Here is a 57,671-nt window from a genome sequence, read left to right on the forward strand (position 1 = left end):
GCAACCCTCTGCACGGTAACCCAACCCTTCCCACATTAACGTAAAAGCAATATAGTGTCAGAAAAGGTAAACAAAGTCGTAGCGTCAATTGAGAAAGAGGCATTACTTTTGTAGCTTCAAAACAATCCAGCGGAGCTTTTTCTCAAAAGTTTCCATTTACGAAATGACAGACATTGCAGTAATCTTTGACATGGACGGCGTTATTGCCGACACCAACCCCACTCACAACATCGCTTGGCGTAAATTTTTGGACCAATACGCCATCGTTCCGACCGAAGAAGAGCTCCAAAACCACATGTATGGCAAGCACAACAGCTACATTTTGAGCTATTTTTTCAAAAAAAACGTAGAAGGAGCCGAACTTACTCAACTCCAATTTGAAAAAGAAGCGCTTTTCCGCGAGTTATATGCTTCCATTGCCGAGCCGATTTCTGGGCTCTTGCCTTTTTTGAAAGACCTCAAGCAAAATAATGTCAAAACAGGTATTGCTACTTCTGCCCCATTTGAAAACTTAGATATGATGGTGGAACGCATTCCATTGTTGGGGCAAATAATGGAATCAATGCTCTCAGAAAGGGACGTTACCCAGCACAAACCCAACCCAGAAGTTTACCTCAAAAGCGCCGAACGTTTGGGAATTTCTCCTGACCGCTGCGTGGTTTTTGAAGACTCAGTTTCGGGAGTAAAAGCAGGACTCGCCGCAGGCATGAAAGTTGTGGGTGTTACTACCTCGCATAGTCCGAATGAGCTTCCGCCCTGTAGTGCTTATATTGCCAATTACGATTCGTTGAACTTCGATTTCGTAAAACAATTGCTTTCTTAATTTGGTATGACAACTCACTTAAAAACGTACTTTACCAACCAGCGCAGCCTGGCCATTGGAGCTATCTTTGCGTCGGTGGGGTTTCTGTTTGGAAATTGGGTCACGTGGATTCCTTTTGTTAAACAAAAATATGGCTTAGACGATGCGCAGCTTGGCATGCTCTTGTTGAGTTTGCCCTTGGCTTCGACGCTCACTAACCCTCTTTCTACGCTGGTTATCAATCGTTTCGGCATGAGAACCACCACCCTTGGTGGACTCGCGGGGATGGCCTTGGTTTATCTACTGCCTGTCAATGTTCCTGCACTTTGGATGACCTCCATTGCACTCGGACTTTTAGGCATTGGCATTGCCTTTACCAACGTAGCCATGAATACCTGCGTTACGGCGATTGAAAAACAAGACGGGACGTTTATTATGTCCACGTCACATGGCATGTTCAGCGGCGGCGGGATGATAGGTTCGGCTTTGGCCAGTGTCTTGATGGGCTTTAAAGTCCCTCCTGCGGTACACGTTTCCATCATCACCCTCACAATTCTAACCATCATTGTTTTGGCTCGGCCCATCATCATGGGCATTCACGAAGAAAAGCTCAAAAGCGAAGGAGGTGCTAAATTTGCTTGGCCCAACCGCGTATTGGTGGGGATGATTGCCATCTCACTTTGTACCAACATCACCGAAGGTACCATGTCTGATTGGACGGCTGTTTACATGCGTGAGGTGGTAGAAGCCAACGACTTTTTTATTGGTTGGGGTTTTGCTTGTTATGCTTTTTTTATGGCTTCTGGACGGTTTATTGGTGATGCGCTTATTCCACAATACGGCAGCCGAAAAGTGCTTGTTACGGGTGGAATCATCGCCGCATCAGGCATTCTCATTGCCGTGTTTTTCCCCTATACCCTCACGGCTATTTTAGGCTTTGGGTTGGTTGGAGCAGGCGTATCGTGTGGAGCACCTATTTTATACGGAAGTGCAGCCCGCGTCCCAGGCATGGCAAAAGGCGCTGGACTAGCCACCATGAATACTTTTAGCTTGGCAGGTTTTTTAGCTGGCCCAGCCCTCATTGGCCTCATTTCCAACGCCGTCAGCCTTTCATTTGCCATCGGCATCGTGGCCATCTTAGCCCTCATTTGGTCATTACTTTCCAACAAAGCCCAGTTGTACTAAGACTTCCCAAATGCTCCCCACCCACACTTTTACCTTTTCGCTACCCGTTTGGCGACTTATTTTTGACACAATTCCTGCGGAGACAACGTCTTCTTTATTGGCGGTTGAACTTCGGAGCAAGTCGGGGGTTGAATGGGCGGTAATTGACGTAGAAAATAATGCTGTTCGTTGGCAAAAAACAATCGCTGATACCGATTGGTGGACCAGCCTGATTGGGTTTTATTCGGGGGTTTTGTTGTTTCATACGTATGCAGGTAGCGAACAACCCGCTCCCAAATCACTATTGGCCATCAACGCCGAAACGGGCGCATTGCTTTGGAAGCTAGACGGGTATTCCTTTGTAGCTACCAACGGACAGTTGCTCCAAACTGCACAGACCCAAAGCGATTTGCAGCTAAACATCACGCACAGGCATTTACGAGACGGAAGCCTTTCGGCAGCTTCCGTCCTTGAGCAACCAGCTACGAATGCTTCTTGGCGCTTTCCTACCGAACACCCCGAAAGCAGCCCGTACTATTCGGTTATCGGTCAGTTTATCCAAAAAATAATTGGCAAAACACCCCAAAAAGCCCTAAATTATGGGGAAATTGGTGGACATATTTTGTTTTTTCAGTATCTTTACCACGCTAACGCAACTGCTCTATCCCGCTCTATCTTGGTCGTAAATACATCAAAAACGGTGCTTCACCACGAAACCCTTGAAACCGACGTGACGAGTACTGCTTTTGGTGAGTCTTTTTACAATGAGCACCATTTAGTGTATTTGAAAAATTTACAAGAATTAGTCGTTATAAAATTGCCGAAACCATGATTACGCGAGTTGGATGTTGCCTTGTAGTAGTAGCGCTGTTGATGGGAGCAAAGGCCATGGCTTCTCCCTTTACATTCGACTCTACGGGCATCGAGAATAAAAATGGGAAAACGTACGTCATTCACAAAGTAGAACCTGGCCAAACCCTCTACGCAGTGATGCGTAAGTACCAAACCACCATTAAGGCATTGAAAGATGCCAACCCAGGAATGAAGGACAACCTTTCCGTTGGGCAAGTGGTGCGTGTCCCTGCCCGCTCGGGCGGTTCACCAGCAAAAACCGCCGCCAAAGAACCCGAAAAGACGGATAAAAAACCCGAAGGAAGTAAGCTCGTTCTTGATTACGAAATTCAGTCGAAGACCTCTCCCGTTGTCAAAGTAGATGAAGACAAAAGCAAAGAGGGTGACACCAAACCTACCGCCACCCCGACGGAAGAACCCGAAAAGGAAGACGTAAAACCTGCCCCCATTTCGGCACCTAAAACAGGCTTACACAAAGTAGAAGGCGGACAATCGCTGTACGGAATTGCGATTAAATATGGCGTATTGATGGCTGATATCCGTCGTTGGAACGGACTTACCTCTGACCAACTTCGCTCGGGGCAAGAGTTGATTGTTTCGGAAAATACTTATCAAGATTATCTCAAGAAGAACAAATTGGATTCGGTGAAACTGACCGAAGCCAAAAAGCCAAGCGAAGAGAAATTGCCTCCGCCGCCCGTTCGCCCCGAAGACCCGACTAATGCCAATCTGCCCGAACCTAAAATTGCCAACACAGGCAAACGTATCATGGAAACGGGAGTAGCAGAGGTATTGGACGGCACCGACAACAACAGCAAATATTTAGCCCTCCACCGCACCGCACCCGTGGGGTCGTTGATTCAGGTCAAAAACATGAACAATAGCCAAAGTGTTTGGGTCAAAGTGATTGGCAAACTTCCTGATATCAGCGCCAACAACCGCATTATTATCAAATTGTCGGCCCGTGCTCAAGAAAAACTTTCGCCAGGAGGCAAACAATTTATTGCCGAAATCAGCTATTTGGCGCAATAACAACACGGCTACTTTTTAGCCTTACAAATGCGTTGATGAATGAAAAGCTTAATTTATCCGTTGTTGGTATTCGCCAGTTTTGTGATTGCTACGTTTTTGGTGTTCCAAAACCTCGAAACCGTCTTTGCGGATAAATTAAATACGCTTGTGCACTATCCGTGGCAATTTGGTGCTTTGAGTACCCTCTTGCTTGCTTCTGATTTACTTTTGCCCGTCCCTTCTATTTTGGTCATGTATTTCAACGGCTACGTACTTGGGACGTTGTCGGGTACGCTTGTTTCCTTGGCAGGGCTAATGTTAGGCTGTGTGGCAGGTTACTATTTGGGCAAAATGGGCAGTAAAAAACAGTCGCAGGTTTCAACGCACCGCGCCTTGCTCTTTCTAGAAAAATACGGTCCCTTGGCAATTCTTTTGTCAAGGGGCATTCCAATTCTCTCCGAAAGTATTTGCGTTGTTTGCGGGTTCAACAAAATGCCTTTCAATCAATACTTCATCTATAACCTCATCGGTTATCTCCCACTTTGTGTGCTTTACGCCTACTGTGGTAGCATCGGTTACGACCAAAACAACTTTATGCTCACCCTAGGATGTTCTGTTTTGTTAGGAATTTGTTTTTGGTTTTTTGGAAAAAAGCTCACAAAACCCGCAAACGCCTAAACTCCATTTGTCATCCCCCCCACTCGACATTCTGCAATCTGCATTCGACACTCACAATTGTCTTAAATAGCTAATTTTCGCAATAAGATGGTCTTCCTGACTGCGCGTATCTAGGCGAGTGGTTGATTGAAACTCCCGTTTGTTGAATACGATGTAAATAAACGACAACGGCTGGTATTCCCACGAAAGGCGGATGTTGTAATTATTGGCTTGGGTGTCGGTATTTCTTTGGTAAAAACCAATCAATTGCAAACGCGGATTTGCGGCAAAACGCCCTTCTATCGACCACAAATCAATGTTTTTAGAAGTATGATTGGCACCGACATTTTTGAAAGTATTCCGATTGTACCTTCCCGTGATTGAAACGTGCGGAATTGGCGCTACTAACATACTGAAGTTGGTCGTATTCAGTTTACCGTTATAATACGTTCCGTATTCACCGTTCCAATTAAAGCTTACTTTTTTGGAACCATCACTTCCCCAATAGACAGCATGGCGCGTATAATTATAGCTTCCTGCGTTGATTTTTACCCCCAACGGACTAAACGACTCGGTCAAATACTGGTAAGTTGGTGTCATGATGTGACCCATAAAACCACCCGATTGCAGCATTATCCAAAAGGGACTTAACCCGTACGAACGTTCAATCAAACGCCCTGTACTCGCTTGGTGGTAAAACTCAACCAACAAACTAGGCTCTACCGAACGGATGATTTTTTTGAAAGGCACGTGCTTACCCCGATAAAACCAAAATATACCTGGGGTAGTCCCGATGACGTCAGAACGCGAAGTAAATCCAACCGCAGGGTTATATGATTTTGAAATGAGCGATTGCGTCCACCATATTTTCCATTGGTTGGTGGCGTAAAAATACTGTGCCGCACCCGCTGCACCCGTCACGTTGCCCTTCGTATCATGGCTGACGTTAAGCATCCAATTGAGGGAATGCGCCTCGTCAAAGCGAACAAAACCGTCCACATTACCCACAATATTGGTATTTCCTGAATCATTTTTGACCGTTACCAATGCCCCCAAACGACTTTGTTTGCCCAGGTTTTCGGAATAACGTCCGACAAAATAATTGGTCAGCGGCGAGGAGGCCGACCCTCGCTGACGGATATACATGGCCCCGTAGTTTGTTTTGGCCGAACGACTCACAAAGCGCGCACCTGCATCAATTGGGATCGGATTACCTGTTCCGTCTAACCCAATTTGACGACTAAAAAACGGTTGAATGCGCATCGTTCCTCCCGACATATCCGACGCAGGCCCGATTCCAATCCCAAACAGCGAGGCATTTTCTAAGAAAAACTGACGACGCTCGGGAAACAACACCGAAAAACGTGTAACGTTGTTGACTTGTCGGTCGGCGTCGGCCTGCGCAAAATCAGTATTGAACGTCAAATCCAAGACCGCTCGCGAATTTACCGCCCACTTTATCTCACCTCCTACTTTTACCGCCGCATCTTCGGGTTTTCGGCCGTCAATTTGTCGATAACGGTCGTAGGAAGTCAAAAAGTAAGGTTGTATGCGGACGTTGGCCGTGGGCAGAGGCGGTTGAAGCCCTTTGATGATACCCGCATAGTCCATACGCAAGACATTAAACGAACGTGGGAAAGGCGAAAACGCGTAGTTTTCGTTGGTCATGCGACGCCCACGATTAACATTAAAGCCCCAACTTTGGGTTTCTGTATCTGATTTTGCGTAACGTAATGTTTTCCAAGGAATGGCAAATTCGGCTACCCAACCTGAGTCCGAACGCGTCGTCCGAACCCGCCAAAGCCCATCCCAATCTAAGTCAATATACGTAGCATCAAAAGACAAGAAATCGCGCTGCACGCCGTGGGGATTGGTGGTAAAGACCATCGCGTTTCGGCGGTCGTTGAAACCATCGATACTCATTCCCACAAAATCAGAGGTTCGGGTGTTAAAATCGCGCTTGAAATCAATAACGCGTACGGATTTTTTGCCCAAAGTATCGCGGTTAAAAACGCCCAAATACAGATAGTTTTGGTTGAATAAAGCCCGAATTTCGGTGTGGTGACGGGGTTTGTCTCCTTGGCGGGGGTCAACTTCAATAAAATCGCTTTTGGGCTTGGCCAACTGCCATTCTTTGTCGTTCAAATGACCATCTACTTTGAGGTTATTTGAAATCTTCACTGCCTCAAATTCTTTGCGAACCGAATCAGGTTTAAACAGTTGAACATCTTGCGAAAAACAGCAGAATGACAGCAGGCACAGTACCAGCGTAAAGGTATAATTCATGGATGAAGCGGAATTGGACACAAAAGAAATCGCAAGTTAGCACTTCTATTTCAATAACCTTTCACCCAAACGAGGGGATATACGTCAGTGTGCCGTCGGATGCTCACATCCGACGCTCAATAAACATTTCGGTTATAAGTAACCGAAAACACAAAACGTGCCGTCGGATGCTCACATCCGACGAAAATAAAAAGAGGCTTTCCAAAAAGTCTGGTATCACCAAATTATCTTCGGTTTCTGTTCAACCTCACCCCCTAAATCCCCCTCTCCTTTCTGGAGATGGGGACTTTTTAAGCCCTTCTCCAGAAAGGACGGGGCCGCCCGAGCGGAAGGGTTGGGATGAGGTTGAAACCAAAGAATATTTTGTAACCTGTGACTTTTTGGACAACCTCTTTTTGCAAAGAAGTTCTTAGAATTACTCTTCGTCTCCTTCGTCGTTACGAAACGAATAAAGCGTTGTATCGAGCTTGAGAGTGCCTTTGTTGAAGTTATTCACAAAATCAGTAATGACTTCTTCCGTTACTGCTTCTACATTCAGGCAAGCATCTAGTCCTACGCCGTACTCAAATTCCGTGTCGATTTCCAAATGCTCTTTCACTTTCACTTCTTCTTCTTCTTCAATCGCCTCAATCAGCTCAGTGATAAGCTCTTCTGCTTCTTCTTCCTCTTCGGGCTTGATTTTGTAGCCTGGGCCACGTTCATCCAACGGCAAGTATTTTGGGAATACTTTTTGAGCTTGCGCTACGGCTTTCTCGTACACCAAACTGCTGTGGTGGAGGCGTAACGTATAAATAATGGCATCATAAATGACTTCTTGGCCTTTGTATTCGCCAACAAACTGAACGTGAGCCAGTTCGTCATTTTCTGCCATGCTTTCGTCTTCGTCATCGCAATGAACAAAGTTCATGCCTTCTTCTTTGCATTCCTCCCGTAGTAATTTTATTTCTTCGGGATTGTAACCTTCGTTTGTCATTGATAAGTAATTTTAGCCGCGGCAAAATTAGCCGTTTTTAGGCAGCTATTTGTGTATGACCTCATCATTTTTTACTAACCAGCTAAAAATCGTAGAGTTAGCCAGTGTTTTGGCGGGGCCTGCGGTGGGTATGTTTTTCGCTGAACTAGGCGCAAACGTCATCAAAATCGAAAATAAAAAAACGGGGGGTGACATGACTCGCTCGTGGAAACTCCCTTCCGAAAACCCCGCTTTGGCTACTTCAGCCTACTATGCCAGCGTCAATTGGAACAAGCAGGTATATTTTCTGGATTTGGAAGATACCACCGACCGCCAGCAAGCCTACGAACTGCTCCAAGACGCCGACATTGTCATTAGCAATTACCGCACGGCAGTGGCACAAAAATTGGGGGTAGATTACGAAACTCTATCACAACGACATCCCAACCTAATTTTTGCCCAACTTAACGCCTTTGACGACACCAGCGAGCGCCCAGCATTCGACGTAGTGCTGCAAGCAGAGGCGGGTTTTATGTTTATGAATGGAGAAAAAGAAGGCCCTCCCGTCAAAATGCCCGTGGCTTTGATTGACGTTCTGGCTGCTCACCAGTTGAAGGAAGGAATATTGTTAGCCCTTCTGCGACGTTATCAAACAGGACAAGGGTCGTACGTTTCTACGTCGTTGTTTGAATCGGCAGTAGCTTCGCTCGTCAACCAAGCGACCAACTGGCTCATGGCGAATCACATTCCGCAGCGCATGGGCACCCAACATCCCAACATCGCCCCCTACGGCGACTCCTACGTTTGCCTAGACGGAAAAGTTATCTTGTTGGCGGTGGGTACTGAAAAGCAATTTAGGAACCTATGTCAAGTGATACAACACGACGAGTTAGTAGCGCTTTATCCGACGAACGCTTCTCGGGTTCAAAACCGCACCGCCTTGAACGAGGCATTAGCACAAGCCATCGGTCAACTGAATTCACAAGAACTTTTATCACAATTGGAAAAAGCGGGCGTTCCTGCGGCCTCCATCAGAAACATGCAAGAAGTGTTTGAAGTCCCAGCGGCGCAAGCGATGATTTTGGAAGAAAAACAGGCCGATGGCAGCGTCAGCAAACGCGTCAAAACCGTCGCTTTTGAGCTAAAATAGTAGATTTTGCCGTAGGGCGTCCTTATACACCAAATCAATTAACCGAATGAAAAATACCATCGCAATTTTAGCCCTTGCCTTTTTACCGTTGGTAAGCCACGCGCAAGAGGAAGTGAATCAACTGATAGCACCAGGCGCAACCCTTCAGCAAATTTCTAAGCAATTTAAGTTTACTGAAGGACCCGCCGTTGATAAAAAAGGCAATATTTTCTTTACCGATCAGCCCAACGACAAAATCTGGAAGTACGACACCGAAGGAAATTTGGGTGTGTACATGGAAAAAACGGGGCGTTCTAATGGCTTATTTTTTGACAAAAAAGGAAATATCATTTCTTGTGCCGACGAAAAAAATGAAATGTGGCAAATTTCCTCTAAAGGCGAAGTAACGGTTCTTTTTTCGGGCTATCAGGGCAAAAAACTCAACGGCCCCAACGACCTCTGGATTACGCCCAAAGGGGGAATTTACTTCACCGACCCCTTTTATCCGCGTGATTATTGGGAACATAAAAAGCCTGAACAAGAAAAACAAAGTGTGTATTTTTTGCCTAAAGGCGCAAAAACGCCCATTTTGGTGGATGATAACCTGAAACAACCCAACGGCATTGTGGGAACGCCCGATGGCAAACACCTTTTTGTGGCCGACATCCGTGACCAAAAAACCTATAAATACGACATCAACAAAGATGGAACGCTCACCAATCGCCAACTTTTTGTGGCACAAGGCTCGGACGGAATTACGCTCGACAACCTAGGAAATTTGTACATCACAGGGCGCGGCGTAACCGTCTATGACCCTACGGGAAAAAAACTAGGCAATATTCCGATTCCGTCGGGCTGGGTGGGTAATGTTTGTTTTGGCGGCAAAAACCGCAATGTGTTGTTTGTCACCGCATCAGAATCTATTTATACGCTCAAAATGCAAGTCAAAGGAGTTGAATAACATGAAAAGGCTCATTTTTTCGGTCTTAATGCTGGGAATGGGTGTCGCTTGGGGGCAAAAAACACCCTCGCGTCCCAACTTCGTCATTATCATGGCCGACGACCTTGGTTTTAGTGACATTGGCTGCTACGGAGCCGAAATCAAGACCCCTAACCTCGACAAACTTGCTTCAAAAGGCGTAAAATTCACCCAGTTTTACAACGCCGCCCGCTGCTGCCCAAGCCGAGCGTCGTTACTGACGGGCATGTATCCGCACCAAGCAGGTATGGGGACGATGGTCGTGACCAAAGTCAAAGACCGCTCCAAAGAAACACCTACCCAAGGTTGGTTGAGCAAACAAACTGTAACGATGGCCGAATTACTCAAATCGGCAGGTTATCAAACCTATATGTCGGGCAAATGGCATGTGGGTGAAGAACGTCCAGATTGGCCTTTGCAGCGCGGTTTTGACCGCTATTTTGGACTTATTAGCAGAGCAACCAGTTACTACGAAGTACTCCCTGGGCGAATTTTGCTCGAAGACAACGAACCGTACAAAATCCCCGAAAAGTTTTATTTGACCGACGCCATTTTGGACAAAGCCATTGGCTACATTGACCAAAATCAAGGTTCCAACCAACCGTTTTTTCTCTACGTTGCCTACACCGCGCCTCATTGGCCGCTTCACGCCCCCGAAGAAGACATCGCCCAATACCGTGGTAGCTACCTCAAAGGCTGGGATGCACTCCGCGCTGAACGCCTAAAGAAACAATATCAGTTGGGCGTATTTCCCAAAAAATATGCCCTTTCACCCAAAGAAGCCGACCTTCCCGATTGGTCTTCGGTGAGCAACAAAGACCAATGGGACTTAAAAATGGCGGCTTATGCTGCCATGGTCAGTCGCATGGATGCGGGTATTGGAAAAATCATGGACAAACTCAAAGCCACGGGGCAATGGGACAATACGGTCATTGTTTTTCTGTCCGACAACGGCGCTTGTGCCGAAGTGCTCAACGACCGCGCCCAGCACGACCTCGGCGAAAAAGCTTATGCTGAATCGTTGACCAAAAAAGCGGGTGAAAAAGGTTCTTACACTACATACAGCAAAGAGTGGGCAGCTTTAGGCAATACGCCTTTTCGAATGTACAAACAATTTACGCACGAGGGTGGCATTGCTACTCCCATGATTGTGCATTATCCTGCGCTCGTCAAAAAACCATTTCAGACGCAGCAAGTAGGTCATATTATGGACATTATGCCCACTTGTTTGGAATTAGCAAAAGCAACCTACCCAAGCCAATACCAGCAAAATTCAATCAAGCCTTTGGAAGGGAAGAGTTTAGTGCCTATTTTGGAAGGGAAAACCCGTACTCCCCATCCTTATTTGGCGTGGGAACACTTTGACTGTCGAGCCGTTCGGCAAGGAAAATGGAAATTGGTATGGTCCAAAGACACCAAAAAATGGGAACTTTACGATATGGAAAACGACCGTTCGGAACTTTACGACCTTGCCACCTCTCATCCTGCCAAAGTACAAGAATTAAAAGTTTTGTACAGCGAATAGACGGCCAAAGTGGGTGCCACCAAAGGAGAATAATCTCCCGTTAGCCTTCCAACCTTTATGCAACAGTTAGAACAATTTTTACGCGAAATAGGCCCCGTTTACGCTGCTTTGATTGCCACTACATTTACGTGGTCAGTTACGGCGCTTGGCGCCTCCTTGGTTTTTTTCTTCAAAACCATGCACCGAAGTGTCCTCGATGCCATGTTAGGTTTTACGGGTGGCGTCATGGTCGCGGCCAGTTTTTGGTCACTATTAGCACCCAGCATTGAGCAATCTGAAAAACTATTCCCCAGCGTCCCTTGGATGCCCGCTGCCGTGGGTTTTCTACTTGGCTCGCTGTTTATCTATTTTTTAGACAAATTTACCCCTCACTTACACATCAATTTTGGAGAAAACGAGAGCGAAGGAATGAAAACACAATGGCACAAAACCACGCTGTTGCTGTTGGCTATTACCCTTCATAACATTCCCGAAGGATTGGCGGTGGGGGTATTGTTTGGCGCAGCTACCATCAGCGGCGGCGACCATTTGCTATCGGCGGCTATCACGCTTGCGATTGGCATTGGGATTCAGAACTTCCCCGAAGGATTTGCCGTAGCCATGCCGCTTCGTCGGCACGGGGTAAGTCGCTGGAAAAGCTTTTGGTATGGCCAACTATCCGCCATTGTTGAACCCGTAGCGGGTGTTTTGGGGGCTGTCGCGGTCATTTATCTCCAGCCTGTTCTTCCTTTTGCCTTGGCGTTTGCAGCAGGAGCCATGATTTACGTGGTGGTGGAAGAAGTAATTCCCGAAACCCAACGTGACAAATACACCGACATTTCTGTGCTTGGTTTCATCTGTGGCTTTGTGGTCATGATGATCCTGGATGTTGCCCTTGGTTAAACCATTTTGTATTCATACATACAAAAAGAAGGCCGTCGCTGCAATAGCGACGGCCTTCTTACTCAATGATTTATATGATTAAAATTAGATAACTTTAACGTTAACCGCATTTAGACCTTTTTTACCATTTTCCACATCAAAAGACACATTGTCATTTTCACGAATATCATCAGCAAGGCCTGATACGTGTACAAAAATGTCTGCGCCACCATTGGATGGAGTAATAAAACCAAATCCTTTGGTGTCATTAAAAAACTTAACTGTTCCTTCTTGCATTGTATTATCTTTAAAGTATTGATTCTCAAAGGTAAGAATATACATTGGATATACCTAATTTATTCCTTTTTCTTTTGGTAAGTATTTTTCAGCCTGTGTCCAAAATTATTTTGTTTACCTTTAAAAAAAATAAAACCACCATTATATATGAGAGCTTGTCTTTACCTTTTTATTAGTACTTTCTGCCTTATTTTTCTTAATAATCTTCACGCCCAAACCACGCATCCATTCACCGAAGGGTTGGTAGTTGGCCCTTGCCACCAATACGGTCGCGAAGCCATTTACACCGACCAACTTACCTACCAACTCATCCAAAAAACCTTTGTTAAACCCGCCGAAGGCGCCGTTTTACTCACCAATGACAAAGGGCAGGAGCTAAAATGGCAAAAAATAACGGCTGACACTGCCAAACGTTTTCGCCACGCGGCCATGTCCAATGGTTACGTTTATTTGACCTACCAATCGCCCAAAGAAACGGTGGCACTCCTCAACGTGGCGGGTCATGCGGGGCTGTATTTTAACGGCATTCCGCGCGGAGGCGATGCCAACCGCTATGAGTATATGTATAGCCCCGTAAAAATTAAAAAAGGACTAAACGAGTTGATAGTGCGCGTCGGTATGGGCGGACGCTTCCAAGGCATTTCTGCCAGATTGGTTTTTCCCGAAAAACCCATTTCTCTAAGCCTTCCCGACATTACCCTCCCCCACGTGGTTTTGGGAGAAAATAGCGAGCCGATTTGGGGAGGAATTGTTCTTTTTAATGCCACTGAAAAACCACTTACGGGACTAAAAATCAAGGCGTTGGTACAAGGTAAAGAAATAACTACTGACCTTCCAACCATTACTTCCCTCAATTCACGTAAAGTTGGTTTTAAAATAGATGCCAGTGCCGTTACGCAACGCGGTGACGGCACTTGTGAGGTCTCTGTACTCCAAAATGGCAAAGTAGTTGACACCAAAACCCTTACTTTACAAGCAGTTAACAACAAAGAGCATTACAGTCAAACCTTCGTTAGTGGCATTGACGGGAGTGTGCAATACTACGGAGTAGCGCCCCAAAAAGGAGAAAAAACGGATACCTCAGCCTTGTTCCTCTCGGTACACGGAGCGGGTGTAGAGGCCATTGGGCAAGCACGCGCCTATAAACCCAAAGAATGGGGAACGCTCGTAGCCCCCACCAACCGCCGCCCACGCGGATTCAACTGGGAAGACTGGGGACGCTTAGACGCGTTGGAAGTATTGGCGATTGCGGAGAAAAAATTTCAGCCTCATCCACAAAAGATTTACCTGACAGGCCACTCCATGGGCGGCCACGGAACGTGGTATTTGGGAGCTACTTTTCCTGGCAAATGGGCGGGGATTGCCCCTTGTGCGGGTTATCCAACCCTGATGGGCTACGGCTCGGCCGATGGCAAAATTCCAGAAAACAGCACCAATCCAGTTGAGCAATTGTTACTCCGTGCCAGTAACCCAAGCAACGTCATGGCCTTGGCCCAAAACTACAAAGCCAGCGGTATTTACATCCTCCACGGCGACGCCGACCGCACTGTTTCGGTAGAATACGCTCGCACGATGCGCAACACCTTGGGCGCTTTTCACAACGATTTTTCGTACTATGAATACCCCAATGGCTCGCACTGGTACGGCGACCACAGTGTGGATTGGGCACCGCTTTTTGATTATTTCAAATGGCACCGTTCAAAAAAAGCCGAAGACGCTGACGTCTTAGATTTTACCACCGCAAACCCTGCTATTTCTTCGCACTACCATTGGATTGGGGTGGAACAACAAATTCGTCCGTTGCAATACAGCCGAATTCAGGCAAAACGAATGCTGAACGAGAAGACGCTGGCCATTACCACCGACAACGTACAAACCCTTACGGTGCATCCTTCGGCGTTTTTGGCGAATCAGTCTTTTAAGCTAAAAATTGACAATCAGGAAATTACGGGCACTTTCCAGTTGAACAACCAACCTTTGTATTTTGCAAAAAAAGACAAATGGGAAGCCACCGAAAAACCGTCGATTCAGCAAAAAGGAGCGCACCGCAACGGGACGTTCAAAACGGCTTTCAACCATCGGATGGTCTTTGTGTATGGAACAACAGGTAGCAAAGAAGAAAACGAATGGGCTTATAACAAAGCACGTTACGACGCTGAAACTTGGTATTACCGTGGCAATGGCGCGGTAGATGTGATTTCGGACAAAGAGTTTTCGTTGGCAACCTATGCCGACCGTGGTGTGGTTGTTTTTGGCAATGCTACTACCAACAGTGCTTGGAATTTAGTATTGGGTCAATGTCCGATTCAGGTTCAAAAAGGCAGCATGAAAGTTGGCAACGAAACCCTCGCGGGCGACGACCTAGGCGGATACTTTATTTACCCTCGTCCTGACAGTCCCCTAGCCTCAGTAGCAGCCGTCACAGGTACGGGTTTGGCAGGGATGATGGCAACCGAATCGAACCAGTATTTTACGGGCGGAAGAGGCTTCCCCGACTATTTTATTTTCAGCGCTGCCATGCTCAAAGAAGGCACAAAAGGCGTTAAAATGGCGGGATTTTTTGACAACCAATGGCAATTTTCTCCAACCGATGTGGTAAAAGTGCCGTAAAGAAATCATCGAATTTGGCCACAAACAGGCGGCTACTATGTAGTAGCTCTTGTTTGTGGCCATTTATTTGGTTTATTTCCCCAACGCAATCTTGATGTGCGCCAAATGGTGTTTGGCGTGCCACGCGCCCATGTCCAAAGCATCAATCAACTTGATGTTGATTTGGCGAAGCGGGTGGTAATACCCCTTTTGAAAATCATCTTCCGACATTTGTTCCATCAAATTCGTCCAGCGGGCGTGGGTTCCTTCAATCATTTGCAAAGAGAAACCGATAGGAGCCGTTTTGGCTTCTTCCATCGTTGCCCACGCATCAATTTTGGCCACGACGCCGTTGGGACTATCTTCAGTCAAGGCGTGCTTAAAACGGATGTAATGTAACAAGTGCATGTCTGCCACGTGGTGAATCAACTGCTGAATGGTCCAACTTCCTTCGCGGTATTGTTTTTGCAAATCGTCGTGCGAAAGTTGTTCAGTCAACGCCCGATACTCCGCAGGAATGGTCTTCAGCGTTGTCAGGCGTTCTTGTATTTCTTCAGCGGTGTAGTCTCCTTTGGGCGACCATTTCCCAATCGGAAATTGGAGTGATTGAATGTCCATGAGTGTGTATTATTTTAAATTTTCTTCAAACCATTTTACGCGTTCTTTCAATTCTTCAATCGTTTCTTGCATTTCTGACCCCGCTTTTAGGTATTCGTTGGGATACTCATCTTTGAGATACTCCATTGTAAGGAAATAAATGGGTTTTAGACGATCTTTTAATTCGGGGGTTTCTTCAAATAGATTATATGCTGTATGGTATTGCTTTTTGTAAAGTAGAAAAACAACAAAAAGCACAAAAATAAAAGATTGTGTTTTTGAATTTTGGAGGTCAAAAATGGGCAATAATTGATCCGCATTAGATTTTAATACTATATATAGAAACTCCATTAATTGTGCCGCTGATGAATATTTTCCTATAATTTCCTCTATTTGTTGTAAAGGGAGTAGTTGATTATTAGCCATTATATCCTCTAAATCATTTGATAGAGAAGTCTCAATCGCTTTTTGAGCTTCAATATACCTCAAGTATTTCTCAATATTGTTTTTGGATATAGTAGTTTTTATCTCACTATTTAATTTATTTATTATATTTTCAAGTCGTCTTTTGGGTAGTTTAAAAGTATTAGCAACCCCTATTTTTGTTATATGGAAAAGTTGATCTGTCAAACTTTTTATTTCACTTGTATTTGCATTTTTTTGTTGTAAATATGTAATTGATTTATTCAATATTTTTATTTTTTCTTCATACAGATTCCCATTCTCCACCATCGAATAAGCCAACGCCCTATCAAAAACAGTATTCAGTTCATACGTTCCTTTTTCCAGATTATTCTCAAAACGTTCAAAGAGTTCTTTCAAATCGTTGGTATCGCACCAGCCTTCCAGAAATTTCACAAACCAAATCACCCGTTGTTTATCTTGACGAGTGGAGTAGCGCATGAGGTACCAAATATTGAAAAATCGTTCTTGCAGGCGATAAAGATGATTTCGTCCCTTAGCACGTGGTTCTATTTCAATAATCTGGTTATCAACCAATTGTTTGAGTTGAGCCGATATTTGGTTAGTTTTTAACCCTTGTCTTTCTGAGCGAGCCAATTCGGCAATCTCGCTTACGGTTACGGCATCCCACGCCCGTGCCACGGCATCTACTAGGAGTTGCTGCTGCGGTTTGAGGTCGTCCATGCGGTGTTTATAGAGCGGCGTTACGCGATCAAGAATCATCTCTAAGTCCTTGAAACTGTCCTGTTTTTCGTTGTCCATAAAGACATCAAAGAGCATCACCATTGTGCGTATCACCCCACCAGATAATTTTCTCATCACTTCAATTCGCGCACGCCCCGTCGCAATCATTTCTTGAAATGACTCGCTTCTTCCTTCGTTTTCGGCCAATTTTTCAAAAAGTGTAATGGTCTCGTCAGTGGTCATACCTTTGAGCCGAATCTGATAAAAGAAGTCAAAAAATGGCTCTTTGTAATCAAACGTATGTTCGAGCAAGGTGGCAGATGCCCCTACCAATCGCAGGTAGGGTGAATTCATCAGGATATTTCGGAGGCGGTGCGTAGCTGTTTTGCCAATTTTCTCTAAAAACTGTCCAAAATTGTCATGAAAAACAATGATTTTTTGTTGATTTTTTTGCAAATAATTCACCAAAACTTCAAAGGCTTTTTGGTCATAATCGGTTTCAAATTCATGCGTCCGCATTTCACCCAAAAGTGTTTGATAAGCGGTATAATCTTCGGCTAAAATTTTAGCGATATGCTCAAAAAATGCTGCCAAATCAGGCATCGAATACTGCTCTTCATTAAATAGAACAGGAAGAAGCCACTTACTGAGTTGTTCATCCTCCAATACTGCATATTTAAGGCGTAATAAAAGCGTAGTTTTACCCATACCTCTTTGCCCCAAAATCATATAATGCTGCGACGGATGTTGCATTAAATCCTCTTGAATATCCGCAAAGATTTGTTTAAAAATGGCTGTTCTTACTACAAACTCAGCAATGAGTTGTTGCGGCTCTTTTTGAGGGGGATTAAATAGGTATTTGAGCTTTTTATCAGACATTTTTTGACCACCATTTTTTTAAGATTGGAGAGTAAAATCGCCACTGTTTCTCGTTGGCTTCGGCAATGTAGCCGTCGTATTCGAGGGTGAGCAAAATATTTTTAAATGAATCTTCCAATTGATGTTTTACTGCTAAATCATAAAGTTCTAATTCCGAAACAGATACAGCTTCAGTAAGTTTCTTTAGTAATTCGTGGACTAATGCCAACTCGTTTCGATTAAAGACTTGACTCAAACGTCCCCGATAATGCTCAAGATAAATGCTCCCGTTTAGTATGAGCTCATTGAATGCTTGATCAATAAACGATTGGTTTACTTCGCGCTCCTCAATACGGTATAAATCTCGTATTTCTTTGATTGCTAACTGAATATGAAACGGAATGAGCCATTCTATTTTTTCCTTTAATAAATAAACCAAAACGTCTTCCGAGGTTTCGATTTGATAACTTTTGAGCAATACTCGTGCTAAGTCTAAGGCATCCCTGAGTGGAAGTGGGCGTAGTTTATAGGTTTGAATATCATTAACATCGGCAGTTGCGTTTAGTTTCTTAACCACCGAGAGGAGCCCAATTGAGCCAGTATAAATGAACTTTATTTTTTGATTGTATTTGTCATTTTGGCGAATAGCACGATTTTGCTTCAAGAAATTCCGAGCCGCTTGCTCTCCTTGTTCATCTCGAATGTGTTCAATGGTTACGGGAAATTCATCTACCATCAGTAAGATGGTGCGGTTATCTAAATCCACTTTTTCAAGAAAATCTTTGAATTTTTCGTAGTAATCAATCTTTTCGTCTGATTTATCATTAAAATCTATCTTGACTCCACCAATTTCAACATTTTCGATACTACTAAAAAAGCCTTTAAGTTTTTTGCCTGCCTTCTCAATTGTTTTTAAAAAGCGGCTCTTATTTTCAATATCAAAGATGGCTTTTAATAACACTTTGAAAAAAGTTTGGCTATCGCTCACGTCTTCCGTATCTACATAAACGCAATAGTAATCTTCCGAAGGGTTGTCTTTGATGTAATGAATAATTGAGGTTTTACCAACCCTTCTTGGAGCAGAAAGTAGAAGATTTTGCCCTTCTTCAAGGGCTTCGTAGATTTCCGCGATTACCTTATCTCGTTGAAAAAAATTGTCTCCAGTTGCTGTTTTTCCAATACTTAGCTTCATCTCTGCATTTTTTTTATTGCAAAAATATTCTGCAATATTTTTATTGCAAAACTTTCCTGCATTTTTTTTATTGCAGAACAGACTCGTCGGGTTGTGAGCAACCCTCTTCACGATTCAACAAAAAAAGGGAGCAAAAATGCTCCCTTCCTCGTCTTCAATTTTGAAATTAATGATGACCGTGTGCTTCGTTTCCTTTTTGACAGCATTCAGGTAGTTTGTCGTGGGCAGTTTTGCTACACATTTGGCTGTCAGCATCGTAGCCCGTATCCGTAATTACCTTACGAAGCGCGGCCTCGTCCGTTTTTTTAGGGTTATACTTGATAGTCACCACTTTGTCATCCAGATTTAAAACCGCTTCGCTGACCCCTTTGCTCAAGGTCAAATTTTTCTCAATGCGTTCTTTGCACATGTCACACACGGCCGACGTCTTAATTTTTACTTCTTTTTCTTTGCCAGGCTTACTAGCTACTGTGCTGAATACTACTCCCAGTACGAGCACAAAAAGGAATGTTAGTTGTTTCATTGGTTTAAAGCCCCCAGCCCCGATGGGGAGTTTTTTAGTGATAAAACGTACAAGAGGGGTTGATATGTACGTTGGTGAACTATGAGTTGGTTTAGTCTTTTACTTTTATTCGTATGCCCGCATATACCATTCGTCCTACGATTGGGCCCCACACTTGCCCCGCATCAAAGTATTTGCCAAACGGGTCTTGAGCGTTGATAATGGGATTGGGTTGTTTAAAATTGAGCAAATTTTCTCCACCCAAATACACCTCAAACTTCCGAAATGCCCGAGATACTTGAGCGTTTACGTTGGTGTAAGCTTGCGAATAAAGAATCGGCATTGACTTCTTATCCAAGGTCGCTTCCAACGATTGCAACGGGTCATTGATGCGGGCTTTCCCGTTCCACTGCACCGTTAAGTCGGCTTTCCATTTATCATAAGGCAAAGTGTAACCGATGTTGAACAGTACCCTGTCGCGCGGTATCATCATACGGGCCATCAGGCGAACATCGTTGACGGGCTGCCCCATGGTTTGCCAAACATCAAACAAACGGTATGCCAATTTTATTTCGGTACGCTTTGATAATAAACCGTTTAGCTCCGCTTGAAAGCTATTCGAGAACGATTTACCCTTGAGGTTATAAAAATACAAATGCGCCGCCAAATCATCAGCGTGGTCGGTATCAACCACCAATTGGTTTTGAAAATCAGTTCGATAATAATCCAGAACCACATCCCAGTGTTTTTCAAACAAGTGGAAGGTTTGGGTCAAACTTGCACCATAATTCCACGAAATTTCAGGTCGTAGCTCGTCCACAAAACGCACCCACCGTTGGCTCACCAAATAGCCGTAGTTTTCAGCCAGCGCGTTCGGCGTACGCTGCCCCCTTCCTGCTGATACCCGAAGGGTCGTATGTTCAAACGGCTGCCAGCGAAGGTGCATACGCGGCGTGACAAACGCCCCAAAAAGGTTGTGCGCATCAGCCCGAATGCCTGCCACAAGCGTCAGTTTATCAAGGTAATTATAGGTATATTCAAAAAACGCCCCAGGTACCGACTCCGTCCGCATACGGTGAATGTCTTTGTAGGTTTCGTTGTAGTCGTCCAACAAATAACTCAAGCCCGTCGTAAATTTATGATTGGTGTTATCAATAATCGACTGGTATATCAGATTGGCATACAGGGTTTGTTGGCGAGCATTATAATTAGAAAATCCAAAGTACGAATCGCTCGTGTGGTTTAATCCGTTTACGATAAAACCCAATCCTTTATACGGCTTGTCTTGGTACATTTTAGCCGTTTTGGAGAAAAACTCCACGCGCCTAGTTGTATTGCCAAAACCGTACGCCTGCGACGTTCCGCGCATATTTTCACGAAACCCTACTTGACCTCCCAAACGGTTTTCATAAAGGGCTTTTACCCCAAACTGCGCCATCATTTTGTCACTTTTATACTGCCAACGATTAACGGCATTGAGCTGCGTGTAAAGGGGCATGTCCAGAAACCCGTCTCCGTTGTTATCCACCCGCGTTTGAAGCGTACTTGCGTGCGAAAGGATGCCCGTTGACCAACGCTCATTGAGTTTTTTATTGACGTTGAAATTCACCTCTCCACGGCCAAAATTGTTGACGTACGCATTAAAATACAGTTTCTCGCGAGCGTCGGGCTTCACCAACTCCACATTAATCGCCCCCGTCAAACTTTCATAGCCATTGACGACTGAGCCTGCACCTTTGCCAATGTCAATGCTTTGTATCCACGTTCCTGGGATGTAGTTTAGCCCGAAGGTCGTGCCCAAGCCACGGATATTCGGAATGTTTTCGACGTTGGTTTGCACGTATTGCCCTCCTAATCCCAAAAACTGAATTTGTTTGGCCCCCGTCACGCCGTCGCTCAAACTCACCGACACCGAAGCGTTGGTTTCAAAACTTTCCGATAAGTTACAACAAGCGGCTTTGGCAAGGGCTTTGGTCGTAATGATTTCGGTTTGAATGGGGTTCAAACGGTCGATTTGCGACGAAGTTCCTCGTACTACTACTTCCCCCAACTGCCCTTCGGGCTTCATTATGACGTCGAAATTACTTTCCGCCAATACCTTTATCGTATCAGTTTTGTAGCCAATGTAGCTGATGATTAAGCGGTTGGTTTTGGCAGAGCGGGCAATGTCAAATTTCCCTAAGCTGTCCGTGATTGTTCCTAAGGATGTTCCTCCCCAAAAAACGTTTACTCCTACTAAGGTCGATTTTTTCCCCGTTTCGTTGCGCTCGTAAATCGTCCCCGTGACGCGCTGAGCCTGCAATCTCCCCCCAAGCAAACAGCTTAGAAGGATTAGATATATGTTTAAATTACTTATTTTCATCTGTTTAATTTGCGTTAACATGGTATCCAACAGCATCCAATGGTTGACGGCCCTTCGAATCAGCGTTTTTGAATTGACTAGGCGTCATGCCCGTGATTTTCTTAAACTGATTCGATAAATGACCCACGCTACTGTAATGAAGTTCGTCGGCTATTTGGCTGAGAGTCAATTCATCATACGCCAATAACTCTTTCGCTCGCTCGATTTTCTGACGAATGATGTATTGTTCGATTGTAATCCCTTCATGAGCGGAAAAAAGCGTGCTAAGACCGTTGTAGTCGCGATGAAGCTGCGCGGCTAAATAGTCTGAAACGTTTACTTTCAAGCCTTCCGAAGACGAACGAACGAGTTCTAATACCAACGTTTTGATTTTTTCGATGACTCGCAAGCGCTTATCTTCAAGGAGTTCAAAACCGTACTCTTTGAGTGTAGTGGCTACTGCATCCACTTGCGCAGGGGCAAATGGTTCGGACACAGTCACTTCGCCCAGTGTTACTTGCTGAACTTGAAAGGTAGCTTGAGAAAAGAGCTGGTTTACTACCATTTTACAACGGTCACAAACCATGTTTTTGACGTAAAATACCATTGGATTTTGACTTAAAATTCCCCAAAAATGCGTTGACATGAACGACAGTCATGCCAAGGAAATTCTAAATCAAGAAGGATTGGACGAACGAAAGCATACTTCGCCCGTGAAACAAAGAAGTGAATGAATAAACAGAAGAAGAACCCGCCGAAGTGGGCAAGAAAAATTCAAATACAACTTTGAAGACCGCTACAAACGTCTCAACAGCCCAGTCAGCCGTTGCCTTTAACAACTTAGCGACCCATTGTGTCACCGACGACGCTACCTCTACATTTTCGTAGCGTTGTTGGTCTTCGCAGCAAGTTCTTTTTTTGATAATCGTTTGTCCAGCAGGAGTAGTGGACTCTTTTGTCGTAGCACAGCTGCCGCATTTTTGTTTGCTAAGGGCAGCTAAATGCAGCGATTTTCCTCTCAGAATACAATGATGTTCAACCACGCCAAAACCCGTGCTTGCCGTTAGAACGACAAGTGCCATAAAAAAGGCAAGAAAGCGGCGGAACATTAATTTCATATAAGCAGATAGCGCTGTAATTAAGGTCGAAACATTTCTTTGGGCTAAAAAGTTCGGACAAATGTTCAAAATAAAAAAGGTGACGAAAACGAATTCGCCACCTTTCTCAAAAAAGAGGTACACTTAGCACCGCTTTTCCCAATTATTTTACTTTTTCTACTACTGCCTTGAACGCCTCAGGGTGATTCATTGCAAGGTCAGCAAGTACTTTACGGTTTAGCTCAACACCAGCCGCGTGAACTTTACCCATCAATGCAGAATAAGACAATCCTTCTTGACGAGCCGCAGCGTTGATACGCTGAATCCACAAGGCACGGAAATTTCTTTTCTTTTGTTTACGACCTACATAAGCGTAGTTAAGACCGCGCTCAACGGCGTTTTTGGCTACTGTCCATACGTTTTTACGACGGCCGTAGTAACCTTTGGCTAATTTTAATACTTTTTTGCGACGAGCCCGCGACGCAACGTGGTTTACCGAACGTGGCATAGTTTTGTTAGTTTTTTGACGGTTGGTGGCTTATTTTAAGCACTTTGTAAACCAACAATCGGGTGAAACAATGAACCTGTGCTTGCGCACTAATTAGAACTTAAGCATCAAACGGATGCGATCCATATTTGTGTCATCAACAACAGTGAAGCCTACAAGGCCACGCTTACGTTTTGTTGATTTCTTAGTCAAAATATGGCTATGGAAAGCGTGCTTACGCTTAATTTTACCAGTGCCAGTCATTTTAAAACGCTTCTTGGCACCTGAATTGGTTTTAACTTTTGGCATGATACCAGACTTTTAAAGTAGTTAAAAAAAGTAAAAAATTTGGGGTGCAAAGGTACGAACCTTTGTCGAATATTACAATCCGAGCGGCAGAACTTTATCTTCGTTTTTAAAGATATACGATTTCTTCTGGCCTTGGTAGTTGAAGTTAACGAGATTCACTTGGTCGTCAAAAAAATCAAGCATGATGCTATTTTGCAATGAAAAACCCGCAATAGCCTCAGAACAAGGGATTTCTACATAGATCCACGTAGCGTCCGCCTCTTGTTCTTTTCCGATGTACGAATACGGCTTTTTTTGTTTGGCAGTAGTCACAATCGCAAAATGTTTCCGAATGTATTTTTCGACAAAGGGGTCATTCTTATCGTTGTTAACCACCGTGAATTTTTGACCGCCATTTTCTTTGGACAGCACACTTTCCAAATCATCCGTAAACACCCGAATACTCACCTCAAACGACTTTTCTTTGGCGTTATAGTCCATTCGGGTAATGCTGGTATGGAAATCGTGCTTTGAAAAACCAAAAGAGCTAAGGCACAAAAAGAGAATCACGCAAAGACGCAAAGGTGCAAAGAACGTTTCCGTCTTCGCACCTTTACGTGAGTTAGTTACTAAACTCATACTAACGGAAGAGTTTAAAAATATCGTTTCCAAAAGCGAAAACCATCAATCCAAGGAGAATTACCATTCCTACTTTTTGAGCAGCTTCTAAGAATCTATCTGATGGCTTGTGGCCTGTCACCATTTCATAAATCAACAAAACCGAGTGGCCACCATCAAGGGCTGGAATGGGCAAAATATTCATAAATGCCAATACCATCGACAGCAAGCCCGTGAGAAACCAAAAACGACCCCAATCCCAAATTCCACCGAACATTTGGGCAATACCAATCGGCCCGCTCAATGCCTTAGAGGCAGATACTTCACCACGGAAGATTTTGCCAAATCCACGAATGTTGTCGGTCACGACGCTGAATGCTTTTTGAGTTCCAATCGCAATTGACTCACCGAAAGAGTAGTCGATGTGGGTAGTTTTAAGTCCCAATTCTGGGGCAAAGCCAATTTTTCCTTCTTCGGGTACGTCCACGTTAAGCGTTACGATTTTTCCTTTACGGTCAATTTCCAACACTGCTTTTTTGCTTTTCAGATTGGACAGTGCGTCTCTGATTTCGTGGTAAAACTGGATAGGCTGGTTATTTACCTTTACAATTTTATCACCTGCTAATAGTCCTGATTTAGACGCAGGCATCCCAGGCGTCACTTCTCTAATCGAGAAAGGATAAATGGGGTCAATAAACTCACCCGCATTTTTCTTGTCCGAAATCTTCTCGATGAAATTATTCGGCACATAAATATCCACTTTTTCCCCATTACGCTCTACCGTGTAGTAGCTGTTCGACTCCAAAAACACTTTACGAACTTCGGCAAAATCATCAAATGGTTTTCCATTGATGGCCACGATTTTATCGCCCGTACGTAGCCCGATTTCTTGGCCTAACTTGTGCGCAACGATTCCGTATTTTACATCTTTGGTCGCGATGTAGTCATATCCTTCCGAATACGTAATGGCCACAAAAATGATAATTCCCGTAATGACATTCACAATGATTCCGCCCAGCATCACAATCAAACGCTGCCAAGCGGGTTTGGCGCGAAACTCCCACGGTTCGGGCTCTGCCGTCAGGTTTTTGGTGTCCAACGACTCGTCCACCATTCCTGAGATTTTAACAAAACCACCCAGTGGCACTGCACCAAAACCATATTCGGTTTCTCCGCGTTGGATAGACCATATTTTAGGCGGAAACCCAATGAAATACTTTTCAACTCGCATTCCGAACATCTTTGCGGTGATCAGATGCCCCCATTCGTGTAAACCTACTAAAATCGACAGTCCTAAAATCAACTGTCCTACCATTACTAAAATTTCCATTCTCTGAGTTTAAGTATGTGTGCAAGCACACGTTTAGTTAGTCATTAATCAATATTTTGAAAAACCGTTGTTAGGTCGATTTCTAATCCTTCTAAGACCTTTCCCCCGTCGATAACACCAAACGGTTGTTTTTCAGGATTGGTATTTTGAGGGCTAAAAATCATGTATGTTTTCTCATTGGGGTCAATCAACCAACCCAATTGGCAACCGTTGGCAACCCACTCCTTCATTTTATCAACATGCTCCGACCAAGTGTCTGATTCTGAAATGACTTCTACCACAAAATCAGGACAGATAGGGGCGAATTTTTTCCGTAAAGCCGAAGGAACTTGTTCCCATCGCTCGCGACGTATCCAAGCCACGTCAGGCGACTTGATGGATTTGTCAGGGAGGGTAAAACCTGTTGCAGGGCCAAAAGCGATTCCCATTTTATTCTGTTTGGCCCAGTAGCCAATTTCAATCGCGATGTCTAAATCGCGCGAGCCTCCAATGCTTCCAGTAGGTGACATAAAAATGATTCTTCCGTATTTGTCCCGCTCAAAGTGCATTCCATTGCGACGATTTGCCTCGCAAAAAGCGAAGAACTCATCGTCGTTCATGGTATCCATGGTGGGTATGTTCAGTACTTGGGACATAGTCGCTATTTTGACAGTAAACTTTCGGCTACACGGCGTGTTTCAGTGTCGGTTTCGATATAATCGTCGAGGGTTGGTTGTTGAATAAACGCTACGGTGTTCATACAAGTTTCGATAAGGTCTGACATTTGCAGAAAACCTACTTTATCTTGTAAAAACGCTGCTACTGCCACTTCATTGGCTGCATTCACAATGCAGGCCATGTTTCCACCACGTTCGAGGGCATCGAAAGCGAATCGCAAATTACGAAAAGTTTTTAAGTCGGGTTGCTCAAATGTGAGAGACGGATACTGAGCAAAGTTGAAGCGAGGAAAATCGGCCTTCAAGCGATGCGGGTAGGTGAGGGCAAACTGAATCGGAAGGCGCATATCAGGTAATCCCATTTGGGCTTTGATGCTTCCATCTTCAAACTGCACCATTGAATGGATAATGCTTTGGGGATGCACCACTACTTCGATTTGCGATGCTTCTAGTCCAAATAGCCATTTAGCTTCGATTACCTCTAATCCTTTGTTCATCAACGACGCCGAATCAATCGTAATCTTAGCCCCCATGCTCCAGTTGGGGTGTTTCAACGCTTGCGCTTTGGTGACGTGTAAAAGCTCATCGCGGGTTTTGCCTCGAAATGGCCCACCCGAAGCGGTCAGCAATATTTTTTCGATGGGGTTATGAAATTCTCCCACAATGCACTGAAAGATGGCCGAATGTTCGGAGTCAACGGGGTAGATATTTACCCCTTTTTCGCGCGCTAAAGCCGTCACCAATTCTCCCGCCACCACCAACGTTTCTTTATTGGCCAAGGCAATTTGTTTCCCTGCTTCAATCGCTTTTACAGTCGGAATCAGTCCCGAATACCCCACCATAGAGGTTAAAACGGTGTCGATAGAGTCCATTTGGACAACATCGGCAATGGCCTTCGCTCCTGCATAGACCTGAATCCCAAGCGGGTCGAGGGCGTCAAAGACTTTGTCGTATAGCAATTCATTGGCAATGACAACCACATTGGGACGAAACGTTGCGGCTTGCTCAATCAGCAGTTCAGCGTTGTTTTGAGCGGTAAGGATTTCGACCGTAAACGACTCTGGATGAGCCGCTACTACGTCGAGTGCTTGGGTTCCAATCGAGCCCGTTGAGCCAAGAATGGCTATGTGTTTTTGGGGAAACTTCATGTAATGGACAACTATTCACGGGCAAAATTACACATTCTTTTGGCTTTTAGGGTAAGAGACAAACATCGATTTTATTTACTGCCTATCTCGTATGAGTAGAATCAAGAGCGCAAATTGTTTATCCTAGAAATACCAGTGATTCAACCTGTTATCCTACCACGTCCTTTACCTACATGAAACGCAGAAACTTTCTTCACCAGAGCGCCATGATGGCCTTGAGCACTCCGCTTATTTCTAACGCCGCAGAATTTGGGCACTTTGACCCCCAAATTGCGGATTTGTCATCGCACAAAATTGCGGAAATTGCCTATACGCAAGTCCAGCTAAAATGGCCTCGTTTTGTGGGTAAAAACGCCCGACGAGATATTCACGGATATGGCCCCAAAGTAAATGTCTGTGTACTTACCACCGACCAAGGAGCCAAAGGTTGGGGAATGCACGGTCGTCGAAGCGATGAAACCATTGCGTATTTGAAAGGGAAACGTGTTTCGGAAGTTTTTGAACCAAAGTTGGGCGTTACCGACCCTCAAGCCTTACCTTTTGATGTGCCACTGCACGATTTGGCAGGGGTCATCCTCAACAAACCTGTCTATGAATTGATGGGGCGGAAAAAGCCGATTACAACCAAGTGCTACAGCGGCATGATTTATTTTGATGAGCTCGAACCCAAAGAAGGCCCTGTGACTACGTTGCCCAACGGACTCGACAACATCATTGCCAATTGCAATGCAGATTATAAATTGGGCTATCGGCAGTTCAAACTAAAAATTGGGCGCGGCAATATTTGGATGCCCAAACAAGAAGGGCTTCAACGCGACATCGAGGTGACGAAGCTTGTTCATAAAACATTTCCCGATTGCGATATTCTGGTCGATGCCAACGATGGGTACACGGCCGACATGGCCATCGCATATCTAAAAGGCATTGATGGGATTCCGCTGTTTTGGTTTGAAGAACCCTTTGCCGAAACCGTGGCAGATTACCGAAAGTTAAAAGACTGGTTGAAAGCCAACAACGTTAAAACACTGTTGGCCGATGGCGAAGCCAATCCAAATCAACAACTTCTGCGCGAACTTGAAGAACAAAAACTGATTGATGTTCACATCACCGACATCATGGGCTACGGCTTTACGCCTTGGCGCAAAATCATGCCTGAGCTTCAAAAAATGGGCATTTTGGCTTCTCCTCACGCGTTTGGTGAGCAGTTAAAATCATTCTATACGGCTCATTTGACAGGGGCATTGGGGAATACCGTCACCATCGAAGGAGTACCATGTACTTGTGAGGACGTTGATTTTAGCCTTTATAAAATTGTTAACAGCGAGTTTATTCCACCCAAAGCTCCTGGTTTTGGAATGAAATTGCTGAAGATGGTCTAAAGCAACTTTACCATTTATACAGATTTAACAATTCGGATAAAAAATATTTTCACAAAAACAGACAAGTCTGTATGATTTATAAAAAATAGTGTTACTTTTGTTGTGTTAATGAACGATAACAATGGACACCAAGAAAAATATTGAGAATACAGCCGCACGATTATTTTACGAACAAGGCTACAATTCGACGGGAATCAACCAAATTATTGCCGAAGCAGGTGTTGCCAAAGCCAGTTTGTACGCTCATTTCCCCTCGAAAATCGACATTCTAAAGAAATACTTGCAAAATACTTCCGAAAGCTCAATCGAGGTTTTTCGTAGTATAGTTGAGCAAAAACAGACGCCAAGAGACAAAGTGTTGGGTGTTTTTGATTCTTTGCTCACCTTTTCCAATGAAACGAGCTTCAACGGTTGCCAATTTTTAAACATTGCCGCTGAGATTCCCCAATCCAACGAAGATGTACTTGCATTGATTCAAGGTCATAAAAATAAAATTCGTCAGTTATTCGTCGAAATGCTTGAACCAATCAATAAAGAAAATTTGGCGGATGAATTATACATTCTTTTTGAAGGAGCTTTGGCAAGTAGCAAGGTCTTCAAAGACAAATGGACGCTTGAAACAACCCGTAGAATCGTCGAGCAATTAATTTGATTTTTTTTGACCGTCAATAGACAGACTGGTCTGTACTTAAAAACATAACCTTTTAAAAACGAAAACAATGGAAACGAAAGAAACAACCTTCAAAAAATTGGGCTTGGCAACTTTATTAGCTACTCAGCCCAAACAAGTGCTGCTTAATGAAGACGGCGAAGTAGTGATTCAGGACGAGTGTGGTGATACACTATGGGATCGGGTTTTGGCCCAATACGAAACCGAACAAACCGATAAATAATAGAAATCATGGCAAAGAATTTCGCAGAAATTGGTTTTAGCTCGGCGGCCAAAAAACTACAAGAAAAAGTGGGTAGCCGTGCCACTTATGCTCGTATGGAAGCCCAAACGACTTACGACGGCATGAGCAAATTTGAGCAAAGTTTCATTGCCCAACGTGATAGTTTCTACATGGCTACTTCTGGCGAAAATGGGTTTCCCTATATCCAACACCGAGGAGGGCCAAAAGGCTTTTTAAAAGTATTGGATGCCAATCGGCTAGGCTTTATTGACTTCAAAGGCAATATGCAATACATTACGGTGGGCAATCTGGCTACCAATAATAAAGTATCACTATTTCTGGTCGATTATCCTAACAAAAGACGCTTGAAAATCTATGCAACCGCCGAGGTAGTGGAGTTGAAAGACAACCCCGACTTACACCATTTGCTTGATTTGGAAGGGTATAAATTTCGTCCCGAGCGTATGATGGTTTTCCAGGTGGAAGCTTACGATTGGAATTGTCCACAGCATATTACTCCACGATTTACGGTTGAGGAAATAGAAGAAGTGTTAAAACCTCAATACGAACACATTAAAAATTTAGAAGCCGAAATTGCCGAGCTAAAAGAGAAGTTGGGTCAACATATTAAAAATTAATTGGGGACAACCCAATGCCCCCAATTAATAGTTTTTTACTCCACCGTCACCGATTTAGCCAAGTTACGGGGTTGGTCCACGTTGCGGCCGCGCATGACCGCGATGTAATACGACAGTAATTGCAACGGAATCGACGACAAAAGCGGCATCAAGATTTCGTGCGTTTTGGGGATTTCAATCACAAAATCCACCATGCTATGAATCAATGAATCTCCTTCGGTCACAATCGCAATGACACGACCTTTCCGCGCTTTTACTTCTTGAATGTTCGACACCACTTTTTCGTACGAGCTGTCTTTGGTAGCGATAAACACCACAGGCATGTCTTCGTCGATGAGCGCAATCGGGCCGTGTTTCATTTCGGCCGCTGGGTAGCCCTCCGCGTGGATGTACGAGATTTCTTTGAGTTTCAACGCTCCTTCTAGCGCCACAGGAAAGTTTAGGCCGCGTCCTAAATAAATAAAATTGCGGGCGTAGGTAAAGATAAAAGCTATCTCCTTGATTTTGTCGGCGGCCTTCAACACTTGCTCTACCTTACGCGGAATGTTTTCCAGTTCAATCAACAACTGACGATACAGCCCCTCCGAAATTGTGCCTCTTTTTTTGGCCACCGCAATCGCCATTTGCGTAAGTACTGTTACTTGGGCCGTAAATGCTTTGGTACTTGCTACCCCAATTTCAGGACCTGCGTGGGTATAAGCTCCTGCGTGGGTTTCGCGCGCAATCGACGAACCAACGACGTTGCACACCCCAAAAATAGTGGCTCCTTTGGATTTGGCCAACTGAATCGCCGCCAAGGTATCGGCCGTTTCGCCCGACTGCGAAATCGCAATTACAAAGTCTTTCTCACGAATAATCGGGTTTCGGTACCGAAACTCCGACGCATATTCTACTTCTACGGGAATGCGGGCAAGCTCTTCAAAAACATATTCGGCCACCAGTCCCGCGTGCCACGATGTACCACAGCCTACGATGATGATTCGCTTGGCGTCGGCCAATTTTCCCATGTACTCGCTCAAACCGCCCAGTTGTAAGCTACCTTCTTCGCTGTTTACGCGTCCGCGCATACTGTCCGCAATCGAACGCGGTTGCTCGAAAATTTCTTTCAACATAAAATGGTCATAGCCGCCCTTTTCAATGGCTTCTAGTTCCATCTCAAGTTTCTGGACGTAAGGCAGTTGTCGTTCGTTTTCGAGATTGACAATTTTTAGCTCATTATTACGCACCAACGCAATTTGGTTATCGTCCAAATACACGACATCTTTGGTATATTCAATGATTGGCGTCGCGTCAGAGGCAAAGAAAAACTCATCCTCTCCTACCCCAATCACCAAAGGACTACTTTTACGAGCAGCAATCAGTTGACTGGGCTCGTCTTCCGTCATCACCACAATGGCATAAGCTCCTACCACTTCTTGCAAGGCCAAGCGTACGGCCTCTAGGAGCGTGCAATTCACTTCCGACTGAATATCTTCTATAAAATGAATTAGCACCTCCGAATCGGTTTCGGAGCGAAACTCGTGCCCTTTTTGCAGCAATTTTTGTTTAATGGTGGCGTAGTTTTCAATGATTCCGTTGTGGATAATCGCCAATTTTTTGTGGTTCGAATAATGCGGGTGCGCGTTTCGGTCGTTGGGTTCGCCGTGCGTGGCCCAGCGTGTATGCCCAATGCCAATGCAAGCCGCCGTATCTTTTGATTTTAACTCCTCTTCCAGCGCAACGACCTTGCCTTTCTTTTTATAAATATTCAAACCGTCTTTGTTCAAAAGCGCGATTCCTGCACTGTCGTACCCACGGTATTCCAGTCGTTTTAAGCCTTTAATAATGATGGGACAGGCTTCTTGATGTCCGACGTATGCTACGATTCCACACATACAGATTGATGTTTAAGGTGAGTTGAACTTTGGGAAAGTTTTTAAAAAAAATTATCAAACGTTTTATCGCTAAAAACTTTTTTAAAAAACTTGGTTTTATCCTATCAAAGTTAACAAAAAACCTTAAAAGTCAAGAAATATTACAAAAACAAAACGCGCAAAGGAGAATTTCCCTCGCGCGTTTTGCGTATGCTGTATTTCGCTTTATTCTTACTGAGCCGTTGTATAAAACAACATCAATTTGATATTTTCTTTATTCGGCGTAATCGTCAAGCGATCCAGTTTATTGTTCATAAACGGATAGTAACTACTCAAGGGTTGTCCGCTGGTTGAGTACGACTGTACCTCTGGTGCTCCACTTATTGGCATCAATAATAAACCTGGATTTTTCTTAAAGCCCACGGCCAATGCTTGCAAATAGGTCGTCAAGATAAAGTTATAATTGCGCGTTTTGGTCGAATAATATACCACTTGTGGCAAAATATAGCTTTGGAAAGTAGTGGCATCATTAGGCACCAAAAGCTCCGTATCACCTTTTGTTCTCAGCAAGCGGTTAGAAGCATCCGTTTCAGCCAATGCCAATCCAATTGGCAAAGTATAAATGGAGTTCGTTCCCTCAGGCCAAGTGGGGGTAATCAATAGCTCGGCGCGGTTAATGGCAATTCCTTTTTGTTTGAACAATTCTTGCAAGTAAGGAATCTCAAGTTTTGTTACAATCCCAAGGGCATCTTGAATGTAGTTCAATCCACCTGTTTCGCTGGCAGCGAGAGGTTTTAGCGGTTGAATTTTGCTCAATGCAGTACCTTGGCGGTCAGCCTCTACGTGATTAAAACGCTTGTTGATAAAAAACGTTTTTACCAACGCGATGGTATCAGCAGTATTGTGATAAAATAAGTTCAGCGTGATTCCAGTCGATTGGGGAGAAATTCCAATCACAGAAGCATTAGTAGCGGCAGGAACAAACGTCAAACCCTTGATTGTCTGGGTAAACTTGGCGATGGTACTAGCCTCTGGCTTACCGTTCAAAGCAAAGATTTCTTGTCCAAACGCATCTGGGAGCCTCATTGTCACCAACGACGACGTTCTTGGGGTTGGGTAAAACGTATGACTTACCAGCGGTGTTGACGAATACGGCATTGTACTGTTGTTGTAGTACATCTTACCCGTCAGGAGCGTGTCTGTCAAACGGTGCACTGCCATCTGAAACGGCTTGAGCGTATCCCCGTAATAATGATTGTAAGACAAGCTAATAGACACCGAGTCAAAAGCATACACGTTGGTATTGGTTGTTCCATCTGCGTTCAAGTTCAAATTAAGTGTACTTGTAAACTCCACAAATGACTGCGCTTTTACCTTTCCAAAAATGGGGTCATTGTAAACACCCACCAATATTCGTTGGGCATTTGAGGTGCGCACCGAGTCCAACAGCACAGTACTTGTACGTACTGTCAGGGTATCGACAAACTTAACATCGGCAATTACTTCGGGCGGAAGTCCAATTTCTTTAGGAGCTTCGCACGACATCAAGGCCAAAACCAATAAGGTGAGGGTGCTTAGGCTAAGTTTAGCCAGCCAATTCGTTGTAAAGGTTGTAATACGTCTCGGTAAAGTTTTCGTCTTCTTCGACCAGTTCCAACTTGCGTTCGGGCAATTCATCAAAAATTTGGTTTAAACTTTCACTAAAATCATCGTCAGCTTTTACTACGGCATCTGCATACGCACATCCAATTTTGACAAATCCCTCAAAATCAGCTGAACGTAGATGCGCCAGTGCCTCGTCGCTAACGTCCATGGCTTTGGCTTTTTCTAAAATGGCGTCTTCAAACTTATAGTTGAAGGCATTGTTATACACCGTAAAAACGCACTTGGTATCCTTAAACATCGGATCATTTTTATAGGTCGTCTTTAGGTACAATGGGATGAGAGAAGTCATCCAATCGTTACAGTGTACAACGTCAGGCGCCCAGCCTAACTTTTTGACGGTTTCGAGTACGCCTTTACAGAAAAAGATAGCACGCTCATCGTTGTCGTCAAAAAAATTGTTGTCTTTATCTAAGAAAACGGACTTACGATGAAAATAGTCTTCGTTGTCGATAAAATAAACTTGTAGTTTAGCGCTCGGTATCGATGCGACCTTGATTACTAGAGGTTTCTCATCGTCACCGACCGAAATATTAATACCAGAAAGGCGAACTACTTCGTGAAGACGGTTTTTACGTTCGTTGATAAGTCCAAAGCGGGGCACTAAAATGCGAATTTCCATGCCGCGCTCCTGCATTGCTTGGGGCAGTTTTCGTACGTATTCTGCTACCTCGGTAATTTGGAGAAAAGGATTTATCTCACTGGCTACATACAAAATCCGTAGTTTACTCATAGGCTTTGGTGAAGCTTGATTGGATTGGTTTTGAAGAAAAATTTTGCAAAATTATACAAAATTTTCGCGAATTTCAACCACCATGGGCGATATTTATTTCACTCCGTATGCCTCACAAGTCACTTTGTCCATCGGTTTTGAGTATGTTTTGTCAATCATATACTTTTGGGATAAATTATACGTTCAACTACCCAAATCGCTAATACACTCTCATCCAATGAGTTCAAACAAAATCGCCTACTTTTTGCGCACCGCAGTAGTCATTTTTGGGCTAGGGACGGTAGAGTTTAGTTGTTCAACCTCCCCTCAAGACACCATGTCCTCACGTTTCCATACTTTTGGTACAGACTTAGCTTTTTTAAAGAAACACCAGCCACCCCTCGTTATTTCTTCGCCTGACGATGACTCGGCGCAGGTTGCCGTTGTGGCAGCGCTACAAGGTCGGGTGATGACATCCACTGCGGGTGGCTCTACGGGCAACAGCTACGGCTGGATCAATTATAAACTACTCGAATCGGGCAAATTTACGCCCCACATGAGTGCTTTTGGCGGCGAAGAACGCTTTTGGCTGGGGCCTGAAGGCGGGCAATTCTCCGTTTATTTTGAAAAAGACAAAGATTTTGTTTTCGATAACTGGCAAGTTCCTGCCTTGATAGATTCTGAGCCGTTCGATGTGGTTTCATCCGAAAAAGCCAAAGCCTCGTTCCGCAAAAAAGCCAAACTTACCAACTACTCAGGAACAACCTTTGACATTGAGATTCTGCGCAGTGTAGAAGTAATGAGCAAACTTTCGGTCGAAACCATCTTACAACTTCCCCTCAAAGACGTCAAGGTGGTCGCGTACGAGACCATGAATCAGGTGATTAACCAAGGTGCTGATTGGAAAAAAGAAACAGGGCTACTTTCCATTTGGATTTTGGGGATGTTTAATCCCACGCCCAAGACCACGGTCATTGTTCCTTTCAAAAACACGCCTAATGCCAAGAGCTTAATCAACGATAGCTATTTTGGCAAAGTACCTGCCGAACGACTCATCATCAAGGACAATGTTTTGTATTTTGCTGCTGATGGCAAACACCGCAGCAAAATCGGCCTCCCTCCGAGCATTGCAGAGCCCGTCATGGGCAGTTATGATTCCGAAAAAGGCGTGCTCACCATCGTTACTTACGACCTTGACCCCAGCGGCGATTACGTAAATTCACTCTGGGAACTTCAAAAAGAACCCTACAAAGGCGACGCAGCCAATTCGTACAACGATGGTCCCGTAGCCGATGGTACCCAAATGGGTCCTTTCTATGAATTGGAATCGTCGTCGCCCGCTCGTGAGCTCAAAAAAGGCCAAATTCTCGGTCACCGCAGTCGTACCTTCCATTTTGAGGGATTAGAATCACAACTCGCCCCCATCGCCAAACGCTTTTTGGGCGTGTCGTTGAAAGAAGTAGCAGCATTGGAGAAGTAAAGCAAAGGGTAAAAATAACGTTTATTGTGCTATGTTGGTTACGGTGAAAGAAAGTATTTGGAATCAATTTGGGGCGAGTATTGACATGCTCGAAAATGCCATTCGTTGTTGCCCCGATGAAGTGTGGGATACTGAGCGCAAGTTTTGGTACCACGCTTTTCATACGCTCTTTTTTCTTGATTATTACTTGACCACTTCACCCAAAACTTTTGCGCCGCCACCGCCTTTTACCTTCTCCGAATTTGAAGATACCTTACCCGAAAGGGTTTATACTCCCGACGAATTACTTGAGTACCTACGCTATTGTAGGGAAAAGGGACAAGCGTTTATCAGCCAATTAACATCTGAAACTGCCGAAGCACGTTGGGTCAATCAGTCAGAAACCATGAATTATTCGATGGTAGAAATACTGCTGTATAACATGAGGCACGTCCAACACCATGCGGCACAACTTAACCAACTCCTGCGTCAAGAGATTGACCAAGCCCCTGATTGGGTATTTCAAGCTACTCAGAAATGGTGAAACCAACGTATCCATGCTTTCCATTCTATATAAGCCAACGTCCCGACAATAGTAGCATCAAAAAGTAGGTATATTACTCCCAATGCAGTTGCTTTTTCCCAAAAATATACTGCTAACCCAAAGCAAAATATCGCATACACGCTATTACCAACTACCAATAATGCAACCCATTGTTGAGAATGCGCTTTTCGGATGACCAGATGAAATGAATAGCAAGCAAATAATAAGGCTATCAAGGCCATCGCAGTCAGCAAATTAAGGGGGAGTAACAAATACGGCTGCGCAAAATTTTTGAAAAGCACCACCCCTAAACAGGCTGTTGTAGCGGCCCAAGCATCTAACCAAAGTAGTTTTTTGAGCTGTTGAAATGAGTTCATCGTTGTTGTGATTATTCATGGCTTGTGTCTCCAAAAATAGTACATGTATTTCACATTCTAGGTATCCACAATCCCATTGTAGCGGCTACAATCCCCACCAACATTAACCCCGTCAGCAAAAAAAGCAATGAAGCGGTAGCCCGTTGAAGTAAGGGATTTGATGGATTTTTCTGGGCATAGAGATACAGTTCAAATACCATCAAAGCCACAGGAAGGGCATAAATGGCAATGGCTAGAAACCACAAAAATGGCCCGTCAAATGTTTTTGGGTCAAACCCTGCGGGGCCGCCGTTGAGCATCAACCAAGCCATCAAGCTCACCCGAAAAAACCATACGCCATTCGACACCAAGTAGAGCCGAATAGCCCACTGACGATGTTTCACAAAGTCGCGTTGACGGGCATAATGGTATGCAAGAAGTGCAAAAACAACCATATAAACGGCCTGAATCGAAATGGCAATGTGCTGCAAAAGCCCTCCCACCGCCCCACGCGTCCATACCATAATGAGTCCATCAAGTGCTATCAGAATGGCCGTTAGGATATACGTTCTCCCCAGCCAACGGTGAGCGGTTTTGAAGCGATTTCTTAGCCGAGGAATCAGCTGTAGCGGTCCGCCTACCACCATTATAAGCGCAAAAAATACGTGGGCAACCACAATTAAGTTTCCCGTCAAATCGTCCTTTACATAGCCGTGAGGTAATACTTTATTCCACTTCTCCCATTCGCCTGACAAGGTCGATTTGCCATAAAACAGCGCAATGTATAGCCCAAAAATCCACTGGCCCAAGGTGGCGACGATAAACCAACTTTTGACGCTTAGGTCGAGGTAGTTTTTCCCAACCCTTGGGCTAGTTGGAAGCTGTGTTGCAGGTAGTTCTTTTGTTTTCATGTTGATAAAAGGCGTGTTTTTTTTACAAAGTTGGTGGCCGTTTGGCGTACGACAAGCCATTTTATGATGACCGATTTTACCTTCCAACTCGTTTTGTTGACGTTAATCGGTCGTTGGTTGACGTTCGTGGAAATAGTGTTGACTCTCGCCGCTTTCTTTACTCTCTTTGCTTAATTTTACAAACGGTCACTATTGATTATCAGCGGAATGATGAGTAAACCTTTCAAGACAAGCGGTTGGATTTTGTTGTCTTATTTTGCCATTTGGTACGTGGCAATGGCCTTCCAGTGCAACGGAGAATGGGGCTGTTTTTTTACCGCAGTGGCCATTTTCTCTTTGGCAATCGGCTTTGTTTCTTTCTTAAATTTGTTTCTCTTTCATCAAGCCATTCCGTTTATTCGTAAGCAACCCAAACAATGGCGCTGGGTTACTTTACTGGTGGCAGGAATGCTGTTTATGCTTACGTTCGGGTTTGTAGGTTGGTGCAAATTTGCAGCTTACGTTTTTGGGCTTGACCCACTCAACGACATGCCGTTTACGTTGAAAGGGCTGTCCACCCGTTTCTTTTTCCAAGTCGCTGGCATCCTGTATTTTACGTTGATTAAACTGATTGTTGATTCGTACGAACTGAGGCTAAAAAACCAACGATTGGTCATTGAAAAACAACAGTCTGAATTGAGTTTTTTAAAGTCGCAAATCAACCCGCACTTTCTTTTTAATACCCTCAACAACATTTACGCTTTGGCCAGAGAAAAATCCGACCAAGCCCCTCACAACGTGTTGCGATTATCGGAAATGCTGCGGTATATGCTCTACGAAACGGGCGGCGGGCTCGTAAGTGCCGATAAAGAAATTAAAATCATCGAAGATTACTTGGAGCTTGAGCGAATGCGCTACGACGAGACGCTCAACATCCAATTTAAGGTGCAGCTGGAGGAGTCTCAAACGTTGATTCCACCGTTGTTGATGATTCCTTTGGTCGAAAACGCCTTCAAACACGGGGTTTCAGAAACACTCCAGCAAGCATTTGTCCACATTCGGCTTGCAGTTCGTCAGCAGGAGTTACGTTTAGAAATTGAAAATTCAAAAGAAGAAAACGAAGAATCAACAGCTTCCCAAGAGGGAATCGGGATTCGGAATATTCGTCGGCAGTTAGAGCTGTTATTTCATTCTTATCAGCTTCAGCTCGAAAATCGGGGGCAAACGTTTTTTACCCAACTCACCATTGACCTCAATAGCTATGCAAAAAATTAAGTGTATCATTGTCGAAGATGAACCTTTGGCCGTCAAAATCCTGAAAGATTATTGCGAATCTTTGCCCCAACTCGAACTCATCGCTACTTTCCGAGACGCCATAAGTGCGGGGCTTTTTCTCCAATCTACGGCCGTTGACCTTATCTTTTTGGATATTCATTTGCCCAAATTAAAAGGCTTGGCGTTTTTACGAACCTTGACGCACCCGCCCGCCGTCATCGTCACCACGGCTTATCACCAATACGCCGTCGAAGGGTTTGAGCTAAACATCATTGATTATTTACTCAAACCGTTTTCGTTTGAACGCTTTGTCACCGCAACCAACAAGATCATCAAGGCCATTTGCGCCCAGCAACTCACTGAAAAAGAAGCCCCAACCAAAGACCTTTCGTGCTTTTTGAGCATCGACCGAAAGAAAGTACGTATTGTGTTTGACACGGTGTTGTACGTCGAAAGTGCCCGTGAATACATTCGAGTCATGACGACGCAAGGCGAGTTTAAATCAAAAATGAGCACGCACGAAATCGAAGCACTCCTCCCCTCCAGCCAGTTTGTTCGGATTCATCGTTCGTTTATTGTGGCCATTGACAAAATTGAAATTTATACCAAAGAAGAAGTCATCGTTCAAGGGCAAGCGCTTCCCATTGGAAAAGCGTTCAAGAGCGCACTAACGCGGGTGTAGCTGCCGCAAAAAAATTCGTATAGGTCGATTTCTGTGGGTGTGAATGCCTCCTTTTTCCTAAAAATTAGGTTTCTTTGTAGAACACCCTTCGTGGGGAGTAGTCTAACCAATCAACAACCTAATCTACCCAATTATTTATGAAAAAACTCCTATTACTGGCGTTGTTTTCGACCTCCCTCTACGCCCAAAACCCCATTGAAACCTTCACCAAGGACATGGAGAAGAAAGACGGTTTTTTGCCGTACTACTGGGATGCTAAAAAAGGTAAAGTTTATCTTGAAATTAAGCAGTTCGACACCGAGCTCCTCTACTACCCTACCCTTTCGCAAGGCATCGGCTCCAACGACATTGGCCTCGACCGTGGTCGCTTGGGGCAAGAGCACGTGGTTAAATTTCAACGTACGGGCAACAAAATTTTAATGCTGGAACCCAATTACGCCTACCGTGCCGTTAGCAAAGATCCGCTTGAACGCCGTGCGGTAGAAGAATCTTTTGCGCAGTCGGTGCATTGGGGATTTGAGGTCTTGGCCGAAAACGCAGGTACTGCCCTCGTGGATCTTACGCCTTTTTTGATGCAAGACGCCGTAGGAGCCATTCAAGGCATTTCGCGCACGCGCCAAGGTTCGTTTCGATTGGATGCTTCGCGCTCGGCCATGTATTTGCCCAACACCAAAAACTTTCCTCAAAATACGGAGTTTGAAGTAACCATTACCCTCACGGGCGACTCACCTGGTGCTTACTTGCGGCAAGTCGTTCCTACTGCCTCCGTCGTGACAATGCGTCAGCACCATTCGTTTGTACAACTTCCTGACAATGACTACCAACCGCGCGCTTTCGACCCTCGCATTGGGTACATTTCTACGTCTTATTATGACTATGCCACGCCCATCAGTGAGCCAATTGAAAAGCGCTACATCGTTCGTCACCGTTTGAAGAAAAAAGACCCTAGCGCAGCCCTCAGCGAGCCCGTGAAACCAATTGTGTATTACATCGACCCAGGTGCTCCCGAGCCCATTCGTTCGGCCTTGGTAGAAGGTGCCAAATGGTGGAATCAGGCGTTTGAAGCAGCGGGTTACAAAGATGCTTTTCAGGTAAAATTGCTCCCTGCCGACGCCGACCCAATGGACGTTCGTTATAACCTCGTTCAGTGGGTACACCGTTCTACGCGCGGGTGGTCGTACGGGGCTAGTATTGTTGACCCTCGCACGGGCGAAATCTTGAAAGGAAAAGTAACATTAGGGTCGTTGCGCGTTCGCCAAGACTACCTCATAGCACAGGGGCTTGTGGGAGATTTCAAAACCGACACTACCAATGTGGATGATATGTTGGGAATGTCGATTGATCGTTTAAAACAGCTTTCGGCGCACGAAATTGGGCACACCTTGGGGCTTCCGCACAACTACGTCGCAAGCATTCACAACCGCGCTTCGGTGATGGATTATCCGCACATGTTGGTCGAATTGAAAAACGGGAAAGTGGATTTATCCAATGCGTATGACAAAAAAATTGGTGACTACGACAAATGGTCCATCATCTGGGGCTACCAAGATTTTCCTAAGGGGACGGATGAGAAAAAAGCCCTCAATACCATTGTGGATCAGATGTACGGCAAAGGACTGTATTTTTTGACCGACCAAGACGCTCGCCCCGAAGGAAGTGCCCACCCGCAGACCCACTTGTGGGACAATGGCGCAAACGCTACGGCCGAATTGAAACGCATTTCTGAAGTTCGGAAAGTGACATTGAGTAATTTTGACGAACGCAAACTACGCACAGGTACTCCGATGAGTTCGTTGGAAGAAGTGTTTGTGCCCATGTATATGTTCCACCGTTTTCAAGTAGAAGCTACGGCCAAGGTTGTAGGTGGCGTCAATTATAAGTTTACCGTAAAAGGCGATAAAGACCTCACCACCACGCCTGTCAACGGACTTGAGCAGCGCGAAGCCTTGGAAACCCTCCTCCAAACACTCCAACCTGATTTCTTAAAAGTACCCGAAACGGTATTGAAACTCACTCCTCCGCGCGCCTTCGGCTACGACGCTAATCCCCGCGAAACCTTCAAACGCCGTACGGGGTTGGTTTTTGATCCACTCGGCCCACCCGAAGCCTCCGCAGGCTTGACGCTTCGCATGTTGCTTAACCCAGAGCGTTTGAGCCGTTTGGTGATTCAGTCGTCGTTCCATCCGTCGTTGTTGAGCTTGGAAGAAACCCTTGATAAACTTATCGGTGCTACGTGGAAATCAAACGCGTCGCGGGCGGGTTACGAAGGCGAAATTGCACGTTTGGTAGATAAAATGGCGCTCGAAAAACTAATAGAACTATCTAACAACAAAGAAGTTACGCCACAAGTACGGGCCGTTATCATGCTCAAATTGAGAGACTTAAACTTCTGGCTACAAAACCGTGGGATCTCAGACGCCAAGCAAAAAGCGCATAATCTATTTGCTATCCACCAAATCGAAATGGCGAAAAATCGTCCTTCCGATGTAACAACCACTCCTACAATGACCCCTCCCGATGGTCAGCCCATCGAATCGGGCTACGACTGGTTAGCTCCTGCTTGCGACTGGGAATTGCCTACATTTTCAAAAGGACATTAGCAGTGGTGCGGGGTGCTTACACCCCGACCGATAAAAGACTTCCCACAGAATGCAACGTGGGAAGTCTTTTTTGTTTCTATGGATAAAGCAATAAACTATTTAACTTTTCCAAGACCATGCAAACTCTCTTCAAAAGCGCCCTACTGGTCTGTGTATGGCTTTCATCGCTTCTTCCAAGTTTTTCTCAGGCTCCTACTATTTCAGAGCGATTTGTGGCAAGTACCCCATGCGGAAGTATCTTTCAGCCGCTGCTTGCCATGCCGCCATCTGCTGCTTGTGATTTTATCAAATGGGAAATTATATTCCAACGAGACCTTCAGACACAAGCTCCCACTGATTTTGAGTTACGAGCTACTTACGGGGTATATCAGCCCAATACCAATCTTTTTGCAGGAGGCGGCACTCCAGTAGCGATTAGTGGAAAATGGGAAATAACGAAAGGCACCAAAACCAACCCCAATGCCCTTGTCTATCGCCTTCTCGCTGACCAGCCCGACAAAACGCTGTCTTTTGTAAAAATGGACGACAATCTTTTGCATCTTCTTTACGGGGATAAAAGTTTGATGATTGGCACACCTAGCCACAGTTATACCTTTAACAAAACCGTGCGATGAAAACGCTTCTTCATTTTATCTTTTTCTTTCTATTTTCGGCTACCCTTTTCGCCCAAAATACGCCACCCATCGTACCTACCTCCCGCCCTATCCCATCTGGCCCAGAGGTGCTTGGGATTTTTGCAGGGCGTTGTCCTTGTCAGCAAATCGCTGCTTTGTTAAAAGCAACGGTATCCAGCGAATGTTTTAAAAGTAAGTGGGAAATAACGCTCTTCCATGACCCAAAAACGCATCAGCCAACCACCTTTCAGCTGATAGGCACAGCATTTCGCAAAAAAGACCAAAACGGTGCTTGGAAAATTAGTAGAGGGATCAAAAACGACCCTGAGGCCATCGTTTACGAATTGGAAATGGAGAACGCAACCTTGCAACTTTTCAAAGCTGGTGACAATCTGCTTTTTATGTTAAACCATGACCGAAGCCTTTTGGTCGGCAATGAGCTATTTAGCTACACCCTGAACCGCATCGAAAAAAAGCCCCTGAGTGCCTCAAAATAAACATCTCTTGTCAGATATTTAACCAAACGCTTTACCAAGGCATTCTGCTAATCGAGGTTTTGAGAAGCCTCGGCAGTTGGTTTTGAGAAACCAACTCCACACGCAGTGGTGTCAGATTCTCAAATCTGACACGAAAGGGTTTCTCAAAACCCAATTTAAGCACACTTGGAAGACACTGTTTTACTTTTATAGACCTTCCAAGTTTCAGTTATGAACCAAACAAACTTGGAAGGTCTTTTAAAAAAAACTTCCCTCGACATGCAACGTTTTGAAAAAACGCATGTCATTGCTGTAACCATTTTAAAAACGACGAGTATCCACACTAAAATACAGTCACTAACTACCACACAAAAAATACAGCCAACACCCATTTAACAGCCACCTCTGGTAAACTTTATGAAACAGTTATTCTTAGTAGCCCTCTTGCTAGGGGGTATCGGGACTTCGTTTGCCCAAAAATCGAAAATCTCAGGCTTTTTGCTTGATTCTACTTCCAAACAAGCCGTTGAGTTTGCGACCGTTGCGTTGTTGAAAGACAGCAAAATTTTGGAAGGAACCACCACCGAAGTCACTGGTAAATTTACCTTTAATAAAGTGAGTGGTGGTTCCTACCAACTCAAAATCACCTTTGTGGGCTACCGCGACAAAATCATCAATAACGTAGTAGTAACCGAAGGAAACGACCTCGACCTAGGGGTAATTTCGTTTGCACAAGCTGCCCAGCAACTCCAAGAGGTGCAGGTAGTTGAGCAAAAAGCCTTGTTTGAAGACAAACCCGACCGTTTGGTTTACAACGCCGAAAAAGACATTACCATCAAAGGGGGAAACGCGGGCGATGTGCTTCGCAAAATTCCAGCGGTGGCGGTGGATTTGGATGGCAACGTGGAACTGCGCGGTAGCTCCAACATCAAAGTGTTGATTAATAATAAACCCTCCAACTTAATGGCCAAAAGTGTAGCGGAGGTGCTCAAATTAATTCCTGCCGATGACATCAAACAAATTGAGGTCATTACTTCTCCCTCAGCCAAATACGACGCCGAAGGAACGGCAGGAATTATCAACATTATTACGAAACGCAACACCCTGCAAGGCGTTAATGGCAAAGCCAATACCTCCATTGGGCGGTGGAATGATAGCTACAATGGTAACCTCAACTACCGCAAAAAAAGTGTAGGCATAACGGCCCGCGGCGGTTTCAATAAATGGCGAAATTTGGGCGAAAATTCCGTGACCCGAATTACGACCCTTGAAAACTACCAAACCACGCTGCTCCAACAAACGTCGTTTAGAGGAGGTGGAGAAAATATGTACGGCAATCTTTCTGCCGAATGGGATATTGATTCGCTCAATCGACTAAGTGCGGGATTGAATTTTTATGACGGTAAAAACGCCATGAATTTTGATTATATCAACGACTTTACGGCCCCTAGCGAGCCTCGTTCGTTGTTTACTAGAAAACTCTATCGGATTTATGATTGGAACGGTGGAACCCTCAACTTCGACTACAACAAGTCATTTAAGAAGCCCAAAAAAGAGTTTAACATCTTGACCATGTTTTCAAAAGAAGCAGAAGATAGCTATTATAACCTTGATCAACTTAATGCCGAAAACGCCATTTATTACCGCGAAAAAAGCCCCAACGCAAGTCGAAATCACGAAGGAACGATTCAAATTGATTTTACCAATCCGTTGGATAGCGTAAGCACCCTAGAAATCGGAGCAAAAGCCATCTTGAGAAACGTGAAAAGCGATTACCGCGTCGCGACTGCCTTAGACGGTTCTAGCGACTTTCAGGATGTTCCAGCGTTGGCCAATCTCTTTGATTATAACCAACAAGTCGCTTCGAGCTACGTCGCCTACTCGCGGGTTTCTAAAAACAAATGGGGTATCAACGCAGGTGCTCGTTACGAACACACGTTTATCCAAGCGGCGTTTTTGGCAGGAACTGTTCCGTTTTCGAGCAACTACGGCAACATCATTCCGAACATTAGTTTGTCGCGCAATCTCCCTAAAAATCAGAAACTTAAATTAAGTTATTCGCAACGGATTCAGCGACCAATGCTTTGGTTCTTGAACCCATACGTCAACGCCAGCGAGCCCAAAGCTACCTACTCAGGCAATCCATATCTTAAACCTGAGCTGACCCACAGCGCTGAAGCGAGTTATAATGTTTATATCAAAGAATCGTCGGTCAATGCGGTGTTGTTTATGCGTCAAACCAACAACGCCATCGAGCGCATTCGGACGGTCAACGAAGAAGGTTCAACCCACTTGACGTTCCAGAACATCTCTCAAAACATTTCATACGGATTGACCTTGAGCGGAAGTACAAAAATTAAGAAATTTTCGGCCAACACTTCCCTCAACCTTTATTACAATATCTTGAACAGCCCCGCTTTGCAAGCCAAAAACGAAAACTGGATGTATCGCATCAACTTAAACGGTACTTACGATTTTGGCAAAGGTTTGAAAGCGCAGTTTTTTGGCTTCTTCAACTCCCCTCGCGTCATGTTACAAGGTAAAGTCAGTGGTTATGCCTATTACAACTTAGCCCTTCAAAAAGAAGTATTGAAGAAAAAAGGCACAATTGGGCTGGGAGTTGATAATATTTTTGCCCCGTTTTTAGAACAAAAAATCACTTTTGCTTCGCCCACTTTCACCCAGGAAGGAAGCAGCAAATACTTCAACCGTGGCTGGCGCGTGAGTTTTTCTTATGAATTTGGGAAAATGAGCAGCCAACCTCAGCGTAGCAAAAAAAGCATCAGCAACGACGACAAAAAAGGCGGAGAGAATTAAGCCCTGAGGTGCTGAGGTGCTGAGGGTTTCTCAAAACCCGATTCCACGTGACAGGGTTTCTCAAAACCCAATTCTCGTGTTGAGGGTTTCTCAAAACCCAATTCCACGTGTTGAGGGTTTCTCAAAACCCGAACTCGACGGGTTTTGAGAAACCCTTGTCACAAATGAGAAACCCTCAACACAAACAGGAAACCATCAGCACAGCCCCCTATTAATCAAAAAATAGATTTGAAATAATGACCAACAGAAAGAACACCACGATCACGATGAGGTAGTAAAACAAGTCGATAAAAGGATAGTCGTGGCGATTTAATTTATCCAACCATTTATTTAGCATAGCATTAATGAGTTAATTTTGGGGCGAGCAACCAGCAGGTTGTCGAGAAAGAGGATACTTAGCTCACAAATCTAATGCAAATTTTTGTAAATACGCCCTTCAACGAAGCACTCCGCAACACCTTGCGCCAAGCGTTTCCTACGGGACATCAGTTCGTATTTAGAGTAGAACTTCCAGAGGATGAACAATTTGCCGCTTTTCGTCGGGCCGATGCCATTTTGGGCAACCCGCCCGCTGCGTGGTTTACGGAAGCCCCTGCTCAATTGAAATTCTGGCAACTCGAATCGGCGGGATTTGATGGATACAAACACCTACACCTTCCCAACGTGACGATTTGTAACCTTGCCGATTACTTCTCCGTGCCTTGTGCCGAAACCATCATCGCAGGCATTCTCGCTTTTTATCGGGGGTTGGAAGAACTTACCTTGTTAAAAACCGAAAAACGCTGGGTGGGCTCACCCATTCGCTACCGTTTGGGACTTCTCACGGGCAAACGAGTAGTGATTTTAGGCGCAGGAAGCATTGGCCAAACCGTTAAAAAAATGCTCTCGGGATTTGACTGTCGCCTTCAAATGGTCGCGCGCTCACACCCCGATGCCACCATTCACACTCCCGAAGCGCTCCTTGCCATTCTTCCCCAAACCGACCTAGTAATCAACTGCTTGCCAGGGGCGGCCAAAGGCTTTTTTACGGCAGACATGATCAACGCCTTGCCCACCTCGGCCGTTTTTGCCAACATTGGCCGTGGCTCAACGGTGGACGAAACTGCGTTGATAAAAGCCTTACAAGAACAGCGTCTTGCGGGAGCGATACTCGACGTGACAGAAGAAGAACCTTTACCAAGTACTCACCCGTTTTGGCGCATGTCAAACGTGATTTTAACCCAGCACACAGGCGGCGGACAGACCAACGAACAGGAAGGAAAAGTTGCTATTTTTGCCGATAATTTCCGACGCTTTATCGAAGGACAACCTCCTCACAATCAAATAAATTTATCAAAAGGATATTAGGGAGTGTCGAATGTCGAGTGCAAAATGTCGAATATTGTTACTCAAATTCGACACTCTGCATTCGACACTCACCCTCGACATTCTGCACTCTGCATTCGACATTCAAAAAAATGGTTCTTTCCCCCGAACAAGCTCTGAAAGAGATACGACAAAAGAAAATTCAACCGCTGTATTTTATTCACGGCGACGAACCTTATTACATTGATTTATTGGCCGACGCCCTCGAAAAAGCGGTAGTTCCTGAATCAGAAAAAGGGTTTAATCAGTTTGTACTTTTTGGCAAAGACGCCGACGTAGGTACCATCCTAAATTATGCCCGCCGTTTTCCGTTCATGTCGGAACGGCAACTGGTGTTGGTAAAAGAGGCCCAGCAGTCTAACGGCCTCGATACCAAAGACAAATCAGCCCTTTTGGACGACTATGCCACACGCCCTCTGTCGTCCACGGTATTGGCATTGTGTTTTCAGGGGAATTTTGACATGCGAAAAGCCTTGCCCAAAACTTTTGAAAAACACGGAGTACTGGTGCAATGCAAAAAAATGTACGACAACAAACTTCCTGATTGGGTAGGCGAACACGTGCGCAGTTTAGGAGCAAAAATCAGCATCAAAGCAATTCAGATGTTGGTCGAAAACATTGGGAATGATCTCAAACGCATCACCAGCGAAATCGACAAAATTTTGCTCAACCTCACCGCCAGTGAAGAAATAACGGCGGCTGTTGTGGAAAAATACGTGGGAATTAGCAAAGAATATAATGTGTTTGAATTGCAAAAAGCCTTGATTCAACGCGACGTAATTAAGTCCAACAAAATCGCTAATTACCTCGCAGCCAACACGAAAGAAAATCCGTTACCCCAGGTACTTATTATTTTGTATAATTTTTTCAGCAAAGTGCTCGTCGTTCACGGAACGCAGGACAAATCGGAAGGACACCTTGCCTCGGTGTTGGGCGTTAGTCCGTTTTTTGTCAAAGATTACCTATCGGCGGCGCGACAGTATTCGTTGGGGCACGTGGCCAAAGCCATCAAAGCCTTGCGCCAAGCCGATAATGCCTCTAAGGGTATTGAGTCAGGTTCCAAAGACGAGCAAGCCATTATGCAAGAGCTTGTGTTTACTATTTTGCATTAAATAGATGTGTGGCGTGCTCGCGGTGTAGTGGTTGCTCACGATGGTGTGTCGCGGTTGCTCACAACCGCGAAAAGGGTTGCTTACAACCCATTGAATAGCGGCGGGTTTTGAGAAACCCGCTGCACAAATGAGAAACCCGCCGCACAAATGAGAAACCCGCTGCACAAATGAGAAACCCGCTGCACAGCCCGCTACACATCACGCTTCGTCTTTAGGCAAAAGCTTAGGTTCTGCGTTTATTTCTTCATAATTGCTAAAGTCTTCCAACCGTTTTTGATTGGCGTCGGGAAGCTGCATATTTATCTTCCAGTTCATAGAAGCAGCCAATTGGTACATCATAAACTGAATTTGATTATTGGCAATGCGTGGCAAATCCCCCTCCAATGCTTTTTCGTTCATGGCTTGTTTGGCATCCACCAGCAAGTTGGTATAATCTTCGTGGCTAAAGCGGTTCCAGATGCCATTTTCGATGTCATAAAACTTATAATCGGTATCAATGGAAAGTACCTCAGGCTCAGGGAAATACTCAATGACCATTTGATTGGTGGTTTCATCAAGACGAAAACGCATTTTGGCAAAATCGAAACCAACCAACACCTTCGCTTTGGCAATCACCAAGGCTTTTTTGGAGTTTTTGAACAAATACAAAAACTTTTTATCGTCCTTATAATCAAATATTTCCGTAAAATAACCCTCTGCCATTACCACTTTAAACACCTTTTCAATCCGCTCCAGCAAAATGGTGGACGATTGGGTGGCTTGGCTCAATTGGGCATTTTTTCGATTGGCGACGTAAAACAAGCCATATCCCACCGCCCCGCCTAAAAGTAGGGTAATCACAAAAAACAAAAGTGTAGAAAGTCCCATAAAAAGTTGAATTTTGCGAAAGTTAAAAAAATTTAGTATCGTTTTTAGTCAACCAAATTTCAACCATGTTAGCATTTTTTAAACCATCCTCTCAACAAAATTACACTGATTTAGGGCTTTTGGTACTCCGTATTTTTGTATTTATTATGCTCGTTCCCCACGGTTACGACAAACTACTTAGCTTCCTCGACGGCGCCAACGACTTCCCTGATCCGTTACACGTGGGGGTACGGTTTTCTCATTTTATGACCATTTTGGGCGAAGTATTTATTCCATTATTGCTCATTTTCGGGTTATTTACGCGAATAGCAGCCTTGATAGAAATAGGGCTTTTCTTGGTCATTGCCTTTGTCATTCACGGCAGTGATCCATTTGGCGACAAAGAACATGCCCTTTTGTACTTAGTCCCTTCGTTGGCGTTGTTGCTGACAGGTGCTGGGAAGTATTCGTTGGACGCAGCTTTGTTTCAAAAAAAATAAGTCCCTTCAATTCTTTGAAAGAAGCAATCGAACCAACTTAACCACTTCGATGGCTTCTTTCACGTCATGAACACGGAGGATATTTGCGCCGTTAAGAATGGCCACCGTATTGAGAGCGGTGGTGCCATTGAGTGATTGGTCGGGAGTGATGTCGAGTTTTCGCCAAATCATTGATTTCCTAGACACTCCCACCAACAATGGCACTTCCAACGCTTCAAACGCCCGCAGTTCCCGCAGCAAGACGTAATTTTGATCCGCATTTTTGGCAAACCCAAAACCCATGTCCGCCACAATGTCTTTCACCCCCAACTGACGAAGTTGGTAAATTTTAGCTTGCAATTCCCGAAGTACGTCCGTCACCAAATCGTCGTATTGGTTGAGTTCTTTCATCGTTTGGGGAGTGCCACGGCTGTGCATGAGAATGTACGGCACGTTCAGCTCGGCTACGGTTTCAAACATCAACGGATCAAGGTTTCCTCCCGCAATGTCGTTGATAATATGTGCACCTGCTTCAATAGATTTGCGCGCCACCGACGCCCGAAAGGTATCTATTGATATAATGGCCTCGGGGAAACGCTTACGCAGCATCTCGACCACGGGCAGCACGCGGTTAAGCTCTTCTTCTTCACTGACGGCATCGGCTCCTGGGCGGGTCGAGTGCCCACCAATGTCGAGCATCGAAGCCCCTTCCGAAAGCATTTTATCGGCTTTTTTATAGGCATCTTCTATTTGCAACACCCGACTCCCTGAGAAAAAGGAATCTGGGGTAACGTTGAGAATCCCCATTACCTGCGGAGTTGACAAGTCGAGCAACTTTCCAGCGATATTCAGCGTTTTTTTCATAATTTCGCGGCGCACACTGTGCCATATTAACTGTTAATTGTTTTATGCAACAAACTGAGCGCGAATATCGGAGTGTTATCACTCGCTGCAAAGACATTTTTACCAAAAAGAACCAAGATTACGGCCCCTCGTGGCGAATTCTGCGTCTTCCTTCCATTACGGATCAAATTTTTATCAAAGCCCAACGCATCCGCACCCTTCAAGAAAACGGTTTTTCTAAAGTGGATGAAGGCGAAGTACCTGAGTTTATCGGCATCATCAACTACTGCGTAATGGCCCTGATTCAGATACAATTAGGTGACAACAAAGGAATGGATTTTACGGCCAGCCAGCTCACCGAATTGTACGATACTCAAATGAACGAAGTCTATGAATTGTTGTTCAACAAGAACCATGACTACGGCGAAGCATGGCGTGACATGCGGGTTAGTAGCATGACCGATATTATTTTGATGAAGCTGTTTCGTATCAAACAAATTGAAGACAACGAAGGAAAAACGATTATTTCGGAAGGTGTAAAGTCGGGTTATCAAGACATTATCAACTATTCGGTTTTTTGTTTAATCAAACTTGGTCTTGCCCATTAACCTTTCATTAACAATCTCTTTTGGCTTAATTTTTGAAATTTGTAGTCAATTTATAGCACACAGATGACTCCGTTTAATCTGTGTTCCATTTTTAAATAGAAAGCAACCCAAACGAATCTAACGATAACGAATGAAAATTTTAGCCCACATTGTCCGCTTTTTAGTTGGAGGAATCTTTATTTTTTCGGGTCTAGTTAAACTCAACGACCCCGTTGGTACTCAAATCAAGCTGGAAGAATACTTCGAGGTATTTGCCACTGACATGCCATTCATGCACGATTTTTGGATGGCCTTGGTTCCGCTTGCACTTTATTTGTCGGTGCTGATGTGCGCTGCCGAAGTTATCCTTGGCGTGGCACTTCTTGCCTCTTGGCGTTTGAAGCAAGTCAATTGGATACTGCTTGCTCTCATTGTTTTCTTTACTTTCTTAACGTTCTATTCAGCTTATTTCAACAAAGTGACCGACTGCGGTTGCTTCGGTGATTTCTTAAAGCTCAAGCCTTGGACTTCCTTTACCAAAGACATTGTCTTATTGGTTTTGATCATATTCCTTATCTGGCAAAGCAAGGTATTCCGCAGCCTTCCTACGGGTTCGTTGGTGGCCTTTTCGGCCATTTTTTCCATTGCGTTGGCCATTTATGCCATTCGCTACCTCCCTCCTGTTGACTTTTTGCCATACAAAATTGGCAACAACATTCCTCAATTAATGCAACCTTCGGAACCTCTTCGCTATAAATACATCATGGAGAAAGATGGGAAAACCGAAGAGTTTGAGAAATTCCCGACTGACACCACTTATAAGTACAAAGAAATGGTACTTATCAACGAAAGTGCCAAACCAAAGATTACCGACTACAAGGTTTGGAACAACGAAGGTGATTTTACGCAAGAAACGTTCACGGGTAAAAAACTCATCATCATCATCAAAAACGGCCCCGACTTGAACGTAGCAAGTTTGGCCGAAATCCGTTCGTTGATTAATTCTCTGAAAGGTACGGGGGTTGAATCCTTGATTTTAACTTCAAATAGTGACGCCGAAATTCAAGAGATTCGGAAAGCTTACGCCCTTGACATCCCTTACTACTCGGCTGATGGCACCGTTTTAAAAACCATTTCGCGCTCTAATCCAGGCATTTGGTTTATGAAAGACGGTACTGTCAAAGGCAAATGGCACTACAACACTACGCCTGATAAAGAAGAAGTGTTGGGTAAATTATAATAGCTTCCATAACCTCCCGAAAGTTCAAAACTTTCGGGAGGTTTGAAACTTTCGGGAGGTTACTGAATTTCGATAGATGAAAAATATTTTTTTGATAGGTCTGCCTTCTTCGGGAAAAACGACGCTCGGCAAGCAACTAGCTCGCCACGTGCGTTATCGTTTTGTTGATACGGATGTACTCATTGTCAAGGAAGAAGGGATGCCAATTCCCGATATTTTTGCCCAAAAAGGCGAACCGTATTTTCGAGAAGCCGAAGCCCGTATTTTGCGCGCGATTCGGCCTGATTCAAAATTAGTAATTGCAACGGGTGGTGGAATGCCCTGTTTTCATGATAACATAGACTACATCAAAGCCAACGGCCTAAGTGTATTTTTGGACGTAAGCCCTGAACAAATCGTCGAACGGATTTTACGCCACTCGACCGACGACCGTCCGTTGTATCAGAAAAACGATGGTCAGTTGCTCAACAACCTACGTGAAAAATACGAATCACGCCTTGGTTTTTATTCACAGGCCGATTTTATCCTTCATGGCGATAACATCCACATTCGACAACTCCTTGACACGATTCAGCAGTATATATGATGTCAACTCTCACGGTATTTTATGTCAAATTAGTACTCGTCGTAGTATCCTCAGTAGTTATTTGGTTAGGAGCTAAAAACGATACTTTTTGGCAAAAAATCCAGCAAAAACGCCAAGAGAATCGAGCCATTGTGATTGGTCTTTTGGCTTTTCGTCTTCTTCCTTTTGTCATCATTTACGCACTTCTTGACCAATCTCCCCGTGGCGATGTGCCTTTTTTTTGGGGAAAAGCCACCCAAGCTTATCAATGGAAGCTGGTTTACCGCGATTTTATTTCGTTTCACGCGCCTGTTTTTGCCTACATCATCACTTTTCCGCTTTTCCTTTGGTATAGTTCCAAAGCCATCGTGCTATTAATGGTACTTATCGAAGCACTCATCATTTGGCTGACTTACCTCGCCTACCAACGCCGTTCGCAGCCCGATGCCTTGAAATCCACCTTGCTTTATATTTTGCTTTCGGGACCAATGATTATGGTATTGCTGGGTGGCCAAGAAGACATTTGGATGTGGGGAGTTGCGGCGTGGATGATGTTGTCTTATTTGCGGAGTCGCAACGACGGCTTCGGGCTAGGTGTGCGCTTTTCGACGGGGCTGATTGTCATCAAAGCGACCTTTGTTTTTTGGTTTTTTCCGTTGTGGTTTTTGCTCAAAAAACGTTGGGGTTTTCTACTCGGCATGATTGCCGTAGGAGTCCCATCGTTGGTGGTGCTTTATGCCGTCATGCAGCTTGATTTTTTGATGCCTGTACAGATGGGTACCACCAACTTGCTCACTCCCAACCTATTCACCATCTCGCGACCGTGGCTGACGTATCTTTTTGGAAGCCTTCCTACCCTCACCGTTTTTAGCTGGGCGGGCATGGTCATTACGCTATCGGTATCGATATTGGCGGTGTATCGTTTTAGAAACCTCTCCCTCGAATATACCCTACCCCTCGCCTATTTGGCGACTTACTTGGCCATGAGTATTTTTCAGCCTACATCGGTGGGATACTACGCTTTTGCGTATTTACTTCCGTTGATGATGGAGCTGGTGGATTGGAAAAAACAACGCGATGTTGTCGTTTTGCTATTTTTAAACTTGTTGCTTGTGGTACAACCCTTTATTTTTACCCACATCAATAGTCCAACTTACGACGACTTAACGGTCTTTTCTCAACCACTTTTTGTCCTCGAATACACCCTTCAAGTACTCAATGTTGCTTGTTTTGTTTGGTATTTGTGGCAAGTGTATCGTAAAAACGTATCGTCTCCCCAACTCGCCTAACATGTTTGTCATTCTCGGAAAAACCATCATTTCATTGTTATGCGCAGGACTTGCGGGTGGGCTTATTGCGTTTCGCGCAAAAATAGAAAAGCACCTACAAAACTACGACGACCGACTTGTACTGCTCCTCGCTTGGGTGCTGGCACGTCTGGTTCCTTTTGTGCTTATTTTTGTGGTTTTCAACCAAATCCCCTTTTCTGACCTCGATGGTTTTTTTGGACAAGCCCGCGAAGCCGTTCAACTAAAGCTCGTTTACCGCGATTTTTATTGCATGTATTCGCCCTTTTTTCCCTACGTCAATGCCCTTGGTTTGTGGTTTTGGCTAGACAAAAAAGCCATTATTTTGGTGATGATTCTCATGGAAGGCGGCGCACTTTGGGCCACAAATCGTTTTTACGCCGATACCATTTCCCCTTCCGAACGGCTTTTTCGAAGCCTTTTGTACCTTTTACTGCCAGGGTCGTTGGTTTTATGCGTTTTGGGAGGACAAGAAGACGTCTGGATGTGGCTCATGTTTATAGGCGCGTACCTCGTTTGGCAACGCACCCAGCGTGTTGAATGGTTGGGCGTTGGGCTAGTTGTTGGATTTTTATTTACCAAAGCCGTCTTTATTTTGGTAGGGCCAGCGTTGTTATTTCTTGTTTCTAAGCCCGTTCGTTGGATTTCAGCAGCGGCAGTTGCAGGGGTTGTTTCCCTGGCCGTTTTGTACCATACCACCGAGTGGCTCTGGCTCGAACAACCCATGAACGAAGCCGCTACCCTACGCGCCCCCAACTGGCTATCGGTGGCTAATCCCCTCACGTTTGATGTACTGGGAGCAGGAGCCAAACGCTGGAATTGGGTAGGACTTTTGCTGACCACAGGGCTGGGCACAATCTTGGCCTACCGACTCAGGCAGCAGCCTTTTCCCCGTGCTTTCTCGGCAGTCTATATTGTGATTTACGGCACCATGATGATTGCGCAACAGAGTGCCTACAGCAATTATATTTTTCTGTTCCTTTTACCTTACGTTTTTCAGTGGCTCAACTTCTCTGACCGTAAGGAAGTAGGTTTATTCCTACTTTTTAACTGCCTGTGTGTGATTCATCCTTCGCTATGGTGGCGACTAAAAAGCCCTTATTATCACACTATTTCGGAGGTTTTCGCACAACCTATCTATATACTCGACTATGCCCTCCAACTAGGAATTGTACTACTTACTTTCTATTTTCTTCGCCAAGTTTGGCAGAAAGCAACAGATTTTTAAGTACCTTTGCGGCTGGAAACACAAGCAAGTTCTTTTCCTTGCTGCTTATTTGCACAAACTCTCAGGACTGAATGTTAAGTCGAAGACATCTACGCATTAAGGTTTTGCAAAGCCTCTATGCTCTTCAGGCTGCTCGCGAGGCAGACTACCAATTGGCCATAGATTTCATCACGGAGTCGTTTAAGCCTGATCTCAACTCCATGACCCCTCAAGACCCCGTCAAATTAGAGGGAATGCGAAAAATAACCACGCTCTTACTCGAAGAAAATTACCGCAAAGGCACCATCCCTGACGACGACGATACGCCTGCAACGGCGGTTGTGACGGCGCGGAATGCCCTCAAGTATTACGAGGATTTGTACAAAAAAGACAAACAACGCCTTTCTCGTCAGCTTACGCCCGAAGTTGAGGCCATTTATTCGGCTTATTTGCTTCTTTTACAGCTATTTGTTGAGTTAAGTTTTCTTTCACAAAGCGAGCGTGAGCGCCAGTACGATGACCCAGATAGCAATCCGATTGCAAAATTGTCAGGGTTTGATACCAACCAAGTAGTGATTGCGCTTTCGGAAAGTAAAAAGCTCGAAAGCGAATTTATTCGTCATGGTATCTCGTGGGGCGAAGAAGTAACGGGCTTGATTCGTAAGATGTTCCGTGAAGTTTTTCGTCAAGACGAAACCTACCGTGCTTATTGCGCCCAAAAAACCCACACGCCCGAAGAAGACCAACAACTGGTGCTGTATGCGTTGAAAGAGGTGATTCTCAAAAACGAAGATGTCATCAATTTCTTTGAATTAAGAGACCTTTATTGGGGCGAAAACGGTGATTTGGCCCGTAAAATGACCAATAAAACCCTCAAATCAGCGACAGAAGGTAGCGTGCAGATTGTCCCCCTCACCGACGATTGGGAAGAAGACCGCTCTTTTATGCAAGAATTGTTTGACGAAACCGTTAACCGTAATGATGAGTTTGAAGCGATTATCGCCGAACCACTCAAAAATTGGGACTTAGAACGTCTTTCGGCCATGGATTACTTGATTCTGAAAATGAGCGTGTCAGAAATGATTACCTTCCCTGGCATTCCAGTGAAAGTGTCCATCAACGAGGCCATTGAAATTGCAAAAGATTATAGTACGCCAAAAAGTGGTAAATTTGTCAATGGAATTTTAGATACCCTCTCCAAAAACCTGATCAAAGAAGGTAAAATCCGTAAGAGCGGAAGAGGACTTTTAGACAACAAGTAAGTACAACTACCATGAATAATTCAACAAAAACATTAATTGCTTTCTTAGCGGGAGTAGCTACTGGAGCAACCATCGGAATCTTATACGCACCTGCTGAAGGACAAGTAACCCGTGACAAACTTTCGTTCCGTCTTTCAAAATACCGTGAGCAACTTCAAGGACTTATTACTGACTTGCTCGAAGGCAAAGACTTACCCGAAAGTTTGGCCAAAGCAGAAGGTCAAAAAGTAGTGGCAGACACGCGCGAAAAAGCAGAACGCCTACTCGAAGATGTCGATCGTTTGATGGCGCAAATCAAAGGACAAGCGTCTTAAATTTATCCCATTATTCACAAATCCATGAGACGTTCCCTTTTTATTGTTTTGACACTTTGGGGTTTATGGAGCTGCGGCAGTACCCAAGACCAATCGGCCTCAAGCAGCCTCGACGATAAACTTCCGAAAATTGAATTTGCCGACGATATTAAAAACGTTGATTTTGGTACCATTGCCGAAGGACAGCAAGTAGAACGTAAATTCAAGTTTAAAAACACAGGCGATTTTCCTCTGATTATCAACAACGTAAGCGCTTCTTGTGGTTGTACCATTCCCGAATGGCCTCGCGACCCCATCGGCCCCGACGAAGAAGGAACAATCTTGGTACGT

56 protein-coding genes (1 of these 56 only partly in view) are annotated in these 57,671 nt (G+C 44.6%); 33 read left to right on the top strand and 23 right to left on the bottom strand.

The genetic code is table 11. The annotated features are described in order from the left end of the window. The first annotated feature begins 163 nt into the window (after window positions 1-163). From K339_RS0128935 to K339_RS36335, 5 genes are read left to right on the top strand one after another with little or no spacing between them, the layout of a single operon-like run. Complete coding sequence (locus K339_RS0128935; protein WP_028526719.1) at window positions 164-823, top strand: HAD family hydrolase; 660 nt, start codon at window positions 164-166, stop codon at window positions 821-823. A gap of 6 nt (window positions 824-829) precedes the next feature. Next, window positions 830-1,987: an MFS transporter gene (locus tag K339_RS0128940; RefSeq protein ID WP_028526720.1), complete on the top strand. Its 1,158-nt coding sequence runs from the start codon at window positions 830-832 to the stop codon at window positions 1,985-1,987. Between the two features lie 10 nt (window positions 1,988-1,997). Continuing rightward, entirely contained in the window at window positions 1,998-2,798 is an 801-nt protein-coding gene (locus tag K339_RS0128945) for a DUF4905 domain-containing protein (protein ID WP_028526721.1), read from the top strand. Then, the gene (locus K339_RS35195; protein ID WP_051398327.1) at window positions 2,795-3,850 is read left to right on the top strand and encodes a septal ring lytic transglycosylase RlpA family protein; all 1,056 of its coding nucleotides are present in this window, start codon (window positions 2,795-2,797) and stop codon (window positions 3,848-3,850) included. The genes K339_RS0128945 and K339_RS35195 overlap by 4 nt, the downstream gene beginning before the upstream one ends. 39 nt (window positions 3,851-3,889) lie before the next feature. After that, window positions 3,890-4,507, top strand: a complete 618-nt coding sequence (locus K339_RS36335) for a TVP38/TMEM64 family protein (RefSeq protein ID WP_051398328.1) — start codon at window positions 3,890-3,892, stop codon at window positions 4,505-4,507. Between the two features lie 51 nt (window positions 4,508-4,558). Here the strand turns inward: K339_RS36335 and K339_RS0128960 are convergent, their stop codons facing one another. Further along, window positions 4,559-6,772, bottom strand: a complete 2,214-nt coding sequence (locus K339_RS0128960; RefSeq protein WP_028526722.1) for a carbohydrate binding family 9 domain-containing protein — start codon at window positions 6,770-6,772, stop codon at window positions 4,559-4,561. 415 nt (window positions 6,773-7,187) lie between these two features. Next, the gene (locus tag K339_RS0128965) at window positions 7,188-7,745 is read right to left on the bottom strand and encodes a hypothetical protein (RefSeq protein WP_028526723.1); all 558 of its coding nucleotides are present in this window, start codon (window positions 7,743-7,745) and stop codon (window positions 7,188-7,190) included. A gap of 55 nt (window positions 7,746-7,800) precedes the next feature. On the opposite strand from K339_RS0128965, the gene K339_RS0128970 reads away from it, so the two are divergent. The 4 genes from K339_RS0128970 to K339_RS0128985 are packed head-to-tail and all read left to right on the top strand — an operon-like array spanning window position 7,801 to window position 12,239. After that, complete coding sequence (locus K339_RS0128970; protein WP_028526724.1) at window positions 7,801-8,874, top strand: CaiB/BaiF CoA transferase family protein; 1,074 nt, start codon at window positions 7,801-7,803, stop codon at window positions 8,872-8,874. A 46-nt stretch (window positions 8,875-8,920) separates the two neighbouring features. Further along, window positions 8,921-9,814: an SMP-30/gluconolactonase/LRE family protein gene (locus K339_RS0128975; RefSeq protein WP_028526725.1), complete on the top strand. Its 894-nt coding sequence runs from the start codon at window positions 8,921-8,923 to the stop codon at window positions 9,812-9,814. 1 nt (window position 9,815) lies between these two features. Further along, on the top strand, window positions 9,816-11,357 hold the full coding sequence (locus K339_RS35210; protein ID WP_051398329.1) for an arylsulfatase: 1,542 nt from the start codon (window positions 9,816-9,818) through the stop codon (window positions 11,355-11,357). A gap of 57 nt (window positions 11,358-11,414) precedes the next feature. Then, window positions 11,415-12,239: a ZIP family metal transporter gene (locus tag K339_RS0128985; RefSeq protein ID WP_028526726.1), complete on the top strand. Its 825-nt coding sequence runs from the start codon at window positions 11,415-11,417 to the stop codon at window positions 12,237-12,239. A gap of 84 nt (window positions 12,240-12,323) precedes the next feature. Here the strand turns inward: K339_RS0128985 and K339_RS0128990 are convergent, their stop codons facing one another. Next, the gene (locus tag K339_RS0128990; protein ID WP_028526727.1) at window positions 12,324-12,515 is read right to left on the bottom strand and encodes a cold-shock protein; all 192 of its coding nucleotides are present in this window, start codon (window positions 12,513-12,515) and stop codon (window positions 12,324-12,326) included. A 147-nt stretch (window positions 12,516-12,662) separates the two neighbouring features. Between K339_RS0128990 and K339_RS0128995 the strand changes: the two genes are divergently transcribed. Next, the gene (locus tag K339_RS0128995) at window positions 12,663-15,125 is read left to right on the top strand and encodes an alpha/beta hydrolase-fold protein (protein WP_028526728.1); all 2,463 of its coding nucleotides are present in this window, start codon (window positions 12,663-12,665) and stop codon (window positions 15,123-15,125) included. A gap of 72 nt (window positions 15,126-15,197) precedes the next feature. Here the strand turns inward: K339_RS0128995 and K339_RS0129000 are convergent, their stop codons facing one another. From K339_RS0129000 to K339_RS0129060, 13 genes are all read right to left on the bottom strand, one after another. Continuing rightward, window positions 15,198-15,722: a YfiT family bacillithiol transferase gene (locus K339_RS0129000; RefSeq protein ID WP_037302195.1), complete on the bottom strand. Its 525-nt coding sequence runs from the start codon at window positions 15,720-15,722 to the stop codon at window positions 15,198-15,200. 9 nt (window positions 15,723-15,731) lie between these two features. Continuing rightward, entirely contained in the window at window positions 15,732-17,726 is a 1,995-nt protein-coding gene (locus K339_RS0129005; RefSeq protein WP_028526730.1) for an ATP-binding protein, read from the bottom strand. Then, entirely contained in the window at window positions 17,719-18,897 is a 1,179-nt protein-coding gene (locus tag K339_RS0129010) for an ATP-binding protein (protein ID WP_028526731.1), read from the bottom strand. Before K339_RS0129010 ends, K339_RS0129005 begins: the two co-directional genes overlap by 8 nt. A 166-nt stretch (window positions 18,898-19,063) precedes the next feature. Further along, window positions 19,064-19,420: a heavy-metal-associated domain-containing protein gene (locus tag K339_RS0129015; RefSeq protein ID WP_028526732.1), complete on the bottom strand. Its 357-nt coding sequence runs from the start codon at window positions 19,418-19,420 to the stop codon at window positions 19,064-19,066. Window positions 19,421-19,511: 91 nt separating this feature from the next. Continuing rightward, on the bottom strand, window positions 19,512-21,761 hold the full coding sequence (locus tag K339_RS0129020; protein ID WP_037302240.1) for a TonB-dependent receptor: 2,250 nt from the start codon (window positions 21,759-21,761) through the stop codon (window positions 19,512-19,514). A 4-nt stretch (window positions 21,762-21,765) separates the two neighbouring features. Continuing rightward, window positions 21,766-22,386 (bottom strand): helix-turn-helix domain-containing protein, encoded by a 621-nt coding sequence (locus K339_RS0129025; protein WP_229598845.1) that lies wholly within the window; start codon window positions 22,384-22,386, stop codon window positions 21,766-21,768. Window positions 22,387-22,411: 25 nt separating this feature from the next. Further along, on the bottom strand, window positions 22,412-22,858 hold the full coding sequence (locus K339_RS36340; protein WP_169731913.1) for an HYC_CC_PP family protein: 447 nt from the start codon (window positions 22,856-22,858) through the stop codon (window positions 22,412-22,414). A 142-nt stretch (window positions 22,859-23,000) separates the two neighbouring features. After that, window positions 23,001-23,345 (bottom strand): 50S ribosomal protein L20, encoded by a 345-nt coding sequence (gene rplT, locus K339_RS0129035; protein WP_028526735.1) that lies wholly within the window; start codon window positions 23,343-23,345, stop codon window positions 23,001-23,003. Between the two features lie 93 nt (window positions 23,346-23,438). Further along, window positions 23,439-23,633, bottom strand: a complete 195-nt coding sequence (rpmI, locus tag K339_RS0129040) for a 50S ribosomal protein L35 (RefSeq protein WP_028526736.1) — start codon at window positions 23,631-23,633, stop codon at window positions 23,439-23,441. A 72-nt stretch (window positions 23,634-23,705) separates the two neighbouring features. Then, window positions 23,706-24,251 (bottom strand): DUF6702 family protein, encoded by a 546-nt coding sequence (locus K339_RS0129045; protein WP_051398332.1) that lies wholly within the window; start codon window positions 24,249-24,251, stop codon window positions 23,706-23,708. A gap of 1 nt (window position 24,252) precedes the next feature. Beyond that, on the bottom strand, window positions 24,253-25,560 hold the full coding sequence (gene rseP / locus K339_RS0129050; RefSeq protein WP_028526738.1) for an RIP metalloprotease RseP: 1,308 nt from the start codon (window positions 25,558-25,560) through the stop codon (window positions 24,253-24,255). A gap of 44 nt (window positions 25,561-25,604) precedes the next feature. Beyond that, window positions 25,605-26,195: a Uma2 family endonuclease gene (locus K339_RS0129055; protein WP_037302197.1), complete on the bottom strand. Its 591-nt coding sequence runs from the start codon at window positions 26,193-26,195 to the stop codon at window positions 25,605-25,607. A 5-nt stretch (window positions 26,196-26,200) separates the two neighbouring features. Beyond that, on the bottom strand, window positions 26,201-27,364 hold the full coding sequence (locus K339_RS0129060; RefSeq protein ID WP_028526740.1) for a 1-deoxy-D-xylulose-5-phosphate reductoisomerase: 1,164 nt from the start codon (window positions 27,362-27,364) through the stop codon (window positions 26,201-26,203). A gap of 173 nt (window positions 27,365-27,537) precedes the next feature. Here K339_RS0129060 and K339_RS0129065 point away from each other — a divergent pair, with 173 nt between their 5' ends. From K339_RS0129065 to K339_RS0129080, 4 genes are all read left to right on the top strand, one after another. Continuing rightward, the gene (locus tag K339_RS0129065) at window positions 27,538-28,743 is read left to right on the top strand and encodes an enolase C-terminal domain-like protein (protein WP_028526741.1); all 1,206 of its coding nucleotides are present in this window, start codon (window positions 27,538-27,540) and stop codon (window positions 28,741-28,743) included. Between the two features lie 121 nt (window positions 28,744-28,864). Further along, a complete protein-coding gene (locus tag K339_RS0129070; RefSeq protein WP_037302198.1) occupies window positions 28,865-29,395 on the top strand; it encodes a TetR/AcrR family transcriptional regulator in 531 nt (176 codons plus the stop codon). 67 nt (window positions 29,396-29,462) lie between these two features. After that, window positions 29,463-29,636, top strand: a complete 174-nt coding sequence (locus K339_RS37345; protein ID WP_157607781.1) for a hypothetical protein — start codon at window positions 29,463-29,465, stop codon at window positions 29,634-29,636. 8 nt (window positions 29,637-29,644) lie between these two features. Beyond that, window positions 29,645-30,274 carry a pyridoxamine 5'-phosphate oxidase family protein gene (locus tag K339_RS0129080; protein ID WP_028526743.1) on the top strand — a complete coding sequence of 210 codons (630 nt, stop codon included), beginning with the start codon at window positions 29,645-29,647 and terminating at the stop codon, window positions 30,272-30,274. Between the two features lie 35 nt (window positions 30,275-30,309). Here K339_RS0129080 and glmS read toward each other — a convergent pair whose 3' ends face one another. From glmS to K339_RS0129095, 3 genes are all read right to left on the bottom strand, one after another. Next, window positions 30,310-32,148 (bottom strand): glutamine--fructose-6-phosphate transaminase (isomerizing), encoded by a 1,839-nt coding sequence (gene glmS, locus K339_RS0129085; protein WP_028526744.1) that lies wholly within the window; start codon window positions 32,146-32,148, stop codon window positions 30,310-30,312. Window positions 32,149-32,358: 210 nt separating this feature from the next. Beyond that, the gene (locus K339_RS0129090; protein WP_084332352.1) at window positions 32,359-33,804 is read right to left on the bottom strand and encodes a DUF4270 family protein; all 1,446 of its coding nucleotides are present in this window, start codon (window positions 33,802-33,804) and stop codon (window positions 32,359-32,361) included. Next, window positions 33,713-34,522 carry a glycogen/starch synthase gene (locus tag K339_RS0129095; RefSeq protein WP_028526746.1) on the bottom strand — a complete coding sequence of 270 codons (810 nt, stop codon included), beginning with the start codon at window positions 34,520-34,522 and terminating at the stop codon, window positions 33,713-33,715. Before K339_RS0129095 ends, K339_RS0129090 begins: the two co-directional genes overlap by 92 nt. 217 nt (window positions 34,523-34,739) lie before the next feature. On the opposite strand from K339_RS0129095, the gene K339_RS35220 reads away from it, so the two are divergent. Both K339_RS35220 and K339_RS0129105 read left to right on the top strand, forming a co-directional pair. Next, window positions 34,740-35,981, top strand: coding sequence for a DUF6786 family protein (locus K339_RS35220; RefSeq protein ID WP_211243858.1), 1,242 nt, complete (start codon window positions 34,740-34,742; stop codon window positions 35,979-35,981). Window positions 35,982-36,012: 31 nt separating this feature from the next. Then, complete coding sequence (locus tag K339_RS0129105) at window positions 36,013-36,504, top strand: DinB family protein (protein ID WP_028526747.1); 492 nt, start codon at window positions 36,013-36,015, stop codon at window positions 36,502-36,504. On the opposite strand, the gene K339_RS0129110 is transcribed toward K339_RS0129105, so the two are convergent. After that, a complete protein-coding gene (locus K339_RS0129110) occupies window positions 36,492-36,881 on the bottom strand; it encodes a hypothetical protein (protein ID WP_028526748.1) in 390 nt (129 codons plus the stop codon). The two genes, K339_RS0129105 and K339_RS0129110, sit on opposite strands and share 13 nt — an antisense overlap. Before the next feature lie 50 nt (window positions 36,882-36,931). Then, on the bottom strand, window positions 36,932-37,771 hold the full coding sequence (locus K339_RS35225; RefSeq protein WP_037302248.1) for a DUF2306 domain-containing protein: 840 nt from the start codon (window positions 37,769-37,771) through the stop codon (window positions 36,932-36,934). Between the two features lie 207 nt (window positions 37,772-37,978). On the opposite strand from K339_RS35225, the gene K339_RS36345 reads away from it, so the two are divergent. From K339_RS36345 to holA, 8 genes are all read left to right on the top strand, one after another. Continuing rightward, window positions 37,979-39,025 carry a sensor histidine kinase gene (locus K339_RS36345; protein WP_084332353.1) on the top strand — a complete coding sequence of 349 codons (1,047 nt, stop codon included), beginning with the start codon at window positions 37,979-37,981 and terminating at the stop codon, window positions 39,023-39,025. Next, on the top strand, window positions 39,012-39,707 hold the full coding sequence (locus tag K339_RS0129125; RefSeq protein WP_028526749.1) for a LytR/AlgR family response regulator transcription factor: 696 nt from the start codon (window positions 39,012-39,014) through the stop codon (window positions 39,705-39,707). The genes K339_RS36345 and K339_RS0129125 overlap by 14 nt, the downstream gene beginning before the upstream one ends. A 137-nt stretch (window positions 39,708-39,844) precedes the next feature. Then, window positions 39,845-42,307, top strand: a complete 2,463-nt coding sequence (locus K339_RS0129130; RefSeq protein WP_028526750.1) for a zinc-dependent metalloprotease — start codon at window positions 39,845-39,847, stop codon at window positions 42,305-42,307. A 116-nt stretch (window positions 42,308-42,423) separates the two neighbouring features. After that, window positions 42,424-42,921 carry a hypothetical protein gene (locus K339_RS0129135; RefSeq protein WP_028526751.1) on the top strand — a complete coding sequence of 166 codons (498 nt, stop codon included), beginning with the start codon at window positions 42,424-42,426 and terminating at the stop codon, window positions 42,919-42,921. Continuing rightward, on the top strand, window positions 42,918-43,418 hold the full coding sequence (locus tag K339_RS0129140; protein WP_028526752.1) for a hypothetical protein: 501 nt from the start codon (window positions 42,918-42,920) through the stop codon (window positions 43,416-43,418). Before K339_RS0129135 ends, K339_RS0129140 begins: the two co-directional genes overlap by 4 nt. Before the next feature lie 396 nt (window positions 43,419-43,814). Then, complete coding sequence (locus K339_RS0129150) at window positions 43,815-46,214, top strand: TonB-dependent receptor (RefSeq protein ID WP_028526753.1); 2,400 nt, start codon at window positions 43,815-43,817, stop codon at window positions 46,212-46,214. A gap of 411 nt (window positions 46,215-46,625) precedes the next feature. Further along, the gene (locus K339_RS0129155) at window positions 46,626-47,561 is read left to right on the top strand and encodes a D-2-hydroxyacid dehydrogenase (protein WP_028526754.1); all 936 of its coding nucleotides are present in this window, start codon (window positions 46,626-46,628) and stop codon (window positions 47,559-47,561) included. Window positions 47,562-47,671: 110 nt separating this feature from the next. Continuing rightward, a complete protein-coding gene (gene holA / locus K339_RS0129160; protein WP_028526755.1) occupies window positions 47,672-48,691 on the top strand; it encodes a DNA polymerase III subunit delta in 1,020 nt (339 codons plus the stop codon). A gap of 198 nt (window positions 48,692-48,889) precedes the next feature. On the opposite strand, the gene K339_RS0129165 is transcribed toward holA, so the two are convergent. Next, on the bottom strand, window positions 48,890-49,558 hold the full coding sequence (locus K339_RS0129165; protein ID WP_028526756.1) for a DUF4230 domain-containing protein: 669 nt from the start codon (window positions 49,556-49,558) through the stop codon (window positions 48,890-48,892). Between the two features lie 65 nt (window positions 49,559-49,623). Here K339_RS0129165 and K339_RS0129170 point away from each other — a divergent pair, with 65 nt between their 5' ends. Next, window positions 49,624-50,037 (top strand): DoxX family protein, encoded by a 414-nt coding sequence (locus K339_RS0129170; RefSeq protein ID WP_028526757.1) that lies wholly within the window; start codon window positions 49,624-49,626, stop codon window positions 50,035-50,037. A 6-nt stretch (window positions 50,038-50,043) separates the two neighbouring features. On the opposite strand, the gene folP is transcribed toward K339_RS0129170, so the two are convergent. Then, on the bottom strand, window positions 50,044-50,880 hold the full coding sequence (gene folP / locus K339_RS0129175; RefSeq protein ID WP_028526758.1) for a dihydropteroate synthase: 837 nt from the start codon (window positions 50,878-50,880) through the stop codon (window positions 50,044-50,046). A gap of 44 nt (window positions 50,881-50,924) precedes the next feature. Between folP and K339_RS0129180 the strand changes: the two genes are divergently transcribed. The 8 genes from K339_RS0129180 to K339_RS0129215 form a co-directional block, all read left to right on the top strand. After that, window positions 50,925-51,467, top strand: a complete 543-nt coding sequence (locus K339_RS0129180; protein WP_051398335.1) for a DUF1599 domain-containing protein — start codon at window positions 50,925-50,927, stop codon at window positions 51,465-51,467. A 130-nt stretch (window positions 51,468-51,597) separates the two neighbouring features. Next, window positions 51,598-52,686, top strand: a complete 1,089-nt coding sequence (locus tag K339_RS0129185; protein ID WP_028526760.1) for a BT_3928 family protein — start codon at window positions 51,598-51,600, stop codon at window positions 52,684-52,686. Between the two features lie 76 nt (window positions 52,687-52,762). Next, a complete protein-coding gene (locus K339_RS0129190; RefSeq protein WP_028526761.1) occupies window positions 52,763-53,272 on the top strand; it encodes a shikimate kinase in 510 nt (169 codons plus the stop codon). After that, on the top strand, window positions 53,269-54,540 hold the full coding sequence (locus K339_RS0129195) for a DUF2029 domain-containing protein (protein WP_157607782.1): 1,272 nt from the start codon (window positions 53,269-53,271) through the stop codon (window positions 54,538-54,540). Before K339_RS0129190 ends, K339_RS0129195 begins: the two co-directional genes overlap by 4 nt. Window position 54,541: 1 nt before the next feature. Then, window positions 54,542-55,786: a hypothetical protein gene (locus K339_RS0129200; protein WP_028526763.1), complete on the top strand. Its 1,245-nt coding sequence runs from the start codon at window positions 54,542-54,544 to the stop codon at window positions 55,784-55,786. A 71-nt stretch (window positions 55,787-55,857) separates the two neighbouring features. Further along, window positions 55,858-57,027: a transcription antitermination factor NusB gene (gene nusB / locus K339_RS0129205; RefSeq protein WP_028526764.1), complete on the top strand. Its 1,170-nt coding sequence runs from the start codon at window positions 55,858-55,860 to the stop codon at window positions 57,025-57,027. 11 nt (window positions 57,028-57,038) lie between these two features. Beyond that, window positions 57,039-57,341, top strand: a complete 303-nt coding sequence (locus K339_RS0129210; protein ID WP_028526765.1) for a YtxH domain-containing protein — start codon at window positions 57,039-57,041, stop codon at window positions 57,339-57,341. 24 nt (window positions 57,342-57,365) lie between these two features. Further along, on the top strand, window positions 57,366-57,671 hold the 5' portion of the coding sequence (locus tag K339_RS0129215) for a DUF1573 domain-containing protein (protein ID WP_028526766.1). It continues 138 nt past the right edge of the window; 306 of the gene's 444 nt are visible here — the first part of the coding sequence; it begins with the start codon at window positions 57,366-57,368; its stop codon lies beyond the right edge, outside the window.

This window comes from Runella limosa DSM 17973 (assembly GCF_000482465.1).
GTDB classification, from domain to species: domain Bacteria; phylum Bacteroidota; class Bacteroidia; order Cytophagales; family Spirosomataceae; genus Runella; species Runella limosa.

Coding starts and splice junctions, on each gene's coding strand:
- K339_RS0128935 (WP_028526719.1), top strand. CDS start 164: ATGACAGACATTGCAGTAATCTTTGACATGGACGGCGTTATTGCCGAC.
- K339_RS0128940 (WP_028526720.1), top strand. CDS start 830: ATGACAACTCACTTAAAAACGTACTTTACCAACCAGCGCAGCCTGGCC.
- K339_RS0128945 (WP_028526721.1), top strand. CDS start 1,998: ATGCTCCCCACCCACACTTTTACCTTTTCGCTACCCGTTTGGCGACTT.
- K339_RS35195 (WP_051398327.1), top strand. CDS start 2,795: ATGATTACGCGAGTTGGATGTTGCCTTGTAGTAGTAGCGCTGTTGATG.
- K339_RS36335 (WP_051398328.1), top strand. CDS start 3,890: ATGAAAAGCTTAATTTATCCGTTGTTGGTATTCGCCAGTTTTGTGATT.
- K339_RS0128960 (WP_028526722.1), bottom strand. CDS start 6,772: ATGAATTATACCTTTACGCTGGTACTGTGCCTGCTGTCATTCTGCTGT.
- K339_RS0128965 (WP_028526723.1), bottom strand. CDS start 7,745: ATGACAAACGAAGGTTACAATCCCGAAGAAATAAAATTACTACGGGAG.
- K339_RS0128970 (WP_028526724.1), top strand. CDS start 7,801: ATGACCTCATCATTTTTTACTAACCAGCTAAAAATCGTAGAGTTAGCC.
- K339_RS0128975 (WP_028526725.1), top strand. CDS start 8,921: ATGAAAAATACCATCGCAATTTTAGCCCTTGCCTTTTTACCGTTGGTA.
- K339_RS35210 (WP_051398329.1), top strand. CDS start 9,816: ATGAAAAGGCTCATTTTTTCGGTCTTAATGCTGGGAATGGGTGTCGCT.
- K339_RS0128985 (WP_028526726.1), top strand. CDS start 11,415: ATGCAACAGTTAGAACAATTTTTACGCGAAATAGGCCCCGTTTACGCT.
- K339_RS0128990 (WP_028526727.1), bottom strand. CDS start 12,515: ATGCAAGAAGGAACAGTTAAGTTTTTTAATGACACCAAAGGATTTGGT.
- K339_RS0128995 (WP_028526728.1), top strand. CDS start 12,663: ATGAGAGCTTGTCTTTACCTTTTTATTAGTACTTTCTGCCTTATTTTT.
- K339_RS0129000 (WP_037302195.1), bottom strand. CDS start 15,722: ATGGACATTCAATCACTCCAATTTCCGATTGGGAAATGGTCGCCCAAA.
- K339_RS0129005 (WP_028526730.1), bottom strand. CDS start 17,726: ATGTCTGATAAAAAGCTCAAATACCTATTTAATCCCCCTCAAAAAGAG.
- K339_RS0129010 (WP_028526731.1), bottom strand. CDS start 18,897: ATGAAGCTAAGTATTGGAAAAACAGCAACTGGAGACAATTTTTTTCAA.
- K339_RS0129015 (WP_028526732.1), bottom strand. CDS start 19,420: ATGAAACAACTAACATTCCTTTTTGTGCTCGTACTGGGAGTAGTATTC.
- K339_RS0129020 (WP_037302240.1), bottom strand. CDS start 21,761: ATGAAAATAAGTAATTTAAACATATATCTAATCCTTCTAAGCTGTTTG.
- K339_RS0129025 (WP_229598845.1), bottom strand. CDS start 22,386: ATGTCAACGCATTTTTGGGGAATTTTAAGTCAAAATCCAATGGTATTT.
- K339_RS36340 (WP_169731913.1), bottom strand. CDS start 22,858: ATGAAATTAATGTTCCGCCGCTTTCTTGCCTTTTTTATGGCACTTGTC.
- rplT (WP_028526735.1), bottom strand. CDS start 23,345: ATGCCACGTTCGGTAAACCACGTTGCGTCGCGGGCTCGTCGCAAAAAA.
- rpmI (WP_028526736.1), bottom strand. CDS start 23,633: ATGCCAAAAGTTAAAACCAATTCAGGTGCCAAGAAGCGTTTTAAAATG.
- K339_RS0129045 (WP_051398332.1), bottom strand. CDS start 24,251: ATGAGTTTAGTAACTAACTCACGTAAAGGTGCGAAGACGGAAACGTTC.
- rseP (WP_028526738.1), bottom strand. CDS start 25,560: ATGGAAATTTTAGTAATGGTAGGACAGTTGATTTTAGGACTGTCGATT.
- K339_RS0129055 (WP_037302197.1), bottom strand. CDS start 26,195: ATGTCCCAAGTACTGAACATACCCACCATGGATACCATGAACGACGAT.
- K339_RS0129060 (WP_028526740.1), bottom strand. CDS start 27,364: ATGAAGTTTCCCCAAAAACACATAGCCATTCTTGGCTCAACGGGCTCG.
- K339_RS0129065 (WP_028526741.1), top strand. CDS start 27,538: ATGAAACGCAGAAACTTTCTTCACCAGAGCGCCATGATGGCCTTGAGC.
- K339_RS0129070 (WP_037302198.1), top strand. CDS start 28,865: ATGGACACCAAGAAAAATATTGAGAATACAGCCGCACGATTATTTTAC.
- K339_RS37345 (WP_157607781.1), top strand. CDS start 29,463: ATGGAAACGAAAGAAACAACCTTCAAAAAATTGGGCTTGGCAACTTTA.
- K339_RS0129080 (WP_028526743.1), top strand. CDS start 29,645: ATGGCAAAGAATTTCGCAGAAATTGGTTTTAGCTCGGCGGCCAAAAAA.
- glmS (WP_028526744.1), bottom strand. CDS start 32,148: ATGTGTGGAATCGTAGCATACGTCGGACATCAAGAAGCCTGTCCCATC.
- K339_RS0129090 (WP_084332352.1), bottom strand. CDS start 33,804: ATGAATTGCCCGAACGCAAGTTGGAACTGGTCGAAGAAGACGAAAACT.
- K339_RS0129095 (WP_028526746.1), bottom strand. CDS start 34,522: ATGAGTAAACTACGGATTTTGTATGTAGCCAGTGAGATAAATCCTTTT.
- K339_RS35220 (WP_211243858.1), top strand. CDS start 34,740: ATGAGTTCAAACAAAATCGCCTACTTTTTGCGCACCGCAGTAGTCATT.
- K339_RS0129105 (WP_028526747.1), top strand. CDS start 36,013: ATGTTGGTTACGGTGAAAGAAAGTATTTGGAATCAATTTGGGGCGAGT.
- K339_RS0129110 (WP_028526748.1), bottom strand. CDS start 36,881: ATGAACTCATTTCAACAGCTCAAAAAACTACTTTGGTTAGATGCTTGG.
- K339_RS35225 (WP_037302248.1), bottom strand. CDS start 37,771: ATGAAAACAAAAGAACTACCTGCAACACAGCTTCCAACTAGCCCAAGG.
- K339_RS36345 (WP_084332353.1), top strand. CDS start 37,979: ATGATGAGTAAACCTTTCAAGACAAGCGGTTGGATTTTGTTGTCTTAT.
- K339_RS0129125 (WP_028526749.1), top strand. CDS start 39,012: ATGCAAAAAATTAAGTGTATCATTGTCGAAGATGAACCTTTGGCCGTC.
- K339_RS0129130 (WP_028526750.1), top strand. CDS start 39,845: ATGAAAAAACTCCTATTACTGGCGTTGTTTTCGACCTCCCTCTACGCC.
- K339_RS0129135 (WP_028526751.1), top strand. CDS start 42,424: ATGCAAACTCTCTTCAAAAGCGCCCTACTGGTCTGTGTATGGCTTTCA.
- K339_RS0129140 (WP_028526752.1), top strand. CDS start 42,918: ATGAAAACGCTTCTTCATTTTATCTTTTTCTTTCTATTTTCGGCTACC.
- K339_RS0129150 (WP_028526753.1), top strand. CDS start 43,815: ATGAAACAGTTATTCTTAGTAGCCCTCTTGCTAGGGGGTATCGGGACT.
- K339_RS0129155 (WP_028526754.1), top strand. CDS start 46,626: ATGCAAATTTTTGTAAATACGCCCTTCAACGAAGCACTCCGCAACACC.
- holA (WP_028526755.1), top strand. CDS start 47,672: ATGGTTCTTTCCCCCGAACAAGCTCTGAAAGAGATACGACAAAAGAAA.
- K339_RS0129165 (WP_028526756.1), bottom strand. CDS start 49,558: ATGGGACTTTCTACACTTTTGTTTTTTGTGATTACCCTACTTTTAGGC.
- K339_RS0129170 (WP_028526757.1), top strand. CDS start 49,624: ATGTTAGCATTTTTTAAACCATCCTCTCAACAAAATTACACTGATTTA.
- folP (WP_028526758.1), bottom strand. CDS start 50,880: ATGAAAAAAACGCTGAATATCGCTGGAAAGTTGCTCGACTTGTCAACT.
- K339_RS0129180 (WP_051398335.1), top strand. CDS start 50,925: ATGCAACAAACTGAGCGCGAATATCGGAGTGTTATCACTCGCTGCAAA.
- K339_RS0129185 (WP_028526760.1), top strand. CDS start 51,598: ATGAAAATTTTAGCCCACATTGTCCGCTTTTTAGTTGGAGGAATCTTT.
- K339_RS0129190 (WP_028526761.1), top strand. CDS start 52,763: ATGAAAAATATTTTTTTGATAGGTCTGCCTTCTTCGGGAAAAACGACG.
- K339_RS0129195 (WP_157607782.1), top strand. CDS start 53,269: ATGATGTCAACTCTCACGGTATTTTATGTCAAATTAGTACTCGTCGTA.
- K339_RS0129200 (WP_028526763.1), top strand. CDS start 54,542: ATGTTTGTCATTCTCGGAAAAACCATCATTTCATTGTTATGCGCAGGA.
- nusB (WP_028526764.1), top strand. CDS start 55,858: ATGTTAAGTCGAAGACATCTACGCATTAAGGTTTTGCAAAGCCTCTAT.
- K339_RS0129210 (WP_028526765.1), top strand. CDS start 57,039: ATGAATAATTCAACAAAAACATTAATTGCTTTCTTAGCGGGAGTAGCT.